Origin of the sequence: Yersinia sp. 1252 StPb PI, from assembly GCF_048593885.1 — a bacterium.
GTDB lineage: Bacteria > Pseudomonadota > Gammaproteobacteria > Enterobacterales > Enterobacteriaceae > Yersinia > Yersinia enterocolitica_E.
The window spans coordinates 1-43,141 of sequence record NZ_JAZGQE010000018.1 but is presented as its reverse complement, the minus strand read 5'-3'; the positions used below and the strand labels follow the sequence as shown (position 1 = coordinate 43,141).

Sequence of the window (43,141 nt, the reverse complement as noted above, 5' to 3'; positions counted from 1 at the left end):
GAATTCATATTCACAAATAAAATCACTTTAACGCTTCAGCTTGCCTAATTACCCGTTTCATAAAAGTTAAAACCCGAGGCTGCCAGGTAATGGTATTACCACTGCTACGTTATCACTTTGCATTGCTTTATCAGTGAAGTTGTTAAAATGTGCTGGGTTTCATGATTTTGGTCAAGGTCCGTATGGACAGCTAGTGAATACTTTGTTACTTTATCGTCACGTTTTTGAAATTGGTATTACCAATTGACTCCGCGCTACTCGCAGAGACGATTCACTCAATACGGCTTACAGCGCGACTTACAACAAATTATGGCCTACAACAAAATACGTCAGCCCAAATTATCAGATGTCATCGAGCAGCAGCTCGAATACCTGATCTTGGAAGGGACGCTGCGTCCGGGGGAGAAATTACTGCCTGAACGCGAGTTGGCGAAGCAATTTGATGTTTCCCGGCCTTCTTTGCGAGAAGCAATTCAGCGCTTAGAAGCTAAGGGACTGCTGTTGCGTCGTCAGGGGGGCGGGACTTTCGTGCAAACCAATCTGTGGCAAAGCTTTAGCGATCCGCTGGCAGAGCTACTGGCTGACCATCCAGAATCACAATTCGATCTGTTAGAAACCCGTCATGCCCTCGAAGGTGTTGCTGCCTATTATGCAGCATTGCGCGGCACTGATGAAGATCTGCAACGTATCCGTGAATGCCATACTGTTATTCAGCAAGCGCAGGATAACGGCGATTTAGATGCTGAGGCAGATGCCGTTATGCAGTATCAAGTGGCTGTCACAGAGGCTGCGCATAATGTGGTTTTGCTGCATTTACTGCGTTGCATGGGGCCGATGCTGGAACAAAACGTAAGACAGAACTTTGAATTGCTTTACTCGCGCCGCGAAATGCTGGCAACGGTGAGCAGTCACCGCGCCGGGATTTTTGAGGCGATTGTGGCACGCGAGCCAGAGAAAGCCCGCGAAGCTTCACACCGTCACTTGGCGTTTATCGAGGAAATTCTGTTGGATCTTAGTCGGGAGCACAGTCGCCGTGAGCGATCTTTGCGTCGGCTCCAACAGCGCAAGGACTAGAAACGAATCATTCAGGTTGCGCCTCTGCAAGACCTCAATAACTCGTTTTGTACCCTTTGTACTTGAAGCTACAGGGTTGTTAGCTGCGTGAACTCACCCGAATCACTGACTTGGGTCAGCTTATCGAGATTCGTTCTCAGGCAGCGGCACGGTAACTCCAATTTCATTGGGTAGTTATTCTCATTTGAGAATTATTAGCGGCAACTATACCCAAAATAATTCGAGTTGTAGGTAGGCGGCAAGGGAATGACAAATCGGTCGTAGGCCGATTTGAACAGCATTTATGCTAGCCCGTAGGGTGAGTCTCAAAGAGACTCATTAATCCCCAGGAGCTTACTTGAGTAAGTGACTAGGGTGAGAGAGTACAGCCAACGCCTCTACAGCTTGAAGTATGACGGGGACAAACTGATGGGCCTATCTTCCGGTGTTTTCACCAGGGCACGTGCTTTAGCCTGGGGTTAAAGCACAGGAAGATAGGCTCCAAATAAACCATTAGAAACAGATAAGGAATACCACCATGTCAGAACGTTTAAATAATGACGTGGATCCGATCGAAACCCGCGACTGGCTACAGGCGATCGAATCGGTCATCCGTGAAGAGGGTGTTGAGCGTGCTCAGTATCTGATTGATCAGGTTTTGGGCGAAGCCCGTAAAGGTGGAGTGAGCGTTGCGGCAGGTTCTGCCAACCGTGATTACATCAACACCATCGCGGTAGAAGACGAACCCGCTTACCCTGGCAACCTGGAGCTTGAGCGTCGTATTCGCAGCGCTATCCGTTGGAATGCTGTGATGACCGTGTTGCGTGCGTCGAAGAAAGATCTGGATTTGGGCGGCCACATGGCATCTTTCCAGTCTTCCGCTACCTTCTACGAGGTTTGCTTCAACCACTTCTTCCGTGCTCGTAACCAAAAAGACGGCGGCGATCTGGTTTACTTCCAGGGCCACATTTCTCCAGGTGTTTACGCGCGTGCTTTCCTTGAAGGCCGCCTGACTCAAGAGCAAATGGATAACTTCCGTCAGGAAGTCGATGGTAAGGGTCTGTCTTCTTACCCGCATCCGAAACTGATGCCTGAATTCTGGCAGTTCCCAACGGTATCGATGGGCCTTGGCCCAATCAGTGCAATCTATCAGGCCAAGTTCCTGAAATACCTCCATCACCGTGGTCTGAAAGACACTGCAGCACAGACCGTGTACGCCTTCTTGGGCGACGGCGAGATGGATGAGCCAGAATCCAAAGGTGCGATCACCATCGCGACCCGTGAAAAACTGGATAACCTGGTCTTCGTTATCAACTGTAACTTGCAGCGCCTGGATGGCCCGGTTACCGGTAACGGCAAGATTATCAATGAGCTGGATGGTATCTTCAATGGTGCTGGCTGGCAGGTTCTGAAAGTGATTTGGGGTAGTCGTTGGGATGAGCTGCTGCGTAAAGATACCAGCGGTAAACTGATCCAACTGATGAACGAAACCCTGGATGGCGACTACCAGACCTTTAAATCCAAAGACGGCGCCTATGTCCGCGAACACTTCTTTGGCCGTTTCCCAGAAACTGCTGCATTAGTGAAAGACATGAGCGACGACGAGATCTGGTCTCTGAACCGTGGTGGCCATGATCCGAAGAAAGTCTTTGCCGCACTGAAGAAAGCACAAGAAACCACCGGTAAACCAACTGTTATCCTGGCCCACACCATTAAAGGTTACGGCATGGGCGAAACAGCAGAAGGTAAAAATATTGCTCACCAGGTGAAGAAAATGAACATGGAAGGGGTTCACCACTTCCGCGATCGTTTCAATGTGCCAGTTGCCGATGCTGATATCGAAAAACTGCCTTACATCACCTTCGAGAAAGATTCCGAAGAGCACAAATATCTGCATGAACGTCGTCAGGCGCTGGAAGGCTATGTGCCAACCCGCATGCCTAAGTTCACCGAGAAGCTGGAAATCCCTGCGTTGTCAGATTTCAGCTCCTTGCTGGAAGAGCAGAACAAAGAGATCTCTACCACTATCGCCTTCGTGCGTGTGCTGAACGTGATGCTGAAGAACAAATCTATCAAAGACAGAATTGTTCCAATCATTGCTGACGAAGCGCGTACTTTTGGTATGGAAGGTCTGTTCCGTCAGATTGGTATTTACAGCCCGAATGGTCAGCAGTACACCCCGCAAGACCGTGAGCAGGTTGCTTACTACAAAGAAGACGAAAAAGGCCAGATCCTGCAAGAAGGGATCAACGAACTGGGTGCTGCCTCTTCATGGCTGGCTGCTGCGACCTCATACAGCACCAATGATCTGCCAATGATCCCGTTCTACATCTACTACTCCATGTTCGGTTTCCAACGTATCGGTGACCTGTGCTGGGCTGCGGGTGACCAACAGGCGCGTGGCTTCCTGATCGGTGGTACTTCAGGTCGTACTACTCTGAATGGCGAAGGTCTGCAACATGAAGATGGTCATAGCCACATTCAGTCACTGACCATCCCGAACTGTATCTCTTACGATCCGGCCTATGCTTATGAAGTTGCTGTCATCATGCATGACGGTCTGGAGCGTATGTACGGTGAAGCGCAGGAAAACGTCTATTACTACCTGACCACGCTGAACGAAAACTACCACATGCCAGCAATGCCACAGGGCGCAGAAGAAGGTATCCGTAAAGGTATCTACAAACTGGAAACTGTTGCAGGTAGCAAAGGCAAAGTGCAGTTGATGAGTTCAGGTGCAATCCTGCGTCACGTTCGCGAAGCGGCTCAGATTCTGGCTAACGACTACGGTGTTGGTTCTGATGTGTACAGCGTAACATCCTTCACTGAACTGGCCCGTGATGGTCAGGATTGTGAGCGTTGGAACATGCTGCACCCAACAGAAACGCCACGTGTTCCTTATGTGGCTCAAGTCATGAACGACGCGCCAGCGGTTGCTTCTACTGACTACATGAAGTTGTTCGCTGAACAAATTCGTAACTTCATTCCTGCCAGCGAGTTCCGCGTGTTGGGTACAGATGGTTTCGGCCGCTCTGACAGCCGTGAGAACCTGCGTCACCACTTCGAAGTTGATGCTTCTTACGTTGTGGTTGCAGCTCTGGGTGAATTGGCTAAACGCGGTGACATCGACGCCAGTGTAGTTGCACAAGCAATTACTAAGTTTGGTATCGACGCCGATAAAGTTAACCCGCGTCTGGCATAAGAGGTAAAGAACAAATGGCTATTGAAATTAACGTACCAGACATCGGTGCAGATGAAGTGGAAGTCACCGAAATTATGGTGAAAGTAGGCGATACCGTTGAAGCGGAACAGTCGCTTATCACCGTTGAAGGTGATAAAGCTTCCATGGAAGTCCCATCACCGCAGGCGGGCGTAGTTAAAGAAATCAAAATTGCAGTTGGCGATACTGTCGCGACCGGCAAACTGATGATGATCTTCGAAGCAACAGGTGCCGCTGTGGCGCCTGCAGCAGCCGAAGAAAAGCCAGCAGCCCCTGCTCAGGCAGCGGCGCCAGCGGCATCTGCGGTAAAAAATGTTGAAGTGCCAGATATCGGCAGCGACGAAGTTGAAGTGACTGAAATACTAGTGAAAGTGGGCGACACTGTTGCCGCTGAACAATCTCTGATCACTGTAGAGGGCGATAAAGCCTCTATGGAAGTGCCAGCGCCATTCGCCGGTACCGTTAAAGAGATCAAAATCAGCACTGGCGATAAAGTCAGCACCGGTTCTCCTATCATGATATTTGAAGTGGCAGGTGCTGCGGCACCCGCCGCGGCAACTGAGTCAGCTCCGGCCGCAGCGGCTGCTGCACCGGCCGCCTCAGCAGCAAAAAATGTCGAAGTGCCAGACATCGGTGGCGATGAAGTTGAAGTCACAGAAGTGATGGTTAAAGTGGGTGATAAAGTTGCCGCTGAACAATCACTGATCACCGTTGAAGGCGATAAAGCCTCAATGGAAGTGCCAGCACCATTTGCCGGTACCGTTAAAGAGATCAAAATCAGCACTGGCGACAAAGTTAAAACCGGCTCGCTTATCATGGTGTTCGAAGTGGAAGGCGCAGCCCCTGCTGTTGCACCTGCCCAGCCAGCGGCTCCTGCTGCTGCGGCACCGGCTAAAGCGGCCACCGCTCCTGGCGCGAAAGCTGAGAGCAAAGGCGAGTTTGCTGAGAATGACGCTTACGTGCATGCCACGCCGGTTATCCGTCGTTTAGCGCGTGAATTTGGCGTAAACCTGGCGAAAGTGAAAGGTACCGGTCGTAAAGGCCGTATCCTGCGTGAAGACGTTCAGGCCTACGTGAAAGATGCGGTCAAACGTGCTGAAACAGCCCCTGCTGCCACTGGCGGCGGTCTGCCAGGTATGTTGCCTTGGCCGAAAGTTGATTTCAGCAAGTTCGGTGAGATTGAAGAAGTTGAATTAGGCCGTATCCAGAAAATCTCTGGTGCGAACCTGAGCCGTAACTGGGTCACTATCCCTCATGTGACCCAATTCGATGAAGCGGATATCACTGAAGTTGAAGTGTTCCGTAAGCAACAGAACATCGAAGCTGAGAAGAAAAAACAAGATCTGAAAATCACCCCGCTGGTGTTCCTGATGAAGGCGGCTGCTAAGGCGTTGGAAGAGTTCCCACGTTTCAACAGCTCGATTTCTGAAGATGGTCAGAAACTGACATTGAAGAAATACATCAATATCGGTGTGGCGGTTGATACCCCTAACGGTCTGGTTGTTCCAGTATTCCGTGATGTGAACAAAAAAGGTATTGTCGAGTTGTCTCGCGAGCTGGCTGTTATTTCCAAGAAAGCGCGTGATGGCAAATTGACTGCATCTGACATGCAAGGCGGTTGTTTCACTATCTCCAGCCTGGGCGGCATCGGCGGGACGGCGTTTACGCCAATCGTCAATGCGCCAGAAGTGGCTATCTTGGGTGTGTCTAAATCATCCATGAAGCCAGTCTGGAATGGTAAAGAGTTTGCGCCACGTCTGATGCTGCCTCTGTCTCTGTCCTTCGACCACCGTGTGATCGATGGCGCAGCAGGTGCTCGCTTCGCAGCCTATATCGCGACCATTATGGCTGATATTCGCCGTTTGGTGATGTAATCGCCAAGGCCGGCTTCGTGCCGGCCTTGTTTTTATATAGATTAGGGTTGTTGAGACACTCGTCACTCGATGTTGCTTTTCAGATTATTAACAATTCTGTAAACTGCTCGCGGTGCAAGCGTCCCGGTGGATGAAGGGCGTTATGAAATTAATTAGCCTAATATATTCGATAGATTTCAAAATGATGTCTGACCCGCCGGACAAACAATTAAGAGGTCATGATGAGTACTGAAATTAAAACTCAGGTCGTGGTACTTGGGGCAGGTCCAGCAGGGTACTCTGCTGCTTTTCGTTGCGCGGATTTAGGTTTGGAAACCATTCTGGTTGAGCGTTACTCTACTTTGGGTGGTGTTTGCCTGAATGTGGGTTGTATCCCTTCCAAGGCATTGTTGCACGTTGCCAAAGTTATCGAAGAAGCTAAGGCGCTGGCTGAACACGGTATCGTTTTTGGTGAGCCTAAAACTGACATTGATAAAGTCCGTGTCTGGAAAGAGAAAGTTATCAATCAGTTAACCGGTGGTTTGGCAGGTATGGCTAAAGGCCGTAAAGTCAAAGTGGTTAATGGTTTTGGTAAATTTACTGGCGCGAACACCTTAGTGGTTGAAGGCGAAAATGGCCCAACTACCATTACCTTCGATAACGCGATTATCGCGGCCGGTTCTCGCCCAATCCAACTGCCATTTATTCCTCATGAAGACCCACGTGTTTGGGACTCAACTGATGCACTGGCACTGAAAAGCGTTCCTGAACGTCTGCTGGTTATGGGCGGTGGCATCATCGGTCTGGAAATGGGTACGGTTTACCATGCGCTGGGCTCGAAAATTGATGTGGTAGAAATGGCTGACCAGGTTATTCCGGCTGCTGATAAAGACGTGGTGAAAGTTTTCACCAAGCGCATCAGTAAGCAGTTCAACCTGATGCTGGAAACCAAAGTGACGGCGGTAGAAGCCAAAGAAGACGGTATCTATGTCACGATGGAAGGCAAAAAAGCGCCAGCAGAACCACAGCGCTATGATGCCGTTCTGGTGGCTATCGGCCGTGTACCTAACGGCAAATTGCTGGATGCCGGTCAGGCTGGTGTAGAAGTTGATGAGCGTGGCTTTATCCACGTTGATAAACAACTGCGTACCAACGTGCCGCATATCTTTGCTATCGGTGACATCGTGGGTCAGCCAATGCTGGCACATAAAGGTGTGCACGAAGGTCATGTTGCTGCTGAAGTTATCTCCGGCCTGAAACATTACTTCGATCCGAAAGTCATTCCATCTATTGCGTACACTGAACCTGAAGTCGCATGGGTGGGTCTGACCGAGAAAGAAGCGAAAGAAAAAGGCATCAGCTTTGAGACCTCCACCTTCCCGTGGGCGGCATCGGGCCGTGCTATCGCTTCAGATTGCGCAGACGGTATGACTAAACTTATCTTCGACAAAGAAACTCACCGTATCATCGGTGGTGCCATTGTTGGGACTAACGGTGGTGAACTGTTAGGTGAAATCGGCCTGGCGATCGAGATGGGTTGTGATGCGGAAGATATCGCGTTGACCATCCATGCTCACCCTACCTTGCATGAATCTGTCGGTCTGGCCGCGGAAATCTACGAAGGTAGCATTACCGACTTGCCTAACCCGAAAGCGAAAAAGAAATAATTTTCGCTAATACAGCAAGATAATGAAGCGGCTCCTTAACAGGGGCCGTTTTTTTGTTTAAAGGTTTTTATCACTCAGGCATTTTTTAGCGATCAAAAATCGATCCCGCCCGTAGTTGACTGGGCGAGATATGAAAGGTCCGCCGCAGTGCGGTGGCAAAGTTGGCAGGGCTGGTATAACCAGCAATGGCGGCGGCTTGATCGATACTGACTCCTTCTTTCTGTAATGCCAGCATGGCCCGCTTTAAACGACAATGGCGCAGATATTCAAATACCGTAATGTGGTAACTTTCACGAAAACGTCGCTGCAAGGTACTCTGGCTCATATTCACCAGACCGGCTAATTCACTCATCGATAGGTGGTCAGCCTCACCACTTTCCAGCCAGTCACGTACCTGCTGAACCCGGTTCAACCCACGTAATGAGATTTTATTTTGCTGCTGAGCTTGCTGCTCCAGTGAACTGAACGCTTCAATGATCAGCCCAATACATTGTGTTTCCCATTGCAACCGCTCCAGCGGCGTTGAAAAGGGTGGGGCGCTCGCTATTTTCTGAGCAATGGCTTGCGAGTGAACTGATGGACGCCATAAATGAATCGCCAGATGCTGTTGGGTAAAGTTATACAACGTATCCCATGTGCCGGCTTGTGGCAGCAAATCGCCATACAGCCATTCACGGTCAAAAGTCAGTGTTAACGTGCGCTCGTGACTGTTGTTTTTACCGTGGCGAGTAAACAGGGTGCTTTCAGTTAATGAGACTAGCGAGGCATCGCCTTTTTCCTGCAAATGCAACTGTTGACCGCCGAATGAGATATGCGCGCTGCCACTAACCACAATAGCCAGTTTCAGTGCTGGATTAAGCCGGTTTTGCGTCTTGATATCACAGAGGTTGGTGACATTCGCGGTATGTAAAATCAGATGTGGGTTCAGACGCAATACTTGAAAGTCGCCAAACAATACCGGGTCAGTGGACAATGATTTCACGCTGCTCAGTTGATAATCACTGGCAACCAGATTCGATTGTTGCACAATTTGTTCACGATAAATCGGTTTGGATGAAGGAGAGACATTGCGTAATTTGTTTTGCTTCACCGTCGACATGACGAACTCTCCACTGACATTATGACAACATTGACGTTCTGACAAACAGATTTGCTGTTTGCACAAACCTTTTCCCTATATGCAAATGTAACAATTAACGCGATGAATTGATAATGGAAATAATTATCAATCTTGTTCGTCTTTATCGCCCAACGAATAGATTGCCAGAGATTTTACTCTGCGGATATTTGCTGTGGGCTTTTTTGCATCAGGGGAAAGTGTAATGAAAGTAAAATGGCAACGGCGTTCTCTGACGACATTGATCGGTATTTGCATATCGACTCCGCTCTGGGCACAAACTCAAGCGACAAATCAAGCTGAGTCCACAGCAGCGACACAGACGACAGCGCAAGCAACCGCCACCACATCGCAGCAAGAGCCTGCTGTGGCCGGTGGGTCGGCAACCACCGGTGATACGCTGGTGGTGACCGCTCAACAGCAAGTTCGTCAGGCGCTGGGGGCATCAACTATCACCGCAGAAGATATCCGCAAACGGCCACCCGCGAATGACCTGTCCGAAATTATCCGCACCATGCCGGGTGTTAATCTTTCCGGTAACTCTGCCAGTGGTCAGCGTGGTAATAATCGGCAAATTGATATTCGTGGCATGGGGCCTGAAAATACGCTGATTATGATTGATGGCATACCGGTCTCCAGCCGTAATGCGGTGCGTTATGGCTGGCGTGGTGAACGTGATACCCGTGGTGATACCAACTGGGTTCCCGCGAATATGGTTGAGAAAATCGAAGTTTTACGCGGGCCGTCAGCGGCACGCTATGGCAACGGTGCAGCCGGTGGTGTAGTGAATATCATCACCAAACAGCCGGACAAAGAACTACATGGTAGCTGGAACGCCTACATGAATCTGCCGCAGCACAGCGAGGAAGGCGCGACCCGTCGTACCGATTTCAGTCTGTTGGGGCCGCTAAGTGATACCGTCAGTTTCCGCTTGTACGGTGGATACAATAAAACCGATGCTGATGATTGGGATATTAACCAAGGCCATGAATCTGCCCGTACCGGTAACCAGGCCGGTACACTGCCGGCCGGCCGTGAAGGGGTACGAAATAAAGATATCAACGGGTTACTGCGTTGGGAATTCGCCCAAGGCCAATCTCTGGAGTTCGAGGCAGGTTATAGCCGCCAGGGAAATATTTATGCCGGTGATACACAAAACACAAACAGCAATGCCATAGTTCGCAGCTTATACGGTGCGGAAACTAACGTGATGTACCGCGATAATTTCTCGCTAACACACCGTGGTTTTTGGGATAACGGCATCAGTACAACCTCCTATTTTCAGTATGAAGATACGCGCAACTCACGAATCAATGAGGGGCTGGCGGGCGGTACAGAAGGCATATTCTCAAATAAATATTTCAGTACTATCAAGCTGGACAACTATCTGGCCCACTCCGAGGTTAACCTGCCATTTGAATTGGGCGTTAATCAGGTGCTAACCGTGGGGGCGGAATGGAATGACCAGAAAATGAACGATCCAAGCTCTAATACCCAAACGACGAGTGAGGGTGGCAGTGTCAGCGGTTTGACGGGGACTGGGCGCAATACTCGTAGCTCGGCGCAGATAGCCTCGGTATTTGTTGAGGATAATATCGAGTTGACGGATACCACCATGCTCACCCCAGCACTGCGCTTTGATCATCACAGCACCGCGGGAAGTAACTGGAGTCCAGGCCTGAATCTGTCACAGGAACTGGGTGATTACTTCACCATGAAAATGGGTATTGCCCGTTCTTATAAAGCGCCAAATCTCTATCAAACCAACCCTAACTATCTGTTATATAGCCGTGGTCAAGGTTGCTATGGCGGTGGCGGCAGTTGCTACCTGATGGGTAATGATTCTCTGTCTGCTGAAACCAGCGTAAACAAAGAGGTCGGGTTCGAGTTCCACGATGACGGCATTATTGCCGGTATCACTTACTTCCGTAATGATTATCGTAATAAGATCGAGCCGGGTTTGCTCTCCCTCGGGACTGCCAGTGGCGGTACCGGTGCTTATGCTAATTCCGATATCTTCACGTGGAGTAACGTGCCGAAAGCGTTGGTGGAAGGGGTGGAAGGTAATCTGACTGTGCCCTTCACTGAGACAGTACAGTGGAGCAGCAATCTGACCTATATGCTGGAGTCGAAGAACAAAAGCACCGGCGATTACTTATCGATCACGCCGGAGTTTACTTTGAATAGTTCACTGAACTGGCAGGCAACTGATGATTTGTCACTGCTATCCACCGTGACCTGGTATGGGCGTCAGAAGCCGAAAAAATATGACTATCAAGGTCTGCCGGTTACGGGTACGGCACGCAATGAAGTCAGCCCATATGCCATCTTTGGTCTCAGTGCTAGCTATACAGTGACAAAAAATGTCAGTGTCACCACTGGGATTGAAAACCTGTTCGACAAACGCCAGTTCCGTGCCGGTAATGCCCAGAGCGTAGCCGGTATCGCGGGTGCAGGGGCAGCGACTTACAATGAGCCGGGCCGGACCTATTTTGTTAGCTTGAATACCCAATTCTAATTGCCCTTCATACTTGGGGCATAGAGTCTTTTATCAAAGCAGAAACAGTGGTTATCGGCTGTTTCTGCTTCATTTATCGCCACAATATCTTCCCTTCGTTATTTATCACCCTAAAAGTCATATCAATAGCACGAGATTCTCATAGAGAGATGGTATCCATTCATTTACTGTGGTTATCATACAGCGGTGTTTTTGCGGATATTGCCCTAGGGTGAGAGGCTAACTGAGAGCCATTATCAATACTTCAGGTGATTACACTGCGCTCAACGATTCAGCAAAAATTTAATGTTGCTTTTATGTGAACGAATTAACACTGAGTTCAAATACTGGTATGCTGGCTGGGCAAACTGGGCGTCTTACCTACACCTACTGCATCAGTGATGATGGCTGGTGACAACAGATAAGCCTGGAAAATATATGATAATTAAAGCGAGGAGAGAGTCGTGCTAGAAGAATACCGTAAGCACGTAGCCGAGCGTGCTGCTGAGGGTATCGTCCCCAAGCCATTAGATGCATCACAAATGGCCGCGCTGGTTGAATCATTAAAAAATCCGCCGGCGGGCGAAGAAGAATTTTTATTAGATCTGCTGATCAACCGTGTTCCACCCGGTGTTGATGAAGCAGCCTACGTTAAAGCCGGTTTCCTGGCGGCGATTGCCAAGGGTGAAGCCAACTCCCCTCTGATTAACGCTGAAAAAGCGATTGAACTGCTTGGCACTATGCAGGGCGGTTATAACATTCATCCGCTGATTGATGCGTTAGATAACGAACAGCTGGCACCGATTGCGGGCAAAGCGTTATCTCACACCTTGCTGATGTTTGATAACTTCTACGATGTGGAAGAAAAAGCCAAAGCGGGTAACCCACATGCCAGGAAGGTGATGCAATCCTGGGCTGATGCCGAATGGTATCTCTCCCGACCGCCTTTGGCCGAAAAAATCACGGTCACCGTATTCAAAGTAACCGGTGAAACCAATACCGATGATTTGTCCCCGGCGCAAGATGCCTGGTCGCGCCCTGATATTCCACTGCATGCCTTGGCGATGCTGAAAAATGCCCGTGAAGGCATTCACCCAGATCAACCGGGTAGCGTTGGCCCGATCAAACAGATCGAAGAACTGAACAAAATCGGTTTCCCGCTGGCCTACGTCGGTGATGTGGTCGGTACCGGTTCTTCCCGTAAATCCGCCACCAACTCGGTGCTGTGGTTTATGGGCGACGACATCCCTTACGTGCCGAACAAGCGCGGCGGTGGCGTGGTGCTGGGCAGCAAAATTGCCCCGATCTTCTTTAACACCATGGAAGATGCCGGTGCTTTGCCAATCGAAGTGGATGTTGCCAATCTAAACATGGGCGACGTGATTGATATCTTCCCGTATCTGGGCGAAGTACGCCGCCATGATACCGGTGAGATACTCGCGACCTTCGAGCTGAAAACTGACGTGTTGCTGGACGAAGTCCGTGCTGGTGGCCGTATTCCACTGATTGTTGGCCGTGGCTTGACCACTAAAGCTCGTGAGTCGCTGGGTCTGCCAGTCAGCGAAGTATTCCGTGTGGCGAAGCCAGTTGCCAAAAGCAATAAAGGCTTCTCGCTGGCACAGAAAATGGTTGGCCGCGCATGTGGCGTTGAAGGTGTGCGCCCAGGCGAATACTGCGAACCTAAGATGACCTCGGTCGGTTCACAAGACACCACCGGCCCGATGACCCGTGATGAGCTGAAAGACTTGGCATGTCTGGGCTTCTCCGCTGATTTGGTGATGCAGTCATTCTGTCATACTGCCGCTTATCCTAAGCCCGTTGATGTGACCACTCACCATACTTTGCCTGATTTCATTATGAACCGTGGTGGCGTGTCGCTGCGTCCTGGTGATGGCATCATCCACTCGTGGTTGAACCGCATGCTGCTGCCAGATACGGTTGGTACCGGTGGTGACTCCCATACTCGCTTCCCGATTGGGATCTCCTTCCCGGCAGGTTCTGGTTTGGTGGCCTTTGCGGCCGCAACAGGTGTAATGCCTTTGGACATGCCTGAATCGGTGCTGGTGCGTTTTAAAGGTAAAATGCAGCCGGGTATCACTCTGCGTGATCTGGTGCATGCAATTCCTTACTACGCGATTCAGGAAGGCCTGCTGACGGTTGAGAAGCAAGGCAAGAAGAACATCTTCTCTGGCCGAATTCTGGAAATTGAAGGCCTGCCAGAGCTGAAAGTCGAACAGGCATTCGAGTTGGCCGATGCTTCCGCTGAACGTTCTGCTGCTGGTTGTACCATTAAATTGGATAAAGCGCCGATCACCGAATACCTGCAATCCAATATCGTCTTGTTGAAGTGGATGATTGCGGAAGGCTACGGCGACCGCCGTACGCTGGAGCGCCGGGTTAATGGTATGGAAAGCTGGCTGGCGAATCCAAATCTACTGGAAGGCGATGCCGATGCGGAATATGCAGCGGTAATCGAAATCGATCTGGCTGATATCACACAACCTATTCTGTGTGCGCCAAACGATCCAGATGATGCTCGCTTGTTGTCTGATGTGGCTAACAGCAAGATCGATGAAGTGTTTATCGGTTCTTGCATGACCAACATTGGCCACTTCCGCGCGGCGGGTAAGTTGCTGGATCAACATAAAGGCCAATTGCCAACACGTTTGTGGGTTGCACCGCCGACCAAAATGGATGCCGCACAGTTAACCGAAGAGGGCTACTACAGCGTCTTTGGTAAGAGTGGTGCCCGTATTGAGATTCCGGGCTGTTCACTGTGTATGGGTAACCAGGCTCGTGTGGCTGATGGTGCGACAGTGGTTTCTACGTCAACCCGTAACTTCCCGAATCGCTTGGGGAATGGGGCGAATGTCTATCTGGCGTCGGCTGAACTGGCGGCGATTGCATCACTGCTGGGGCGTCTGCCAACGCCTGAGGAATATCAAACTTATATGGCTCAGGTTGATAAGACTGCAGAGGATACTTATCGCTACCTGAACTTCGATCAGTTGAGCCAATATACGGACAAAGCTGACGGTGTTATCTTCCAAACCGCAGTCTAAACAGCCATACCCTTTGTCTTTGGAGTGACAGGGCGGTTAGCTTGCGGCCTATCTGTAACACCAATTACTTTGGGTATGATGTATAATACGTATCTGACGGGAGGCTTATGGCCTCCCGTTTCTATTTTAAACAAACCGTCTGGTAGTGAAATCTTAGCGGTATTTACCGGCTTTGCGAGCTTGCGCCAAGTGGGTGGGCTAAATACGGTTACAATAATTATAAGAGCATCAGGAGGGCATGCTATGGACTATGAATTCTTGCGTGATTTAACAGGGCAAGTGCTGGTCAGATTCTCCATGGGACATGAAGTGATCGGCCATTGGCTCAATGAAGAGATTAAGGGCGACCTGGCAAAACTCGATCAAATTGAAGCCGCCGCTATGGAAGTGAAAGGCAGTGAGCGCCAGTGGCAGTTGACCGGCCATGAATATACCTTGTGGCTGGATGGGGAAGAAGTGATGGTGTGTGCCAATCAACTGGATCTCGACGGCGATGAGATGGAAGAGGGCATGAATTACTATGATGAAGAAAGCCTCTGTCTGTGCGGATTAGAGGACTTTCTGCTGGTATTGAAAGGCTATCGTAACTTCATTACTTCTAAATAAAATATTTACTCAAAGAACTTGGCGTTGCTGCCTAACTGCGGCTTCAAGTCCGAAGGGGATTGCGGCTGGCAGACCAGCACAGCAGAGAACCTACCACCACCATCGCCACTCCGGGCCAGAAAGCGGCTGAGGGCAGGGTATTGAGCCACAAGCTGGCAATCAATATCGATAGCAGTGGTGTGAAGTAGGACAGAGCAGCCACTAATGTGGCATTGCCCTTTTTCATGGCAATATCCCAACACAGATAGGCCAGCGCAGTGTTGGCTCCCATAAGTAACAGTTCAAACGTTGCCCGTGTGGTGAAATGCAACTTGCCGGGGGTCAGCATAAAGAACATGACCCACAAACACAGGGCGCAGGCGAGTAAAAACAGCGGCAACGCCCCTGGCCCACGGCTGTACAAACGGACCAGATTGGAATAAGCCGCCCAGGTAAACGCCGCGATGAGAGCCAGGCTGTAGGCCAGAGGGTTACTGCTGACATTGGTGCTCAATACGTTGATATCTAGCCCGTTTCCACCGCTGACTACCCAGATTACACCGAATAGAGCAAGTGCAACTCCCAGCCATAACCACCAACGGGCGCGCAGCTTAAGTAATGGAACTGCTAACAGCAAGGTTAAACTCGGCCACAGGTAATTGATCAGGCCAATTTCCAGTGTCTGCTGACGGTCATTAGCCATACCAATAGCCAAAGCGAACGCCACCATATACACCACAAATAGCAAACCACAACCGTACAGATAAGCTGGATGCTGTCCACGTAACGTAGGTTTACCCGCCACCAACCACACCAAAACTCCACTCACGCTGTAAATTGCCGCTCCGGCCCCAAACGGACCCAAGGTTTCAGATAGTCCGCGCGTCAAAGCGACACTCATGCTCCAAAGTAGGATTGCAATAATGCCATACAGGGTGGGGAGGCGGTTCATTCCAGGGGTCATTCCTTGAGTTGGAGGTATTAACCGGGCAAAAAGAGTTATGCCCGATTAATTGGTTTCTTGTCTGACTTATTACTGATTAATAACATATAAATACAGTGGTATTACCGGCAACGTATCACATTTCTGGCACATTACGGCCATAGTAAATTTCCTGCATCTCTTTATATAACAGGCGAGTAATACGTTCTCTTTCTGCGGCACTCAGCTCTTCCGGCTTGGCGTTAAACAGATAATGCTTCAAATCGAAGTCTTTCAACATCATCTTGGTATGAAAGATGTTTTCTTGATAAACATTCACATCCATCATGTGATACAGCGACTTCATATCGTCAGACATGAAATTCTGAATCGAGTTGATCTTATGATCGATAAAATGCTTTATCCCATTGATATCACGGGTAAAACCCCGTACGCGATAATCCATCGTAACAATGTCGGACTCCAACTGATGGATAAGGTAATTCAGGGCTTTCAGCGGTGAAATCACTCCACAGGTAGAGACTTCGATATCTGCGCGGAAAGTGCATAACCCCGCTTCAGGGTGGCTTTCTGGGTAGGTATGAACGCAGATATGGCTCTTGTCCAAATGGGCAACCACTGCACTTGGCAGCGGGCCGGGGTGCTCAGAGGTATCAACATCGCGCGGATCGACCGGTTCTTCGCTGACCAGAATGGTAACACTCGCCCCCTGAGGGTCGTAATCCTGACGTGCGACATTCAATATATTTGCGCCAATGATCGAGCAGGTTTCGCTCAAGATCTCGGTCAGGCGGTTGGCGTTGTACTGTTCGTCAATGTAGGCGATATAGCCATCGCGGTCGTCTGCGGTCTCGGCATAACAAATATCGTAAATACAAAAACTCAGGCTTTTGGTCAGGTTGTTGAAGCCGTGTAGTTTAAGCTTGGACAATTTAGTTCACCTCCTTATTTGGCTGTTAAGGCATCCAGCAGATACTGCGGCAAGGCAAAGCTGCCGACATGAATGGCTGGGTTATAGTAGCGGCAGTTTAGGCCTGCTTCAGCAAAACGCTGTTGTAGCGTGGCAAGATCCAGCTGACGCAGCGAGGGGTTTTGAGTCGCCCACGCGAAGGTCATAATACCGCCATAATAGGTCGGAATTGCGGCCAGATAAAAACTGACATCACTGAAATAGTGGCTAAGCTTATTGTGGCTGCCGACGGCTTCATCCTGTTGTAGGAAGCATACGCCGTTTTGTGCCACAAAAATGCCGCCTTGGTTCAGGCTACGAGCACATCCCTGGTAGAAAACTGAGGTAAACAGGCTTTCTCCTGGGCCGATGGGATCGGTACAGTCGGAGATGATGACATCGAATTTTTCAGTGGTCTGGTTAACGAAGTTAACACCATCATCAATAACTAATGTGAAACGAGGATCGTCATAGGCCCCCGCACTGTGATTCGGCAGATATTGGCGGCAGAACTCCACGACACCGGCGTCAATTTCCACCATGGTAATCTGTTCGATATTTTTATGGCGGCTGACTTCACGCAGCATGGCACCATCACCACCACCGATGATAAGCACCTTCTTCACCTGACCGTGGGCCAGTAAAGGCACATGAGTCATCATTTCGTGATAGATAAACTCATCGCGCTCGGTCGTCTGAACCACGCCATCCAGTGCCATGACACGGCCCAGCACGGGATTTTCAAAAATCACCAGATCCTGATGCTCGGTTTTCTCGTGGTACAGCACATTTTCTACTGAAAAATACTGACCGAAGTTGGCATGCAATGTTTCATACCATAGTTCTTTCTGTGACATGTTCGGGGCTTCTCCTTCGCAGTAACAGCCATGAAAAATGGGGGGCAACATCATAGCCAACTCTGGATGAGGTTGCACGGTGGAATTTCAGACTGAAAGGGTAAAGGCGGGATTGTTAGTTCGCGTAAGCCAATAAACTCAACGAGTCACGGGCCAGAGACTTGCATTTGGTAGGAACTGGAATAGCAATACCACGCAGGTCGCGATAACTCTCTTCGCCCAACGCTTTCATATTAAAGCTATTATAGTTACGCAGGTCCCAGCGATTTTGCTGAGCAAAATAGACGATAGCCCGTTTGATTTCGTTATTGGGTAATTCGTTATAACCACAATCATTTTTCAGATAGACAAATACCGCAGTCAGATCCGCAAGATCTTCTGCTTCGGATTCACTTAATGCAGAACTGGCAGATGAAAATCCGCACAGAGTAAGCAGCAGCATAACTAACGTTGTTCTTTTCATAGCGGAAACAGGCTTGTTCATTGTTAACAGACGTTATCACACTGTGATGGTTCAGAGTAAATTTTATTATACCCTTCGTACTTGAAGCCGCAGGGGTGTTAGCGATGCAGGTGACTCTCCCGCACCCTGGACCTTGCCAGGCGAGGTTAGTGCAAGCAGATTTATCACCAGAATCACTTACCTGATTTGGATTGACTCACCAAGTGATTGATTACATCTTGACCTTCCTGTAAGGGGAGGGTTTAAGCTCACAGACTGCTGTTTTTGTGTCTTGCAGGCACTCACTCATTATCAAGATGGAGACGACCATGCATCGCCGTGATTTTATTAAGTTAACGGCAGCTCTTGGAGCCGCCACTTCACTGCCGTTATGGAGCCGCGCGGCCTTGGCCGCAGATTTATCACCACTGCCTATTCCGCCTCTGCTCCAGCCCGATGCCAATAGCAAAATTAATTTGAATATCCAGACCGGTACTGTGGCCTGGCTACCCTCCGCAGCAACGCAGACCTGGGGTTATAATGGCAATCTACTGGGGCCTGCCATCCGTTTGCAACGAGGCAAACCGGTCACTATTGATATCACTAATTCCCTACCAGAAGCGACCACGGTGCACTGGCACGGACTGGAAATCCCCGGCGAAGTGGACGGTGGTCCACAGGCACTGATTCAACCCGGCACAACCCGGCAGGTTGTTTTTAGTGTCGATCAACCGGCGGCTACCTGCTGGTTCCATCCCCACACTCATGGGAAGACTGGCCAGCAAGTGGCCATGGGCTTAGGCGGATTGGTCCTGATCGATGACAATGAGAGCGAGAAACTTCCTCTGCCAAAGCTGTGGGGTGTAGACGATATTCCGGTTATTTTGCAGGATAAATTACTGGGTAAAGATGGGCAGATTGATTATCAGTTAGATGTGATGACGGCGGCTGTTGGTTGGTTTGGCGATCGGATGTTTACCAATGGAGCACATTATCCGCAGCAAATCACCCCACGCGGTTGGGTGCGACTAAGGCTGCTCAATGGCTGTAATGCCCGCTCCCTTAATTTGGCACTCAGCGATGGCCGCCCGATGTATGTGATTGCCAGCGACGGTGGCTTACTGGCCGAGCCGGTAGCCGTGCGTGAGTTGCCAATACTGATGGGTGAACGTTTTGAGGTGCTGGTGGATACTGCTGATGGTAAGCCGCTTGATCTGGTTACTTTGCCAGTGAAACAGATGGGTATGACCCTGGCCCCGTTCGATAAGCCATTACCGGTATTGCGCATTCAGCCATCACTGGCCGCGGGTAGCAAGGTGCTCCCGGATTCGCTGGTTGTGGTGCCGGCATTAGCCGATGCCACTGGCTTGCAAGAGCGCTGGTTCCAACTGATGATGGATCCGAAATTGGATATGTTAGGGATGCAAGCGCTGATGAGCCGTTATGGTATGCAAGCAATGGCTGGCATGAACATGGGTAACGGTGCCATGAATGGCATGGATCACAGCAATATGGCCGGTATGGAGAGTGGCGCGATGAAAGGCGCGGCGGCTTTTGATTTCAGCCATGCCAATATGATTAACGGCAAACCGTTCTCGATGATTGAACCGGCGTTTGACGCGAAGCTCGGGAAATTCGAGAAGTGGACCGTTTCTGGTGAAGGCGACATGATGTTACATCCCTTCCATGTCCACGGGACACAGTTCCGTATTTTGACAGAAAACGGCAAACCACCGGCAGAGCATCGCCGTGGCTGGAAAGATATTGTACGAGTGGAAGGTGCGCGCAGTGAGATATTAGTGCGTTTTAGTCACCTCGCACCAGCCAGTATGCCTTATATGGCCCACTGCCATCTGTTGGAACATGAAGATACTGGCATGATGTTGGGCTTTACCGTCAGCGCTTAGGGGGTATCAACAGGTTATGTGTGCGGCGGGTGAGTCCGTCGCAACATCGCTTAGGCTATGGTAAACTCAGCGGCTTTCTTGTGGCAAGTAACGTAAAAAAGCGACGTAAATACTTATGAAACACACTGTAGAAGTCATGATTTCCGAGCAGGAAGTCAAAGCCCGAATTGCCGAATTAGGCCACCAAATCTCCGAACACTACCGCGATAGCGGCAGTGAAATGGTGCTGGTCGGGTTGCTCCGTGGCTCATTTATGTTTATGGCTGACTTATGCCGTGCCATTGATGTTTCCCATGAAGTCGATTTTATGACGGCCTCCAGCTACGGCAATGGCATGAGTACCACGCGAGATGTGAAAATCCTGAAAGATTTGGATGAAGATATCCGTGGTAAGGATGTGCTGATTGTTGAAGATATAATCGACTCCGGTAATACATTAAGTAAAGTGCGTGAAATTCTGCAATTGCGTGGGCCGAAATCACTGGCTATCTGCACGTTGCTGGATAAACCAGAGCGTCGCGAAGTTCAGGTGCCGGTTGAGTGGGTCGGCTTCGCCATTCCTGATGAATTCGTGGTGGGTTACGGTATCGATTATGCCCAGCGCTACAGGCATTTGCCGTATGTAGGCAAAGTCGTGATGTTTGACGAGTGATCAGGAGCGGCTACTGCGCGTCGCCATTTTGAGATTCCGCAGTACTCAGAATCCTCACGTAGCCATGATTTATAAAGTCATGGTGTACGCTCCGGTTCTTGCGTGCTGGGCGCACTCAAACTGACTTAGCTCGCTACGCCTTATTTGCCGATGGTCACTGCACGTCAATATTTTGAGTTCGAGTGTCTTTCGCAGCATTTAGGGATGGGATAGGGTGTGTTTTAACACCCTCCCGTAGCACTTATTAGTTTTGTCTGTTTGGTTGCAGTATTTTTGCCATTGCTTCGCGGTACTTTATTTCCAGTTCGCTTAGGCTGGTGGCCGAGACTTTCAAATCAGTCAGTTTGCCATCGTCAATACCATAGACCCAGCCGTGAATCATGGCTTTCTGCCCGCGCTTCCAGGCGGAACGGACAATGGTCGAATGACCCAAGTTATACACTTGTTCTACGACATTGATTTTACATAACATATTGCTGCGCTCTTCAGCTGGCAATTCACCCAGCAGTGAGCTGTGTTTAAACCAAAGATCCCGGATGTGCAGTAACCAGTTATCGATAAGCCCTAATTCAAGGTCTTTTTGCATAGCGGCTTCAACACCGCCACAGCCCAGGTGGCCACAGATAATGATATGCTCGACCTGCAAAACATCGATGGCGTATTGCACCACGGACAAGCAATTGAGATCCGTATGGATAACCAGATTGGCTACATTGCGGTGAACGAATAATTCACCCGCTTTCAGGCCGGTCAACTGTTCCGCGGGGACGCGGCTATCTGAACAGCCTATCCACAGAAAGCGAGGTTTCTGGGCTTGTGCCAGGTGTTCAAAAAAATCGGGGTCATCTTTACTGATTGAATTTGACCAGATGTCATTGTTCGCGAGAAGCTTCTCTATTTCTTTCATTAATGTAAATAGCCTGTAATGAACGGATTGCGATAGGATAATATACGGCAACGATAACGATTTTGAAATCGGAACAGTGACCCTGTTGATCGCGCAATTTTCGTCTGCGTAACATCTTCTCGGTATCGACCCATGATCCCTTCTGCTCCCCGTAACTTGCCCTGACAGGCGAGCTAAGTCAGGCATGGGTATGCTGTTATCGCTGAGAAACTCATAGAATAAGGTTCTTTTTTACTTATGACATATGCACTGGAAATAACGCAACTAACCAAAACCTATGCAGGTGGCGTTCAGGCACTACGTGGCATTGATCTGCGCGTAGAGGCAGGTGATTTTTATGCCCTGCTTGGGCCGAATGGTGCGGGTAAATCGACCACCATTGGCATTATCAGTTCATTAGTGAACAAAACGTCCGGTAAGGTACAAGTTTTTGGTTACGATATTGATAATGATATCGTGAATGCCAAACGCCAACTTGGGTTAGTACCACAGGAGTTTAACTTCAACCCATTCGAGACGGTGTTGCAGATTGTGATTACCCAAGCGGGGTATTACGGCGTCACACGGCGTGAGGCGTTACAACGTGCCGAGAAATACCTCACTCAGTTGGATTTGTGGAGCAAACGCAATGAGCGCGCTATCCGGCTGTCGGGCGGGATGAAGCGCCGTTTGATGATTGCGCGTGCGCTGATGCATGAGCCGAAGTTGCTAATCCTTGATGAACCTACCGCTGGGGTGGATATCGAGTTACGCCGCTCGATGTGGGGGTTCCTGAAAGAGCTGAATGCGCAGGGGACTACCATCATTCTGACTACCCACTATCTGGAAGAAGCAGAAATGCTGTGCCGTAACATTGGTATTATCCAGAATGGTGAACTGGTGGAAAATACCACCATGAAGCAGTTGCTTGGCAAACTTGAGTCAGAAACCTTTATTTTTGATTTGGGTATTAAAAGCCCGCTACCTAAGCTGGAAGGTTATGGTTATCGTCTGACAGACACCTCAACGCTGGAGGTTGATGTTAAGCGTGAGCAAGGTCTGAATGGTTTATTCAGTCAATTGAACGCTCAGGGAATTCAGGTACAAAGTATGCGCAACAAGGCTAACCGTCTGGAAGAGCTATTTGTCACCTTGGTTAATGGTAACGGGGGAGAGAAAGCATGACCCGCCTATATTGGGTAGCATTACAGAGTATTTGGATCAAAGAAATTACGCGTTTTGCTCGTATCTGGATTCAAACACTGGTACCACCGGTGATTACTATGTCGCTCTATTTCGTTATTTTCGGCAACCTGATTGGTGCCCGAATTGGTGATATGGGCGGTTTTAATTATATGCAATTTATCGTTCCCGGCTTGATTATGATGGCGGTTATCACCAACTCATATGCCAACGTCGCTGCATCGTTCTTTGGTGCTAAATTCCAGCGCAGTATTGAAGAGTTGCTGGTAGCTCCGGTACCCACACATATTGTGATTATCGGTTATGTCGGTGGTGGGGTCGCCCGTGGGATCTGTGTCGGTATTCTGGTAACGATTATCTCACTGTTCTTCGTACCGTTGCATGTCCACTCTTGGTCAATGATTGCACTGACATTGATGCTGACGGCCATTCTGTTTTCCCTCGGTGGGTTACTGAATGCGGTATTTGCCAAAACGTTCGATGATATCAGCCTGGTGCCTACTTTTGTGCTGACCCCCTTGACGTATCTGGGCGGGGTATTTTACTCGCTATCATTACTGCCCCCTTTTTGGCAGGTGGTATCGAAACTAAATCCCATTGTGTACATGATAAGTGGGTTCCGTTATGGCTTCCTTGGGATTTCTGATGTGCCATTGGTATTGACCATTGGTGTTTTGGTGGTATTCATCGCGGTGTTTTATGCGTGGGCTTGGTATTTGATAGAGCGTGGTCGTGGGCTACGCACCTAATACCCTTCGGCCTTGACGTTACAGCGGTGTTGGCTACGTTCACTTACCCGAATCACTTACTGATGTAAGCTCATCGGGATGCGCTGACTTACCGCCTTGCTGTAACGCCAATGACTTTGGGTATTCTTTTCGGCCTTGACGTTACAGCGGTGTTGGCTACGTTCACTTACCCGAATCACTTGACCTCTGTAAGCTCATCGGGATGCGCTGGCTTGCCGCCTTGCTGTAACGCCAATGACTTTGGCTATTAGCAGAGATTGATCGTGAATTATTAGTTAGTTAATTGTTGTTAATACTGGAATTTAAACGTAATAAATAATGTCCCCATCTAATATCGTCTTTCTCAACTTCTGGCGTCTCGTGCTATGCTGGCGCACCAGATTTTCCCCTTTTCAATTCAGCGCCAAATGCGCATAAGTAGAACGATAATGTGGCATAAAAACAGAATAGCTATTGGGATGCTACTCGGTCTTGTCATGTCGGTAATGATACCGGCAACCCATGCAGATCTCTTACCTGATGAAGCAACACTTACGCCTAAATATATGGTTGCACAGCGTGATAGCGAAATATATTCACTGGTTGGTGAGAAGGTCATTCCTGTCGGTGAGATTAAAGAAGATCAACTTATTCAGGTTTTACCCGCTGCGGCAGAATACTATGAATTTAAATTTGGTAATGGCATCGGCTTTATTGATAAGGACGATTTAGAAGATATCAACAAAGCACGAAAAACCAACGATATCTTGGGTGATCTGAATAAACCCCTGCCCAATCAAAATATATTGATCAAGCGCGAAACTCCTGTCTATCTGGCGGCGGATGTGCGCAGTGAGCAGTTTGCTACGCTGGTAGATAACTTGCGTTACCCTATCGTGGGTAAATTGAAAGACCGGTTAGGGAATACCTGGTATCAGGTCAATATTGGTGATCGCTTAGGCTATGTCAGTAGTGTCGATGCTGAAATCGATAACGGCATCCCGATCCTGACCTATCACCATATGTTGAAGAATGAGGAGAATAGACGTTTCCTCAATACATCAACCACCACCTCTGATGCGGCATTCAGTAACCAGATGACCTATCTCAAGCAGACAGGTTACGACACGATTTCGCTCTATCAGCTTGAAGGTTATCTCAATAACAAGATTAATCTGCCCGCAAAAGTTGTAGTACTGACCTTTGACGATGGTCTTAAATCGGTCCACCGCTACGCATATCCTATATTGAAAGAAAATGGCTTCCGGGCTACGGCATTTATTATTTCATCACGAATTAAGCGCCATCCACAAAAATGGAACCCTGATTCATTACAGTTTATGAGTATCTCTGAATTGAAAGAGATTCAGGATGTATTTGATGTTCAGTCTCATACTCATTTCTTACACCGGACTGATAATAAACGTAACCCTATCTTATTGAGTCGTTCTTATCACAATATTGTTTTTGATTTTGAACACTCACGACGAGCGTTATCTCAATTTAATCCGCACGTGATCTTTCTGTCATATCCCTTTGGTGGTTTTAACCAAACCGCAATCGATGCGGCGAAAAATGCGGGTTTCCATTTGGCGGTGACCACCCTACAAGGCAAGGTAAAACCGGGTGATAATCCGTATACCCTTAAACGGCTATATATTTTGCGTACTGATTCAATACCGACCATGGCTGAACGTATTGCCAATGAACCGGGTCAGATACCCGTACCTGCCGCACCGACAGTGATGGAATCAGATTAGCTGTTTGATAGTGTGAGTTTATGATGTGAAAAAGGCGCTGTATTTAAGCGCCTTCTTTATGGTGCAACTGCACGTGTAAAGGGCAATTAAGCGACTTGAACCGGCACTGCTTTGGCCTTGCGTTGCAGTTGATTCTGACCTTCAAAATACGCCACTTTAGGGTGGTGCAATCGGGCATCAGCATCAGACATCTGTACGTAGGAACAGATGATCAGCTTATCACCGACACAAGCACAACGCGCCGCGGCACCATTCACCGAGATAATCCGTGAACCGCGTTCGGCGGCGATAGCATAAGTGGAAAAACGCTGACCATTATCAACGTTATAAATATCAATGGCTTCGTATTCCAGAATGCCTGCGGCTTCCAGGAAATCCTGATCGATAGCGCAGGAACCTTCATAGTGCAAATCAGCTTGAGTGACTTTGACCCGATGCAGTTTGCCTTGCAACATAGTGCGTATCATAACTCTTACCTTTGACCCCGGTTATTACCCAGAATAAGTCTGGCATCCTATCCCATCATCGATTGATTTAGGGAGAAGCATCCAGTTTTGCTGATTTTATACCGCTTGTCTATGACTCAGCGATTGAGTGATAAAAACAGCGGCTTAAAACGGGTCTACGGCTGGCTGAACAGGGTTATGTGATCAAACCCCCGATCCCATGCTCTCTCGGTTGCTTGTGCAGGCGTTGGTCGCAAAGATAGGGATGCTTTGGTGCCATCAGGGGTGGAGATTGAGTATTTATTGGTGTTAATGTTAATTATTATATTTAATATAAATGCGCCATTATTATCAGTAATAATGAAATGTTGCTCTTGCTCATTCGGGCTATCAGGATGAGAAAATCTATCTTCATATCCTGGTGCTGCTAACTGTTTTAATTGATTAAACGCTTTTGCTATGTTGCCGCGAATTTCCTCCGGGTTCATTGCATCGGTATTATTCACAGGATGGCACAGTTGATAGAGACAATCCAATGCTTCAGCATGATGGGTACAACAGAAAAAGTCCTTTATTATCTCCCATAGACTCATCGATGGTGGTGTTGTGTTTTTCGCTATATTTGCGATGACTGAGTGACTAATCTCAGTAGAAAACAGAGGGTTTCCAACCCTAATTTCCATCTTCAATCCCCTTTTATTTATTCGATGTATTACATACCAAAGACAGAGAAAATGCTTTCGGGTTAACACCTTGTTTAGTGAAGAATAAGAGGAGCAGGGAAAGGGGATGTGCGGTGAAAACCGGGCTAGGCCGCTATTCACCGCAGTCTGGGGTTAACTACGTAAATCAACCTGTTGGTTATCAATCAGGCGTGCTTTACCCAGCCAGGCGGCCAGCAGGATAACGGCTTGTTTACTGTCGACGGTCAATGGTTGCAAGGTGTGGGCATCGCGGATAAACAGTTCATCCGGGGTAAAACCGGCATGACGTAATTGCTCTGCGGTGTCAGCCAGCAAATCATCAATCTGCCTTTCACCCAAGATCAGTTTCTCGGCCAGAGCTTGCATTATCTTATTGAGCTGCGGGGCGATTTTTCGCTCTTCAGCCGTCAGATAGCCATTGCGGGAACTCAGTGCCAGACCATCTTTCGCCCGCACAATCGGCACCCCGACAATATTGATGTCATAGCCCATATCCGCCACCATTTTACGGATCAGTGCCAGTTGCTGATAATCTTTTTCACCAAAACAGGCAACATCTGGTTGCACCAGATTGAACAGTTTGCTGACGATAGTGGATACACCACGGAAATGGCCAGGGCGACTGGCACCTTCTAAAATAGTAGACAGGGCAGGGACGTCGACATAGGTCTGGCTTTCCAGACCGGCTGGATAGACATCGACTGCCGCAGGGGCGAATACCAGATCCACACCGTGACGGGTCAACTTCTCGCAATCTTCCTGCAAAGTGCGCGGGTAGCGAGCTAAATCATCCGGGCGTTCAAATTGCAGCGGATTGACAAAAATACTCACGACCACCACATCGGCACGGGTTTTGGCATCTTCCACTAATGTCATATGCCCTTCATGCAGGTTACCCATGGTTGGTACCAGTGCAACTCGCTTTCCTTCCTGACGCCAACGGCGAATTTGTTGGCGCAATAGCGGCAGGGTTTCAATAATCAGCATTCTTTTCTCCGATACCGGTCATCTTTCAAATTGCAGGTGGTGGTTACTCGACCCATTCATGGGCCTCGCCTCTGCTTGCCGCCTTCCTGCATCTTGAAATCTATTGGGTATAAATAGGATGTAATAGCAGCGTATTATCAGCAAAATTTACTGGAATGTATGTTCTTCCGCCGGATATAGGCCACTTTCAACTTCCTGAATATACAGCTTAATGGCGGCGCGAATATCACCGGCACTTTGTGCCAGGAAATTCTTACTGAATTTAGGGGTATGACCGCCAGTAATGCCCAGCGCATCGTGCATAACCAGTATCTGCCCGTCAGTGACATTACCAGCACCAATACCAATCACCGGAATAGCCAGCTCTTCGCTAACCCGTTTTGCCAGTTCTACTGGCACGCATTCCAGTACCAATAATTGCGCCCCCGCGAGTTCAAGTGCCAGTGCATCTTTCAGTAGCTGATTCGCTGCTACTTCTTCGCGGCCTTGTACTTTGTAGCCACCGAAGATATTAACTGACTGCGGGGTTAATCCCAGATGTCCGCATACCGGAACGGCACGTTCAGCGAGCATGCGCACTGTATCACATAACCAGCTACCGCCTTCCAGTTTGACCATATTGGCCCCGGCGCGCATCAACTCTGCGGCATTAGTAAATGTTTGCTCTGGTGTGGCATAACTCATGAAGGGCATATCGGCCAATAATAGGCAATGAGGCGCACCTCGGCGCACCGCACGGGTGTGATAAGCCACATCCGCGGTGGTGACTGGCAGAGTCGAGTCGAAGCCTTGTAACGTCATACCGAGCGAATCACCCACCAGCAGTACCTCAATACCTTGCTCGACAAACAACTGGGCAAAACTGGCATCATAGGCCGTCAGTGTGGCGAACTTACGCTTTTCTTGTTTCCATTGACGCAAGTGGCTCATGGTGGTGGCTTTCATCACTCTTTTCTCCTGAGACAAGGGGTTAAGATGGAGGGGATATCAGATAGGGATGCTATATGTTGAATTTGGCAAGTATGAGTTACCAAGGCACCAGACCGTTTTTATCCACCCATTTAAGACGTTCTGATAATGCTTCGCCATCGGGGAAAATCAGATCAGGTGCGATATCAGCCAGCGGATAGAGCATAAACTCGCGCTCTTTCAAACCATAGTGCGGCACAGTCAGGCGATCGGTTGTTATCACCTGTGAGCCATACAGCATGATATCCAGGTCCAGCGTTCGTGGCCCCCAACGTTGTTCTTTCCTTACCCGGCCCTGATTGCGTTCAATAGCTTGAGTGTGGTCCAGCAGTTGCTCGGGTGGTAGTGAGGTATCTAACGCTACCACGGCATTAAGAAAATCTGGCTGATCTTGTGGGCCTAACGGTTTGGTGCGATAAAATGGCGAACATGCAACTAACCGGGTGCGTGGTAGATGCTCCAACGCTTCCAGGGCGGTTTTAACCTGTTGCAGTGGCATGGCCTGATTGCTGCCTAACGCGATATAGACCCGGATCATGATGCGAATTATGCCCCTTCTTTACGTGGTGCTGGCTTACGTGGGCGGCGGGGACGAGAGCGTCGTGGTGCCGGATCAGCCCCTAACGTATTCAGCATGGTTTTCTGCTGTAGCGGCGTGGCTTCCTGGAACTCCCCCCACCATTGTGTCAAACGCTGCAACTCATGGTTATTTTCCACTTCAGCCCGCAGCGCTAACAGATCATAAGCAGCACGGAATTTCGGATGTTCCATCAACTTGTGCGCACGTTTACCCTGACGGCGAGACAGGCGCAGTTGCAGCAGCCAGATATCCCGTACCAGTGAGGTAATACGTTTTGGAACGGCCAACGAACGGCACTCTTCATCCAGCACATCATTCATTGCCAGCGCAAAGGCATCGTAATACGCCAAACCGCTTTCCTGCGTCAGTTTTTGCGCATGTTCAATCAACGGATACCAAAGCATAGCCGCAAATAAGAACGCTGGGTTGACGCGTTGATCATTATGCAAACGATGGTCAGTATTTTTTAGTACCTGAACCAGAATGCGCTCCATCGGAGAGTCATGCTGCTCAGTGAAATTACGTGCAATCAATGGGAATAATGGTTGGAACAACTGATATTCACACAGTTTTAAATAGGTTTTATAACCATAACCCGATTGCAACAGTTTGAGTGATTCTTCAAACAGGCGCGCTGGCGGGATCTCGTGTAGTAATGAGGCCAGACGTGGGATCGGCTCAGCGGTTTCCGGGCTGATCGTCATATCCAATTTGGCGGCAAAACGCACTGCACGCAGCATGCGCACGGGATCTTCACGGTAACGAGTTTCAGGATCACCAATCAGCCGGATAATGCCCTCTTTCAGATCACGCAAGCCACCGGTGTAATCACGCAGGGCAAAATCAGAAATACCGTAGTAGAGGCTGTTAATGGTGAAATCACGGCGCTGAGCATCATCTTCGATGGTGCCAAAAATATTGTCACGCAGCAGCATGCCATTTTGCGCTTGCTGGGAAGAGTTCTTGTCGCTATCTTCCGCCGGTTGTTGCTCATGGTGGCCACGGAAAGTGGCAACTTCAATGATCTCAGGGCCAAACATGACATGGGCCAGGCGAAAACGGCGACCAACCAGACGACAGTTACGGAATAATTTCCGCACTTGTTCTGGTGTCGCGCTGGTGGTGATATCAAAATCTTTCGGTTTTTTGCCCAGTAACAGGTCGCGGACGCCGCCGCCAACCAGATAGGCTTCATAGCCTGATTTATTCAGGCGATAGAGAACCTTCAGCGCATTATCGCTGATCTCTCTACGGGAAATATTGTGCTGATCTCGCGGAATAATCGTCATCGCACTCTGTTGTGAAGCAGGCACCGCATGATTCTTGCGGCCAGTATTTGTTCTGGCAGGCCTTTTCTCTTTGCGGGCCACGTTATCTTCACCGGGCACTTTATCTTTACGGGCACTACCATCACGGGCCGTATCATCACGGACAGCTTTGTTATCGCGTTCTGATTTATCATCGCGAATCAGTACCTTACGGCAGAAATTGGCTACTCGGGTAAAAATGGTACACCTCGATAGTGGCTAATAAATAACAGAACTACAGAAAAACAGCGGCTAATCATAGCTCACCGTGCTTACTTTGAGAATGCCGTTGTGTTTTCAGTGACTGCTATTGCCCCGTGAAGCGGAATTGCTGCCAACGTCCAATTTTCGACTGCAAAACGTAATAATAACGGTAAATCAAGATCTTGCCAGCATTCTGGCAGCGGTTGATGTAAAAACTTCAATGCATCAACCAAAATCGGGCGCGGATCGCCATCCGGTAGCGGTGTTGCATGGTTTTGCTTGGATAACTTATTACCGTCATGATTCAGTGCCAATGGCAAGTGCAAATAGCTCGGAGCGGGCTGCTGTAACTGTTGGTAGAGGGCTATTTGGCGCACGGTAGGTTCAATCAAATCAGCCCCACGCACAATTTCTGTCACGCCTTGAAAAGCATCATCAACCACCACAGCTAAATTATAAGCAAATAAGCCATCTCTGCGGCGGATAATAAAATCCTCTTGTGCCAGCGCAGATTCAACATGCAACTCACCCAGTAATTTATCATAAAAGGCATAAATCGGCTGTGTCTGTCGCAAACGAATGGCGGCACTATCAGCAGGTAAATGGCGGTCACGGCAATAACCGTCGTAGAATCCCCCTAGCTGTTGAATGCGGCTGCGTGTACACGTGCAGTAATAACTCAGGCCCTGCTGTTTCAACCAGTCTAATGTGGCGCGATAGGCTTCATGACGCTGGGACTGATAGATAACCTGACTGTCCCAATGGAGGCCATAGTGATCTAATGCCGCCAGGATACGGGAAGCAGCTCCGGGAATTTCTCGAGGGGGGTCAATATCTTCAATGCGAACTAGCCAGTTCCCGCGTTGAGCACGGGCTTGCAGGTAACTCCCGAGTGCGGCAATCAGAGAACCAAAATGTAAATCACCAGACGGGGATGGGGCAAAACGGCCCACGTACTTATGTTGCTGAACATAATGTTGCAGCACACTGGGCTGTTGAGTACTGATATCTTCGGACATAAAAAGGAAGGGAATTCCGCTTAATAGATACGGTGCCGGAGGTGACTCTGGCACCGTGTTATACCCTTCATATTTGGAGTTGTAGGGTTGTTAGCTACGCCTCTCGCCCGAATTACTTGTTTGTTAGCGCATCGGGATTCGTTCGCTTGCTGCCTATCTACAACGCCAATTTCATTGGGTATGCAGTTAGCCTGCCATCTGCTTTTCGCGGATTTCGGCCAGGGTTTTACAGTCAATGCACAAATCTGCAGTTGGCCGTGCTTCCAGACGACGGATACCAATTTCTACACCACAAGACTCGCAGAAACCGAAATCGTCATCCTCGACTTTTTTCAGCGTTTTTTCGATCTTTTTAATCAGTTTACGCTCGCGGTCGCGGTTACGAAGTTCAAGACTAAACTCTTCTTCCTGCGCAGCGCGGTCTACCGGATCAGGGAAATTAGCGGCTTCGTCTTGCATGTGCGATACAGTACGATCCACTTCATCCCTGAGCTGGTTGCGCCATGCTTCAAGAATCAGCTTGAAATGCGACAGCTGGGCGGCATTCATATACTCTTCGCCTGGCTTCTCTTGGTACGGTTCTACCCCAGCGATGGCGAGAATGCTCAAGGACGAGGTTTTACGTTTTTGCCCTTCTTGCATGATGCTTCTCCTACATTCATACGCACTATCGAAATCCCCAATACGGGGAAAAATCAGGCCGCTATAAATACCAGAAGGAAGGTAGGTTAGCAATTATTCCTGTCGCCTGCTTGACAATGGTGTGAAGGAAGGCGTATTTGGCGAACAACTTTCTCCAATAATCGCTTCTTTATTCAGCGCTTGTTGGTGAGAGCGTTTCGGCCAGTAATAACGGTAAGCGGGCGTCCAGCGCAATACCGTCAGGCGATAGTTGAAAACCGTAGCAAATAACCTCCACTCCTGCTTGCTGAGCCTGGGCCAGCAATTCTGCATAGCGATTGTCAATGTGTCGGGCCGCAGCGACTTGCCTGATGCCCGTATGCAATACGGCAAAAAAAAGTACCGCCCGGTGACCGTCGGCAACCATGCTTTGTAACTCCCTAAGATGCTTCTGACCCCGTAGGGTGACGGCATCCGGGAAATACCCACACTGTTGCTGTAATAAGGTAACCGACTTGACTTCAATATAGCAGTTAGACCTATTTTCTGCCTGCAATAACAAGTCTATACGGCTGTTCTCGTCTCCATATTTAATCTCTCTTTTGACAGAAGTGTAACCAGATAATTCAACAATATGGTTTTTATCTATCGCAGAGCTAACTAACTCATTGGCCCGTAAGGTATTTACGCAAATCCAATCACCACTTTGGGTGTGGGTTAACTCCCAACTGTGGGGATACTTACGTTTCGGGTTATCTGAGGTCGAATACCAAACTGTATCTCCGGGCGTCGCGCAACCCGTCATTGCCCCGGTATTAGCGCAATGAATAGTTAATGATTCTCCAGCGGGTGTCACAATATCAGCTAAAAAGCGTTTATACCGCAGGATAAGTGTGGCGGGCTGTAACCGTGGGTTAAAAGATAACAATTGAGGGTTAGACGTCATCAAATTTCCTTTCGCCGCCAGCCAGCGGCCAGCTTTGTATCAGGGTATAGCGGGTGCGACCGCGCACCAATACTGACTCATACAGTGAGAAGTGGTCTACGCACAAGCGTTGATTATTGGTTTTGGCCGGTATAACTACCGGGCGGGTAGCGCCACGCAACAAGGTCACATGGGGGTGGAATGGCAGTGATGTTTGGGCGCAACCACTGCGCGCAGCCTGAGATCGCAGCAACTGCGCCAACTGCAACAGGCCCCGGGGCGGATTTTTACAGCCAAGCCATATCACGCCCGAACCAGGCCAATGGCCGACATCATCTAAGGTTACGCTGAAGCCAGCCTGGCTGATACGCCCGGCTTGCTGCTGCAATACCTGTGCTTTAGCGGCACTTATATCGCCAAGAAATGCCAGTGTCAGGTGCATATTAGCGGCCTCGATAGGGCGACCGGCCTCTGGTGGGAAGCTCGCCGCCCGCCATTGCACAATATCCTGCTGCATGGTTTCAGGCAGTGTCAGGGCAAAGAACATGCGACGGAGACTTGTTTTAGTTTTATCAACGGTATCTATCATCTGGTTGGCATAATCACTCGGCTAAATACGCTCTACGGCCATGATGTTACAATGACTGACGATGAAAGTAGAGCATGGAGACAAATGTGGTGGTGAACCAGAAAGAGCGTGATGCGACAGTGACTGCTTTACCGGTAAGTGAAGTGCTCAGCGAGATACTCTCTGCGTTGCAAACCTCATCGCAAGTCTTACTCCATGCCCCGACCGGCGCGGGAAAATCGACCTGGTTACCGCTGCAAATCCTGCAATACAGTGGGTTGCCGGGGCGGATTATCATGCTGGAACCACGGCGGCTGGCGGCGAAAAATGTGGCTTACCGCCTGGCGCAACAACTGGGGGAACAACCCGGCCAGACGGTAGGCTATCGGATGCGCGCTGAAAGCAAAAGCGGGCCAGATACGCGTTTGGAAGTGGTAACCGAAGGCATTTTGACGCGCATGCTCCAGCAGGATGCTGAGCTAACGGGCGTCTCGCTGGTGATCCTCGATGAATTCCATGAACGTAGTTTGCAAGCTGATTTAGCGCTGGCGCTATTGCTGGATGTACAGCAGGGGCTGCGCGATGACCTGAAACTGTTAATCATGTCCGCGACTCTGGACAATCAGCGTCTTTCCTCGCTACTTCCTTGCGCGCCAGCCATTGTCTCGGCAGGGCGCAGCTTTCCCGTCGATCGCTGCTATCAGCCGCTATCAAGCCATGAGCGGATTGAAGATGGGGTTGCCAGTCGGGTTAAGCGTTTATTAAATGAGCAAACCGGTTCTTTATTGCTATTTTTACCCGGTGTCGGTGAAATCCATCGCGTGATGGAGCGCTTGCACGGTGCAGTAGCCAACGACACAGATCTTTGCCCGCTGTATGGTGCGCTGCCGCTCAGTGAACAGCAGAAAGCGATTCAACCGGCTCTCGCCGGACGGCGCAAAGTGGTGCTGGCGACTAATATTGCCGAAACCAGTTTGACCATTGAAGGCATCCGGCTGGTGGTGGACAGTGGCTTGGAACGGGTAGCGTGTTTTGATGTTAAAAATGGCCTGACCCGATTAGTCACCCAGCGTATCAGTCAGGCCTCAATGATTCAGCGTGCCGGGCGTGCCGGGCGGCTGGAACCGGGTATCTGCTGGCATTTGTTTGCTAAAGAGCAAGCCGAGCGAGCAGCGGAATACAGTGAGCCGGAAATCCTCAACAGCGATCTATGCAGCTTATGGTTGGAACTGCTGAATTGGGGCTGTCAGGATGTGGCACAACTGAGCTGGCTGGATCAACCGCCGCAGGCGGCACTCACTGTCGCGCGCGAGTTATTGATGCGACTCGGGGCCATCGACACCCATGGCCACCTTAGTGCTACGGGGCGCAGTATGGCGAGTTTAGGTTGTGAACCGCGTTTGGCGGCCATGTTGTGCTTTGCCGCAGAGCAAAGCCCCGATGCGTTGGCAACGGCGGCATTGCTGGCCGCCATTTTGGAAGAGCCACCCCGTTCTGGTCAGATTGATTTACACGATTGGCTTAGTCGGCCGCAACCTCACTGGCAGCGCCGGGCACGGCAATTGACGCAAAGAGTCAACCGCCGTTCAGGCAACGTGGACAGTAATCTCGCCGGCCAATTACTGGCACTGGCTTACCCTGATCGCATCGCGCAGCAGAGAGGGCTGGATGGTCGCTACCTGTTGGCTAACGGTATGGGGGCTGCAATGGCTCAGGATGAGGCGCTGTCACGTACCCCCTGGCTGGTGGCCGCCAACTTATTACAAAGCAACAGCGGGCCGGATGCGCGTATTTTGCTGGCATTGCCGATTGATGTTGAACAACTAGTAAAACAATTACCCCGGTTAGTCGACGAGCGGACGGTGGTGGAATGGGATGAAGAAAAGGGTACGCTGCGGGCCTGGCGACGCTGGCAAATCGGGCGTTTGACCTTACGGGCGCAACCGTTAGCCAAGCCGAGCGATGAGGCATTGCAATCGGCATTACTTAACTGGATACGCGAGCAAGGGTTGCAGGTACTCAATTGGGATGAGCATGCCGAGCAGTTACGCATTCGATTACAATGTGCTGCCCGCTGGCTACCTGAGGAGCCTTGGCCTGCGATGGATGATGACAGTTTGCTGAGCAAACTTGAGCTGTGGTTACAGCCGTCGCTGTCCGGCGTGCGGGCTTTCCGCGGATTGCGGCAAGTGAATATTAGCGAGGCATTAACCCGCTTGTTGAGCTGGCAGTTACGTCAACGGCTGGATACTGAGCTGCCAACTCATTACACTGTGCCCACGGGGAGCCGCCTGCCAATCCGTTATTATGTCGAGCGGCCACCGGTACTGGCGGTGCGTTTGCAGGAGGTCTTTGGCGAACAACACAGCCCGATGCTGGCCTGCGGGCGGGTGGCGGTGGTGTTAGAACTGCTCTCCCCGGCACATCGGCCATTACAGATTACGGGTGATCTAGCCGCTTTCTGGCAAGGCGCATATCGGGAGGTACAAAAAGAGATGAAAGGGCGTTATCCCAAACATGTCTGGCCGGATGATCCCGCGAACACCCGCCCGACTCGCCGGACTAAAAACTACCAAGATAAATAAGATCACATGGCCAACAGCCAATAATTTCAGATGTTTCCCCTTTCTATCCGACAAATTGGGGAATATATGATACCCAAAGTAATTCGAGTTGCAGGAAGGCGGCAAGCTAGTGAGTCCCGATGAGCTTACATAAGTAAGTGATTCGGGTGATTGAACGCAGCCAACGCGCATGCAGCTTGAAGTATGACGGGTATAAGCCGCAATAATCGCCAATGCGCGTGGAGAGAAATACATGTCTGGGGATGACCGCGAGCCAATAGGGCGCAAGGGCAAGAAAGCCCTACCCAAAGCCACATCGAAACGGCCACTGCGCCGGCGGCGTGATGAAGATGAGTTCGAAGAAGAAGACTATTTAGATGACGAAGAGCACGACGATGATGACTACGATGACGAGGAAGAGCCGATGCCAAGAAAGGTAGCATCACGTCCGCCCCGTAAAAAACGCCGCTGGCTCGGCTTATTTATCAAACTGTTTTTAGTCGGTGCCGTGGTGCTGGCTATTTATGGGGTTTACCTCGATTCGCAAATTCGCAGCCGCATCGATGGCAAAGTTTGGCAACTGCCAGCCGCTGTGTATGGCCGCATGGTTAACCTTGAACCGGGGATGTCCTACAGCAAAAAAGAGATGGTCGATTTGCTGGAAGGGATGCAATACCGGCAGGTTACCCGTATGACCCGTCCAGGTGAATTCACGGTTCAGGGCGATAGTATTGATATCTTGCGCCGCCCATTTGATTTCCCTGATGCGAAAGAGGGCCAGATCCGCGCGCGTTTGGTGTTTAAAAACGATCGTCTGGCCCAGATCCAAAATCTGGATAATCAGCGTGATTTCGGTTTCCTGCGCCTTGATCCTAAGTTGATTACCATGCTGCAATCACCTAACGGTGAACAGCGTCTGTTTGTGCCGCGTGCCGGTTTCCCTGATTTGTTAGTCGATACTTTGCTGGCAACCGAAGACCGCCATTTCTATGAGCACGATGGCATCAGCCCGTACTCCATTGGCCGCGCAGTAGTCGCTAACCTGACTGCCGGTAAAGCGGTGCAGGGCGGCAGTACCCTGACGCAGCAATTGGTGAAAAACCTGTTCCTGACCAACGAGCGTTCACTGTGGCGCAAACTTAACGAAGCCTATATGGCTCTGTTGGTGGATTACCGTTACAGCAAAGATCGGATTCTGGAACTGTATCTGAACGAAGTGTATCTCGGTCAAAGTGGTAGTGATCAGATTCGTGGTTTCCCGCTGGCAAGCCTGTATTACTTTGGTCGCCCGGTAAATGAACTGAGCCTTGATCAGCAAGCGATGCTGGTGGGTATGGTGAAGGGGGCGTCGCTGTATAACCCATGGCGTAACCCAACGCTGGCACTTGAACGTCGCAATCTGGTGTTGCGCCTGTTACAGAATCAAGGTGTGATTGACGCAGAGCTTTACACCATGCTTAGTGCCCGCCCGCTGGGGGTACAGCCAAAAGGCGGTGTTATTACTCCCCAGCCAGCTTTTATGCAGATGGTGCGTCAGGAACTGCAACAGAAACTGGGTGACAAGATTAACGATCTGTCTGGTGTGAAGATCTTCACCACACTGGATCCGGTTTCACAAGATGCAGCAGAAAAAGCCATTGAAGACGGCATTCCGGCGCTGAAAGCCGCTCGTCATTTGGATGATCTGGAAGCGGCGATGGTGATTGTTGACCGCTTCAGTGGTGAAGTTCGTGCCATGGTGGGCGGCGCACAGCCGCAGTATGCAGGCTTTAACCGTGCAATGCAGGCTCGTCGTTTAGTCGGTTCTCTTGCCAAACCACCCACTTATCTGACGGCATTGAGTGAGCCAGATAAATACCGCCTTAACACTTGGTTATCTGATCAACCGTTGTCGATCAAATTACCAAACGGTTCATCATGGCAGCCAAAAAACTATGATCGCCAGTTCCGTGGTCAGGTGATGTTGGTTGATGGGCTGGCTAACTCGCTGAACGTGCCGACGGTGAATCTGGGAATGTCGGTTGGGTTGGATCAAATCAGTGCGATGTTGCAGCGATTAGGGATCCCGAAAGCTGCTATTACTCCAGTTCCGGCCATGTTACTGGGGGCGATTGACCTGACTCCGGTTGAAGTAGCACAGGAGTATCAGACTATCGCCAGTGGCGGTAACCGTGCACCGTTATCGGCGGTGCGTTCGGTTATTGCCGAAGATGGCACCGTGCTGTATCAGAGCTTCCCACAGGCGGAACGCATGGTACCTGCTCAGGCGGCCTATTTGACACTTTATGCGATGCAACAAGGGGTGGCCCGTGGTACCTCTCGTTCGCTGTCAGTGAAATTCTCCAAATACACACTGGCGGCCAAAACCGGTACTACCAACGACCTGCGTGATAGCTGGTTTGCCGGTATTGATGGTAAGGAAGTGGCGATTGCCTGGGTTGGTCGTGACAATAACGGCCCGGCAAAACTGACCGGAGCCAATGGTGCGTTAACCTTGTATCGCCGCTATCTGGAGAACCAGACTCCACTGCCGTTGGTGTTGCAACCACCGGAAGGGATTAGCGAGATGAGCATTGATTCGGCGGGTAACTTTGTCTGTGGTGAGACTGGTGGTATGCGCACCATTCCTGTCTGGACTGAGAATCCGCAAGGGTTGTGTAAGGCGGCCCAGCCCGCTTCGCAACCACAAGCCGAAGGTGACGGTGTTGCCGGTTGGATAAAAGATATGTTCGGCCAGTAACAGTTAACCCACTGGCACGGTTATCGCGACCGTGCCAGTCTATTCATGCTCCACAGCTCCACTGTTTTGCCCCCGCACCTTATCCTCTCATTTCTTACTACTCAATCGACTGGCTTAGCGCTTGCAGTTCGTCGCAGGTTACGCATAAACTACCTGCTTTGATAATTATTTCACTTTGATAATTATTATCGTTTCGATTCACTTTCTCGCTATTTTTCGATAACGTTCGGGTCGCAATAATTGTTAAACCCGTTAACTTTTAATCGCAGGGCACCATCTTGGACCAACAGGCAAGCCAATCCAGCACTTTTATCCTCCGTGAGCTGAGTTTTTCGGTTCCCGGCCGAACCTTATTACAGCCACTGTCACTGACATTCCCACAAGGCAAAGTCTGCGGACTTATCGGCCATAATGGTTCCGGTAAATCAACACTATTAAAAATGCTGGGTCGCCATCAGCCACCATCAAGTGGCGAAGCCTTACTCAATGATGTGCCATTAGCGCTGTGGGACAGCAAAGCGTTTGCCCGTGAAGTTGCTTATTTGCCACAACAGTTACCGGCGGCTGAAGGGATGACGGTACGCGAATTGGTGGCGATTGGCCGCTATCCGTGGCATGGCGCGTTAGGCCGTTTTCGTCAGGAAGACCGCCAACAAGTGGAAGAGGCAATTGCGCTGGTCGATTTAAAACCCTTGGCTAGCCGGTTGGTTGACAGCTTATCCGGTGGCGAACGGCAGCGTGCGTGGTTGGCCATGCTGGTGGCACAAAATAGCCGTTGCCTGTTGCTCGATGAACCGACTTCGGCACTGGACATTGCGCACCAGGTAGAGGTATTAGGGTTAATTCAACATCTCAGCCGTGAACGCGGATTGACGGTCATTGCTGTGTTGCATGATATCAATATGGCCGCCCGTTATTGCGACCACTTAGTGGCATTGCGTGGCGGGGAGATGATTGCACAAGGGCCGGCTGACAGCCTGATGCAGGGAGAGGTATTGGAGCAAATCTACGGTATCCCAATGGGGATATTACCGCATCCGGCCGGTGGTGCGCCGGTAAGCTTCGTGTACTAATGACAACACATTTATCCATGGTTGAATCTCATTGCGCGATGCCAGATCACTCTCGGCGCAGACTGCTTACCGCATTAGCATTATCGCCGTTACTGCTGTCATTGCCCAGTTGGGCGCAGAATAGCGGCAAGATTGATGTTAATCGAGTTGTCACGTTAGAGTGGTTACCCACTGAGTTACTGTTGGCATTGGGGGTTACACCTTATGGTGTGGCTGACACCCATAATTACCGACTATGGGTTGAAGATCCTGAATTGCCTGCCAGTGTTATTGATGTGGGGCAGCGTACTGAACCTAACCTGGAACTGCTACAGCAAATGGCACCGTCGCTAATCCTGATGTCGCAAGGCTTTGGCCCTTCGCCGGAAAAACTCGCTCCTATCGCTCCCTCGATGAGTTTTGCCTTTAATGAAGAGGGCAGTTCACCGCTGGCAGTTGGCCGGAACTCATTGCGTACGCTGGGCCAACGGCTAGGGCTAGAAACGGTTGCGGAGCAGCATATTGCTGACTTTACCCACTTTATGCAGGTAGCTCGTCAACGTCTTTATCGCACCAGCCAGGCACCACTACTGATGTTTACTCTGTTGGACACTCGCCATGCGCTGGTCATCGGCAAAGGCAGCCTATTCCAAGATGTATTGGACCAATTGAAGATTGAAAATGCCTGGCAGGGGGAAACCAATCTCTGGGGTAGCTCGGTTGTGGGTATTGAACGTTTAGCGACCATAAAACAGGGGCGCGCCATCTGTTTCGATCATGGTAATCGTGAAATGTTACAACAGGTTGCTCGCACTCCGTTGTGGCAATCTATGTCGTTTGTGCGTCAAAACCAATTACGAATATTGCCGCCGGTATGGTTCTACGGCTCAACGTTGTCTGCCATGCGTTTTGTGCGTCTTTTGGAGCAGGCATGGGGTAATGCATCATGATGGCAACCCATCCACGCAAGAGCGGGTTACTGCCCATTGGATTACTTGGGCTGTTATTGATAATTGCTGTGGCACTGACTCTATATAATCTGCGCCAATTATTACCCGTTTCATTATGGGCTGAAGCGTTATGGCGGCCAGACAACAATGATGTTCGCCAGATGTTATTCCATTACAGCCAGTTACCGAGGTTGGTCGTCGCATTGCTCACCGGTGCTGGATTAGGGTTAGTCGGTGTTTTATTCCAGCAAGTATTGCGTAACCCATTGGCCGAACCCGCCACACTCGGTGTCGCGGCGGGTGCCCAACTTGGGCTGACAGTCGCTACCCTATGGATGCTACCCGGTGGCGAATTGACCCGCCAACTGGCAGCAATGGCCGGTGGTATGGTCATCGGTGCGTTGGTATTTGGTGTCGCCTGGGGAAAACGACTCTCGCCTGTCACTCTGATTCTGGCCGGCCTGGTTCTTGGTTTGTACTGTGGTGCAGTTAATGGTCTGTTGGCACTATTTAACTATGACCAGTTGCAGGGGCTGTTCTTATGGAGCAGTGGCGCACTGAATCAGCAGGATTGGAGTACGGTGCAATTTATTCTGCCACGCTTAGTGATTACCTGCATATTGGCAGCTTTACTGATACGCCCATTAACCTTATTGGGGCTGGATGATGGCATTGCCCGTAATCTAGGACTGGGGTTATCACTGGCGCGGTTGAGTGCGCTGGGCGTGGCAATTATTTTCAGTGCGATGTTAGTTAATGCAGTCGGAGTCATTGGGTTTATCGGTTTATTTGCGCCACTGTTGGCGAAAATTTTTGGTGCGCGGCGGTTATCTCAGCGCTTGATACTGGCACCGGTAGTCGGGGCGTTACTGCTCTGGGTTACCGATCAGAGCATCATCTGGCTGACGCAAGTCTGGCGGGAGATTCCTACCGGTGCGGCGACCGCCTTGATTGGTGCGCCACTACTGTTGTGGCTACTGCCACGTTTACACAGTGCGACCGCACCCAATATGGATTTTGGCGATAATGTTCCTGCTGAACGACAGCATTTAGGATTATGGATAAGTGTTGGTTTGCTGTTACTGCTGGCTGGGTTGACGGTAGCGCTTATGCTCGGCCGCGACAATCAGGGCTGGAGTTGGATTACCGGTGATGAATTTCAGGCAGTGTTACATTGGCGCTGGCCACGTGTGCTCGCGGCATTATCGGCCGGTATGATGCTGGCGGTGGCGGGGACCTTAATCCAAAAACTGACGGGTAACCCAATGGCTAGCCCCGAAGTTCTGGGTATCAGCTCTGGTGCTTCTTTCGGCGTGGTGGTCATGATGTTTATCGTGCCAGGTAATGCGTTGCTATGGTTGCTACCCGCCGGGAGCTTAGGGGCTGCGGCCACGTTATTGTTGATTCTGGTGGTTGCTGGTCGTGGCGGGTTCTCTCCAGGCAGAATGCTATTAGCAGGGATTGCACTGAGCACCGCCTTTACCACGGTAATCACGATGTTACTGGCCAGTGGCGACCCACGTATGCGCGGCTTGCTGGCGTGGATTTCTGGCTCTACCTACTCGGTTAATGGAACACAGGCAGTAACAACCGGTTTAGTTGCTTTGGTGCTGATTGCATTAGCGCCACTGTGCCGCAGATGGTTAATGATTTTGCCATTGGGCAGTGTCACCGCCAGAGCACTGGGTATGGCGCTTGCACCTAGCCGGTTAGCCATTTTGTTATTGGCTGCCATCTTAACTGCCGCTGCTACCCTGACAGTTGGGCCTTTAAGTTTTGTCGGGCTGATGGCACCACATATGGCGCGTATGATGGGCTTTCGCCGAGCCATTCCACAACTGTTTATCGCGGCTATTTTAGGTGGACTGCTGATGGTATTTGCCGACTGGTGTGGCCGCATGCTGTTGTTCCCGAACCAAATCCCCGCAGGGTTGTTGGCAACATTTATTGGTGCTCCTTACTTTGTTTATTTATTGCGTAAACAAGGGCGGTAAGCATTTATTATGTCAATAATCTGCTTCGTTTGAATATGGATTCTGATCCGTAGTTAGATTTTTATCAAATATATCATCGAGCTATTAATTATGAGTCGATGATATGGAGGGTATTGGGTTAATTTATAGT

At 50.0% G+C, this 43,141-nt stretch carries 33 protein-coding genes; 17 read left to right on the top strand and 16 right to left on the bottom strand.

The annotated features are described in order from the left end of the window. Positions 1 to 309 precede the first annotated feature (309 nt). The 4 genes from pdhR to lpdA all read left to right on the top strand — a co-directional run bounded on the left by pdhR (position 310) and on the right by lpdA (position 7,793). Positions 310 to 1,074, top strand: a complete 765-nt coding sequence (gene pdhR, locus V2A85_RS04900; protein ID WP_049613280.1) for a pyruvate dehydrogenase complex transcriptional repressor PdhR — start codon at positions 310 to 312, stop codon at positions 1,072 to 1,074. A 517-nt stretch (positions 1,075 to 1,591) separates the two neighbouring features. Beyond that, the gene (aceE, locus tag V2A85_RS04895; protein WP_372558019.1) at positions 1,592 to 4,255 is read left to right on the top strand and encodes a pyruvate dehydrogenase (acetyl-transferring), homodimeric type; all 2,664 of its coding nucleotides are present in this window, start codon (positions 1,592 to 1,594) and stop codon (positions 4,253 to 4,255) included. A 14-nt stretch (positions 4,256 to 4,269) separates the two neighbouring features. Next, entirely contained in the window at positions 4,270 to 6,147 is a 1,878-nt protein-coding gene (gene aceF / locus V2A85_RS04890) for a pyruvate dehydrogenase complex dihydrolipoyllysine-residue acetyltransferase (protein WP_420070975.1), read from the top strand. Positions 6,148 to 6,368: 221 nt separating this feature from the next. After that, the gene (gene lpdA, locus V2A85_RS04885) at positions 6,369 to 7,793 is read left to right on the top strand and encodes a dihydrolipoyl dehydrogenase (protein ID WP_372558021.1); all 1,425 of its coding nucleotides are present in this window, start codon (positions 6,369 to 6,371) and stop codon (positions 7,791 to 7,793) included. 85 nt (positions 7,794 to 7,878) lie between these two features. Here lpdA and V2A85_RS04880 read toward each other — a convergent pair whose 3' ends face one another. Continuing rightward, positions 7,879 to 8,892: a helix-turn-helix domain-containing protein gene (locus V2A85_RS04880; RefSeq protein ID WP_420070974.1), complete on the bottom strand. Its 1,014-nt coding sequence runs from the start codon at positions 8,890 to 8,892 to the stop codon at positions 7,879 to 7,881. 223 nt (positions 8,893 to 9,115) lie between these two features. Here V2A85_RS04880 and V2A85_RS04875 point away from each other — a divergent pair, with 223 nt between their 5' ends. The 3 genes from V2A85_RS04875 (at position 9,116) to yacL (ending at position 15,075) form a co-directional block, all read left to right on the top strand. Then, positions 9,116 to 11,428, top strand: coding sequence for a TonB-dependent siderophore receptor (locus tag V2A85_RS04875; RefSeq protein WP_420070973.1), 2,313 nt, complete (start codon positions 9,116 to 9,118; stop codon positions 11,426 to 11,428). 443 nt (positions 11,429 to 11,871) lie between these two features. Continuing rightward, positions 11,872 to 14,469: a bifunctional aconitate hydratase 2/2-methylisocitrate dehydratase gene (gene acnB / locus V2A85_RS04870; RefSeq protein WP_420070972.1), complete on the top strand. Its 2,598-nt coding sequence runs from the start codon at positions 11,872 to 11,874 to the stop codon at positions 14,467 to 14,469. A gap of 243 nt (positions 14,470 to 14,712) precedes the next feature. Beyond that, the gene (gene yacL / locus V2A85_RS04865; RefSeq protein ID WP_420070971.1) at positions 14,713 to 15,075 is read left to right on the top strand and encodes a protein YacL; all 363 of its coding nucleotides are present in this window, start codon (positions 14,713 to 14,715) and stop codon (positions 15,073 to 15,075) included. 43 nt (positions 15,076 to 15,118) lie between these two features. Here yacL and yddG read toward each other — a convergent pair whose 3' ends face one another. The 4 genes from yddG to V2A85_RS04845 all read right to left on the bottom strand — a co-directional run bounded on the left by yddG (position 15,119) and on the right by V2A85_RS04845 (position 18,266). Further along, positions 15,119 to 16,006 (bottom strand): aromatic amino acid DMT transporter YddG, encoded by an 888-nt coding sequence (gene yddG / locus V2A85_RS04860; protein ID WP_372558024.1) that lies wholly within the window; start codon positions 16,004 to 16,006, stop codon positions 15,119 to 15,121. A 127-nt stretch (positions 16,007 to 16,133) separates the two neighbouring features. Further along, positions 16,134 to 16,928, bottom strand: a complete 795-nt coding sequence (gene speD, locus V2A85_RS04855) for an adenosylmethionine decarboxylase (protein ID WP_420070970.1) — start codon at positions 16,926 to 16,928, stop codon at positions 16,134 to 16,136. Between the two features lie 14 nt (positions 16,929 to 16,942). Then, positions 16,943 to 17,803, bottom strand: coding sequence for a polyamine aminopropyltransferase (gene speE, locus V2A85_RS04850; RefSeq protein ID WP_420070969.1), 861 nt, complete (start codon positions 17,801 to 17,803; stop codon positions 16,943 to 16,945). A 115-nt stretch (positions 17,804 to 17,918) separates the two neighbouring features. Then, positions 17,919 to 18,266, bottom strand: coding sequence for a YacC family pilotin-like protein (locus V2A85_RS04845; protein ID WP_016266377.1), 348 nt, complete (start codon positions 18,264 to 18,266; stop codon positions 17,919 to 17,921). A 308-nt stretch (positions 18,267 to 18,574) separates the two neighbouring features. Between V2A85_RS04845 and cueO the strand changes: the two genes are divergently transcribed. Both cueO and hpt read left to right on the top strand, forming a co-directional pair. Further along, on the top strand, positions 18,575 to 20,152 hold the full coding sequence (gene cueO, locus V2A85_RS04840; RefSeq protein ID WP_420070968.1) for a multicopper oxidase CueO: 1,578 nt from the start codon (positions 18,575 to 18,577) through the stop codon (positions 20,150 to 20,152). A 115-nt stretch (positions 20,153 to 20,267) separates the two neighbouring features. After that, positions 20,268 to 20,804 carry a hypoxanthine phosphoribosyltransferase gene (gene hpt, locus V2A85_RS04835; protein WP_372558028.1) on the top strand — a complete coding sequence of 179 codons (537 nt, stop codon included), beginning with the start codon at positions 20,268 to 20,270 and terminating at the stop codon, positions 20,802 to 20,804. 244 nt (positions 20,805 to 21,048) lie between these two features. Here the strand turns inward: hpt and can are convergent, their stop codons facing one another. After that, complete coding sequence (can, locus tag V2A85_RS04830) at positions 21,049 to 21,711, bottom strand: carbonate dehydratase (RefSeq protein WP_372558029.1); 663 nt, start codon at positions 21,709 to 21,711, stop codon at positions 21,049 to 21,051. A gap of 237 nt (positions 21,712 to 21,948) precedes the next feature. Between can and V2A85_RS04825 the strand changes: the two genes are divergently transcribed. The 3 genes from V2A85_RS04825 (at position 21,949) to V2A85_RS04815 (ending at position 25,381) form a co-directional block, all read left to right on the top strand. Next, entirely contained in the window at positions 21,949 to 22,875 is a 927-nt protein-coding gene (locus V2A85_RS04825) for an ABC transporter ATP-binding protein (RefSeq protein ID WP_083160468.1), read from the top strand. After that, on the top strand, positions 22,872 to 23,642 hold the full coding sequence (locus V2A85_RS04820) for an ABC transporter permease (protein ID WP_372558030.1): 771 nt from the start codon (positions 22,872 to 22,874) through the stop codon (positions 23,640 to 23,642). The genes V2A85_RS04825 and V2A85_RS04820 overlap by 4 nt, the downstream gene beginning before the upstream one ends. Positions 23,643 to 24,070: 428 nt before the next feature. Then, on the top strand, positions 24,071 to 25,381 hold the full coding sequence (locus tag V2A85_RS04815; protein ID WP_420070967.1) for a polysaccharide deacetylase family protein: 1,311 nt from the start codon (positions 24,071 to 24,073) through the stop codon (positions 25,379 to 25,381). Between the two features lie 86 nt (positions 25,382 to 25,467). Here V2A85_RS04815 and panD read toward each other — a convergent pair whose 3' ends face one another. The 10 genes from panD to thpR form a co-directional block, all read right to left on the bottom strand. Next, positions 25,468 to 25,848, bottom strand: a complete 381-nt coding sequence (gene panD, locus V2A85_RS04810; RefSeq protein WP_032905470.1) for an aspartate 1-decarboxylase — start codon at positions 25,846 to 25,848, stop codon at positions 25,468 to 25,470. A gap of 155 nt (positions 25,849 to 26,003) precedes the next feature. Further along, on the bottom strand, positions 26,004 to 26,510 hold the full coding sequence (locus tag V2A85_RS04805; RefSeq protein WP_420070966.1) for a hypothetical protein: 507 nt from the start codon (positions 26,508 to 26,510) through the stop codon (positions 26,004 to 26,006). A gap of 153 nt (positions 26,511 to 26,663) precedes the next feature. Then, entirely contained in the window at positions 26,664 to 27,518 is an 855-nt protein-coding gene (gene panC, locus V2A85_RS04800; protein WP_420070965.1) for a pantoate--beta-alanine ligase, read from the bottom strand. A gap of 147 nt (positions 27,519 to 27,665) precedes the next feature. Then, the gene (gene panB / locus V2A85_RS04795; protein WP_083160460.1) at positions 27,666 to 28,463 is read right to left on the bottom strand and encodes a 3-methyl-2-oxobutanoate hydroxymethyltransferase; all 798 of its coding nucleotides are present in this window, start codon (positions 28,461 to 28,463) and stop codon (positions 27,666 to 27,668) included. Between the two features lie 82 nt (positions 28,464 to 28,545). After that, entirely contained in the window at positions 28,546 to 29,025 is a 480-nt protein-coding gene (folK, locus tag V2A85_RS04790; RefSeq protein WP_083160458.1) for a 2-amino-4-hydroxy-6-hydroxymethyldihydropteridine diphosphokinase, read from the bottom strand. Positions 29,026 to 29,033: 8 nt separating this feature from the next. Then, on the bottom strand, positions 29,034 to 30,356 hold the full coding sequence (pcnB, locus tag V2A85_RS04785) for a polynucleotide adenylyltransferase PcnB (protein WP_372559821.1): 1,323 nt from the start codon (positions 30,354 to 30,356) through the stop codon (positions 29,034 to 29,036). A gap of 290 nt (positions 30,357 to 30,646) precedes the next feature. After that, on the bottom strand, positions 30,647 to 31,597 hold the full coding sequence (gluQRS, locus tag V2A85_RS04780) for a tRNA glutamyl-Q(34) synthetase GluQRS (protein WP_420070964.1): 951 nt from the start codon (positions 31,595 to 31,597) through the stop codon (positions 30,647 to 30,649). A gap of 186 nt (positions 31,598 to 31,783) precedes the next feature. Continuing rightward, positions 31,784 to 32,239 (bottom strand): RNA polymerase-binding protein DksA, encoded by a 456-nt coding sequence (gene dksA, locus V2A85_RS04775; protein ID WP_002209354.1) that lies wholly within the window; start codon positions 32,237 to 32,239, stop codon positions 31,784 to 31,786. 169 nt (positions 32,240 to 32,408) lie between these two features. Further along, positions 32,409 to 33,164: a DNA/RNA nuclease SfsA gene (gene sfsA / locus V2A85_RS04770; protein WP_372558036.1), complete on the bottom strand. Its 756-nt coding sequence runs from the start codon at positions 33,162 to 33,164 to the stop codon at positions 32,409 to 32,411. Further along, a complete protein-coding gene (thpR, locus tag V2A85_RS04765) occupies positions 33,154 to 33,732 on the bottom strand; it encodes an RNA 2',3'-cyclic phosphodiesterase (RefSeq protein WP_372558037.1) in 579 nt (192 codons plus the stop codon). The genes sfsA and thpR overlap by 11 nt, the downstream gene beginning before the upstream one ends. 74 nt (positions 33,733 to 33,806) lie before the next feature. On the opposite strand from thpR, the gene hrpB reads away from it, so the two are divergent. The 5 genes from hrpB to fhuB all read left to right on the top strand — a co-directional run bounded on the left by hrpB (position 33,807) and on the right by fhuB (position 43,011). After that, entirely contained in the window at positions 33,807 to 36,296 is a 2,490-nt protein-coding gene (hrpB, locus tag V2A85_RS04760) for an ATP-dependent helicase HrpB (protein WP_420070963.1), read from the top strand. Positions 36,297 to 36,528: 232 nt separating this feature from the next. Next, on the top strand, positions 36,529 to 39,015 hold the full coding sequence (gene mrcB / locus V2A85_RS04755; RefSeq protein WP_420070962.1) for a bifunctional glycosyl transferase/transpeptidase: 2,487 nt from the start codon (positions 36,529 to 36,531) through the stop codon (positions 39,013 to 39,015). Positions 39,016 to 39,293: 278 nt separating this feature from the next. Beyond that, positions 39,294 to 40,088, top strand: coding sequence for a Fe3+-hydroxamate ABC transporter ATP-binding protein FhuC (gene fhuC, locus V2A85_RS04750; RefSeq protein WP_083160448.1), 795 nt, complete (start codon positions 39,294 to 39,296; stop codon positions 40,086 to 40,088). A gap of 38 nt (positions 40,089 to 40,126) precedes the next feature. Further along, positions 40,127 to 41,017, top strand: a complete 891-nt coding sequence (gene fhuD, locus V2A85_RS04745; RefSeq protein ID WP_372559822.1) for a Fe(3+)-hydroxamate ABC transporter substrate-binding protein FhuD — start codon at positions 40,127 to 40,129, stop codon at positions 41,015 to 41,017. Further along, entirely contained in the window at positions 41,014 to 43,011 is a 1,998-nt protein-coding gene (gene fhuB / locus V2A85_RS04740) for a Fe(3+)-hydroxamate ABC transporter permease FhuB (protein WP_420070961.1), read from the top strand. Before fhuD ends, fhuB begins: the two co-directional genes overlap by 4 nt. Positions 43,012 to 43,141 lie beyond the last annotated feature (130 nt).

Coding starts and splice junctions, on each gene's coding strand:
- pdhR (WP_049613280.1), top strand. CDS start 310: ATGGCCTACAACAAAATACGTCAGCCCAAATTATCAGATGTCATCGAG.
- aceE (WP_372558019.1), top strand. CDS start 1,592: ATGTCAGAACGTTTAAATAATGACGTGGATCCGATCGAAACCCGCGAC.
- aceF (WP_420070975.1), top strand. CDS start 4,270: ATGGCTATTGAAATTAACGTACCAGACATCGGTGCAGATGAAGTGGAA.
- lpdA (WP_372558021.1), top strand. CDS start 6,369: ATGAGTACTGAAATTAAAACTCAGGTCGTGGTACTTGGGGCAGGTCCA.
- V2A85_RS04880 (WP_420070974.1), bottom strand. CDS start 8,892: ATGTCGACGGTGAAGCAAAACAAATTACGCAATGTCTCTCCTTCATCC.
- V2A85_RS04875 (WP_420070973.1), top strand. CDS start 9,116: ATGAAAGTAAAATGGCAACGGCGTTCTCTGACGACATTGATCGGTATT.
- yacL (WP_420070971.1), top strand. CDS start 14,713: ATGGACTATGAATTCTTGCGTGATTTAACAGGGCAAGTGCTGGTCAGA.
- yddG (WP_372558024.1), bottom strand. CDS start 16,006: ATGAACCGCCTCCCCACCCTGTATGGCATTATTGCAATCCTACTTTGG.
- speE (WP_420070969.1), bottom strand. CDS start 17,803: ATGTCACAGAAAGAACTATGGTATGAAACATTGCATGCCAACTTCGGT.
- V2A85_RS04845 (WP_016266377.1), bottom strand. CDS start 18,266: ATGAAAAGAACAACGTTAGTTATGCTGCTGCTTACTCTGTGCGGATTT.
- cueO (WP_420070968.1), top strand. CDS start 18,575: ATGCATCGCCGTGATTTTATTAAGTTAACGGCAGCTCTTGGAGCCGCC.
- hpt (WP_372558028.1), top strand. CDS start 20,268: ATGAAACACACTGTAGAAGTCATGATTTCCGAGCAGGAAGTCAAAGCC.
- can (WP_372558029.1), bottom strand. CDS start 21,711: ATGAAAGAAATAGAGAAGCTTCTCGCGAACAATGACATCTGGTCAAAT.
- V2A85_RS04825 (WP_083160468.1), top strand. CDS start 21,949: ATGACATATGCACTGGAAATAACGCAACTAACCAAAACCTATGCAGGT.
- V2A85_RS04820 (WP_372558030.1), top strand. CDS start 22,872: ATGACCCGCCTATATTGGGTAGCATTACAGAGTATTTGGATCAAAGAA.
- V2A85_RS04815 (WP_420070967.1), top strand. CDS start 24,071: ATGTGGCATAAAAACAGAATAGCTATTGGGATGCTACTCGGTCTTGTC.
- panD (WP_032905470.1), bottom strand. CDS start 25,848: ATGATACGCACTATGTTGCAAGGCAAACTGCATCGGGTCAAAGTCACT.
- V2A85_RS04805 (WP_420070966.1), bottom strand. CDS start 26,510: ATGGAAATTAGGGTTGGAAACCCTCTGTTTTCTACTGAGATTAGTCAC.
- panC (WP_420070965.1), bottom strand. CDS start 27,518: ATGCTGATTATTGAAACCCTGCCGCTATTGCGCCAACAAATTCGCCGT.
- panB (WP_083160460.1), bottom strand. CDS start 28,463: ATGAAAGCCACCACCATGAGCCACTTGCGTCAATGGAAACAAGAAAAG.
- folK (WP_083160458.1), bottom strand. CDS start 29,025: ATGATCCGGGTCTATATCGCGTTAGGCAGCAATCAGGCCATGCCACTG.
- pcnB (WP_372559821.1), bottom strand. CDS start 30,356: ATGACGATTATTCCGCGAGATCAGCACAATATTTCCCGTAGAGAGATC.
- gluQRS (WP_420070964.1), bottom strand. CDS start 31,597: ATGTCCGAAGATATCAGTACTCAACAGCCCAGTGTGCTGCAACATTAT.
- dksA (WP_002209354.1), bottom strand. CDS start 32,239: ATGCAAGAAGGGCAAAAACGTAAAACCTCGTCCTTGAGCATTCTCGCC.
- sfsA (WP_372558036.1), bottom strand. CDS start 33,164: ATGACGTCTAACCCTCAATTGTTATCTTTTAACCCACGGTTACAGCCC.
- thpR (WP_372558037.1), bottom strand. CDS start 33,732: ATGATAGATACCGTTGATAAAACTAAAACAAGTCTCCGTCGCATGTTC.
- hrpB (WP_420070963.1), top strand. CDS start 33,807: ATGGAGACAAATGTGGTGGTGAACCAGAAAGAGCGTGATGCGACAGTG.
- mrcB (WP_420070962.1), top strand. CDS start 36,529: ATGTCTGGGGATGACCGCGAGCCAATAGGGCGCAAGGGCAAGAAAGCC.
- fhuD (WP_372559822.1), top strand. CDS start 40,127: ATGCCAGATCACTCTCGGCGCAGACTGCTTACCGCATTAGCATTATCG.
- fhuB (WP_420070961.1), top strand. CDS start 41,014: ATGATGGCAACCCATCCACGCAAGAGCGGGTTACTGCCCATTGGATTA.